The organism is Bacillus sp. DNRA2 (assembly GCF_012843265.1).
Classification (GTDB): Bacteria; Bacillota; Bacilli; order Bacillales; family Cytobacillaceae; genus Bacillus_BU.
Genome location: NZ_JABAIT010000015.1, coordinates 1 through 57,671, shown reverse-complemented (window position 1 = coordinate 57,671; position 57,671 = coordinate 1). Strand labels below are relative to the sequence as shown.

46 protein-coding genes (1 of these 46 running past the window's edge) are annotated in these 57,671 nt (G+C 38.5%); 19 read left to right on the top strand and 27 right to left on the bottom strand.

Annotated features, from left to right (window positions below):
• A protein-coding gene (locus HHO41_RS13635; RefSeq protein WP_169099652.1) for a Na+/H+ antiporter NhaC family protein crosses the window boundary here: on the bottom strand, positions 1–567 show its start. It extends 768 nt beyond the left edge of the window; the window shows 567 of its 1,335 coding nt (coding positions 1–567); it begins with the start codon at positions 565–567; the stop codon falls past the left edge of the window.
• Between the two features lie 238 nt (positions 568–805).
• On the opposite strand from HHO41_RS13635, the gene rluF reads away from it, so the two are divergent.
• Positions 806–1,510, top strand: coding sequence for a 23S rRNA pseudouridine(2604) synthase RluF (gene rluF, locus HHO41_RS13630; protein ID WP_169099527.1), 705 nt, complete (start codon positions 806–808; stop codon positions 1,508–1,510).
• 91 nt (positions 1,511–1,601) lie between these two features.
• Here rluF and HHO41_RS13625 read toward each other — a convergent pair whose 3' ends face one another.
• The 4 genes from HHO41_RS13625 to HHO41_RS13610 all read right to left on the bottom strand — a co-directional run bounded on the left by HHO41_RS13625 (position 1,602) and on the right by HHO41_RS13610 (position 5,638).
• Complete coding sequence (locus HHO41_RS13625; RefSeq protein WP_169099525.1) at positions 1,602–3,722, bottom strand: MMPL family transporter; 2,121 nt, start codon at positions 3,720–3,722, stop codon at positions 1,602–1,604.
• Positions 3,723–3,864: 142 nt separating this feature from the next.
• Entirely contained in the window at positions 3,865–4,443 is a 579-nt protein-coding gene (locus HHO41_RS13620; RefSeq protein ID WP_211171157.1) for a TetR/AcrR family transcriptional regulator, read from the bottom strand.
• A 105-nt stretch (positions 4,444–4,548) separates the two neighbouring features.
• Positions 4,549–5,124, bottom strand: coding sequence for a hypothetical protein (locus HHO41_RS13615; RefSeq protein WP_169099523.1), 576 nt, complete (start codon positions 5,122–5,124; stop codon positions 4,549–4,551).
• 52 nt (positions 5,125–5,176) lie between these two features.
• Positions 5,177–5,638: a DUF2062 domain-containing protein gene (locus HHO41_RS13610; protein ID WP_169099521.1), complete on the bottom strand. Its 462-nt coding sequence runs from the start codon at positions 5,636–5,638 to the stop codon at positions 5,177–5,179.
• A 281-nt stretch (positions 5,639–5,919) separates the two neighbouring features.
• On the opposite strand from HHO41_RS13610, the gene pssA reads away from it, so the two are divergent.
• Both pssA and HHO41_RS13600 read left to right on the top strand, forming a co-directional pair.
• The gene (pssA, locus tag HHO41_RS13605; RefSeq protein ID WP_169099648.1) at positions 5,920–6,615 is read left to right on the top strand and encodes a CDP-diacylglycerol--serine O-phosphatidyltransferase; all 696 of its coding nucleotides are present in this window, start codon (positions 5,920–5,922) and stop codon (positions 6,613–6,615) included.
• A 227-nt stretch (positions 6,616–6,842) separates the two neighbouring features.
• Entirely contained in the window at positions 6,843–8,225 is a 1,383-nt protein-coding gene (locus tag HHO41_RS13600) for an amino acid permease (protein WP_169099519.1), read from the top strand.
• Positions 8,226–8,288: 63 nt separating this feature from the next.
• Here the strand turns inward: HHO41_RS13600 and HHO41_RS13595 are convergent, their stop codons facing one another.
• The 3 genes from HHO41_RS13595 to HHO41_RS13585 form a co-directional block, all read right to left on the bottom strand.
• Complete coding sequence (locus HHO41_RS13595) at positions 8,289–10,886, bottom strand: cation-translocating P-type ATPase (RefSeq protein ID WP_169099517.1); 2,598 nt, start codon at positions 10,884–10,886, stop codon at positions 8,289–8,291.
• A gap of 386 nt (positions 10,887–11,272) precedes the next feature.
• Positions 11,273–11,821, bottom strand: coding sequence for a GDYXXLXY domain-containing protein (locus HHO41_RS13590; protein WP_169099515.1), 549 nt, complete (start codon positions 11,819–11,821; stop codon positions 11,273–11,275).
• Entirely contained in the window at positions 11,814–12,887 is a 1,074-nt protein-coding gene (locus tag HHO41_RS13585; RefSeq protein WP_169099513.1) for a DUF2157 domain-containing protein, read from the bottom strand. Before HHO41_RS13585 ends, HHO41_RS13590 begins: the two co-directional genes overlap by 8 nt.
• A 354-nt stretch (positions 12,888–13,241) precedes the next feature.
• Here HHO41_RS13585 and HHO41_RS13580 point away from each other — a divergent pair, with 354 nt between their 5' ends.
• The 3 genes from HHO41_RS13580 (at position 13,242) to HHO41_RS13570 (ending at position 17,247) form a co-directional block, all read left to right on the top strand.
• Complete coding sequence (locus HHO41_RS13580; RefSeq protein ID WP_169099511.1) at positions 13,242–14,474, top strand: DUF438 domain-containing protein; 1,233 nt, start codon at positions 13,242–13,244, stop codon at positions 14,472–14,474.
• A gap of 145 nt (positions 14,475–14,619) precedes the next feature.
• The gene (locus HHO41_RS13575; RefSeq protein WP_169099509.1) at positions 14,620–15,927 is read left to right on the top strand and encodes an alkaline phosphatase family protein; all 1,308 of its coding nucleotides are present in this window, start codon (positions 14,620–14,622) and stop codon (positions 15,925–15,927) included.
• A 54-nt stretch (positions 15,928–15,981) separates the two neighbouring features.
• Positions 15,982–17,247: an MFS transporter gene (locus tag HHO41_RS13570; protein ID WP_169099507.1), complete on the top strand. Its 1,266-nt coding sequence runs from the start codon at positions 15,982–15,984 to the stop codon at positions 17,245–17,247.
• A 69-nt stretch (positions 17,248–17,316) separates the two neighbouring features.
• On the opposite strand, the gene HHO41_RS13565 is transcribed toward HHO41_RS13570, so the two are convergent.
• The 6 genes from HHO41_RS13565 to HHO41_RS13540 form a co-directional block, all read right to left on the bottom strand.
• Positions 17,317–18,117 carry an ABC transporter permease subunit gene (locus HHO41_RS13565; RefSeq protein WP_169099505.1) on the bottom strand — a complete coding sequence of 267 codons (801 nt, stop codon included), beginning with the start codon at positions 18,115–18,117 and terminating at the stop codon, positions 17,317–17,319.
• A gap of 52 nt (positions 18,118–18,169) precedes the next feature.
• Positions 18,170–18,967 (bottom strand): ABC transporter permease subunit, encoded by a 798-nt coding sequence (locus tag HHO41_RS13560; RefSeq protein WP_169099502.1) that lies wholly within the window; start codon positions 18,965–18,967, stop codon positions 18,170–18,172.
• Positions 18,968–18,971: 4 nt separating this feature from the next.
• The gene (locus HHO41_RS13555; RefSeq protein WP_169099500.1) at positions 18,972–19,856 is read right to left on the bottom strand and encodes an ABC transporter ATP-binding protein; all 885 of its coding nucleotides are present in this window, start codon (positions 19,854–19,856) and stop codon (positions 18,972–18,974) included.
• A 94-nt stretch (positions 19,857–19,950) separates the two neighbouring features.
• The gene (locus tag HHO41_RS13550) at positions 19,951–20,574 is read right to left on the bottom strand and encodes a TetR/AcrR family transcriptional regulator (RefSeq protein WP_169099498.1); all 624 of its coding nucleotides are present in this window, start codon (positions 20,572–20,574) and stop codon (positions 19,951–19,953) included.
• A 194-nt stretch (positions 20,575–20,768) separates the two neighbouring features.
• Positions 20,769–21,251 (bottom strand): anaerobic ribonucleoside-triphosphate reductase activating protein, encoded by a 483-nt coding sequence (gene nrdG, locus HHO41_RS13545; RefSeq protein WP_169099496.1) that lies wholly within the window; start codon positions 21,249–21,251, stop codon positions 20,769–20,771.
• Between the two features lie 63 nt (positions 21,252–21,314).
• Complete coding sequence (locus HHO41_RS13540) at positions 21,315–23,162, bottom strand: anaerobic ribonucleoside triphosphate reductase (protein ID WP_169099494.1); 1,848 nt, start codon at positions 23,160–23,162, stop codon at positions 21,315–21,317.
• A 215-nt stretch (positions 23,163–23,377) separates the two neighbouring features.
• Between HHO41_RS13540 and HHO41_RS13535 the strand changes: the two genes are divergently transcribed.
• The gene (locus HHO41_RS13535; protein WP_169099492.1) at positions 23,378–23,719 is read left to right on the top strand and encodes a DMT family transporter; all 342 of its coding nucleotides are present in this window, start codon (positions 23,378–23,380) and stop codon (positions 23,717–23,719) included.
• Positions 23,719–24,033: a DMT family transporter gene (locus HHO41_RS13530; RefSeq protein ID WP_169099490.1), complete on the top strand. Its 315-nt coding sequence runs from the start codon at positions 23,719–23,721 to the stop codon at positions 24,031–24,033. Before HHO41_RS13535 ends, HHO41_RS13530 begins: the two co-directional genes overlap by 1 nt.
• Positions 24,034–24,087: 54 nt before the next feature.
• Here HHO41_RS13530 and HHO41_RS13525 read toward each other — a convergent pair whose 3' ends face one another.
• Together HHO41_RS13525 and HHO41_RS13520 are read right to left on the bottom strand one after the other, a co-directional pair.
• Positions 24,088–25,338 (bottom strand): ATP-binding protein, encoded by a 1,251-nt coding sequence (locus HHO41_RS13525; RefSeq protein WP_169099488.1) that lies wholly within the window; start codon positions 25,336–25,338, stop codon positions 24,088–24,090.
• A 210-nt stretch (positions 25,339–25,548) separates the two neighbouring features.
• The gene (locus tag HHO41_RS13520; RefSeq protein WP_169099486.1) at positions 25,549–33,771 is read right to left on the bottom strand and encodes a glycoside hydrolase family 94 protein; all 8,223 of its coding nucleotides are present in this window, start codon (positions 33,769–33,771) and stop codon (positions 25,549–25,551) included.
• Positions 33,772–34,026: 255 nt separating this feature from the next.
• Between HHO41_RS13520 and HHO41_RS13515 the strand changes: the two genes are divergently transcribed.
• The 8 genes from HHO41_RS13515 (at position 34,027) to HHO41_RS13480 (ending at position 43,777) form a co-directional block, all read left to right on the top strand.
• Positions 34,027–35,448, top strand: a complete 1,422-nt coding sequence (locus HHO41_RS13515; protein WP_169099484.1) for an ABC transporter substrate-binding protein — start codon at positions 34,027–34,029, stop codon at positions 35,446–35,448.
• A complete protein-coding gene (locus tag HHO41_RS13510; protein WP_169099481.1) occupies positions 35,432–37,963 on the top strand; it encodes an EAL domain-containing protein in 2,532 nt (843 codons plus the stop codon). The genes HHO41_RS13515 and HHO41_RS13510 overlap by 17 nt, the downstream gene beginning before the upstream one ends.
• A 349-nt stretch (positions 37,964–38,312) precedes the next feature.
• Positions 38,313–38,663: an ASCH domain-containing protein gene (locus tag HHO41_RS13505; RefSeq protein ID WP_169099479.1), complete on the top strand. Its 351-nt coding sequence runs from the start codon at positions 38,313–38,315 to the stop codon at positions 38,661–38,663.
• 284 nt (positions 38,664–38,947) lie between these two features.
• Positions 38,948–39,694 (top strand): F0F1 ATP synthase subunit A, encoded by a 747-nt coding sequence (atpB, locus tag HHO41_RS13500; protein ID WP_169099477.1) that lies wholly within the window; start codon positions 38,948–38,950, stop codon positions 39,692–39,694.
• 13 nt (positions 39,695–39,707) lie between these two features.
• On the top strand, positions 39,708–40,091 hold the full coding sequence (locus tag HHO41_RS13495; RefSeq protein ID WP_169099475.1) for a F0F1 ATP synthase subunit B family protein: 384 nt from the start codon (positions 39,708–39,710) through the stop codon (positions 40,089–40,091).
• Positions 40,091–41,053 (top strand): AtpZ/AtpI family protein, encoded by a 963-nt coding sequence (locus tag HHO41_RS13490; protein WP_169099473.1) that lies wholly within the window; start codon positions 40,091–40,093, stop codon positions 41,051–41,053. The genes HHO41_RS13495 and HHO41_RS13490 overlap by 1 nt, the downstream gene beginning before the upstream one ends.
• Positions 41,054–41,499: 446 nt before the next feature.
• On the top strand, positions 41,500–41,907 hold the full coding sequence (locus tag HHO41_RS13485; RefSeq protein WP_169099471.1) for an ATP-binding protein: 408 nt from the start codon (positions 41,500–41,502) through the stop codon (positions 41,905–41,907).
• Positions 41,900–43,777: an ATP-binding protein gene (locus HHO41_RS13480; protein WP_248278465.1), complete on the top strand. Its 1,878-nt coding sequence runs from the start codon at positions 41,900–41,902 to the stop codon at positions 43,775–43,777. The genes HHO41_RS13485 and HHO41_RS13480 overlap by 8 nt, the downstream gene beginning before the upstream one ends.
• Before the next feature lie 43 nt (positions 43,778–43,820).
• Here HHO41_RS13480 and HHO41_RS13475 read toward each other — a convergent pair whose 3' ends face one another.
• The 6 genes from HHO41_RS13475 to HHO41_RS13450 all read right to left on the bottom strand — a co-directional run bounded on the left by HHO41_RS13475 (position 43,821) and on the right by HHO41_RS13450 (position 50,526).
• The gene (locus HHO41_RS13475; protein ID WP_169099467.1) at positions 43,821–45,224 is read right to left on the bottom strand and encodes a sensor histidine kinase; all 1,404 of its coding nucleotides are present in this window, start codon (positions 45,222–45,224) and stop codon (positions 43,821–43,823) included.
• A gap of 77 nt (positions 45,225–45,301) precedes the next feature.
• Entirely contained in the window at positions 45,302–45,994 is a 693-nt protein-coding gene (locus tag HHO41_RS13470) for a response regulator transcription factor (protein ID WP_169099464.1), read from the bottom strand.
• Positions 45,995–46,435: 441 nt separating this feature from the next.
• Complete coding sequence (locus HHO41_RS13465; protein WP_169099462.1) at positions 46,436–47,806, bottom strand: sensor histidine kinase; 1,371 nt, start codon at positions 47,804–47,806, stop codon at positions 46,436–46,438.
• The gene (locus tag HHO41_RS13460) at positions 47,803–48,501 is read right to left on the bottom strand and encodes a response regulator (RefSeq protein WP_169099460.1); all 699 of its coding nucleotides are present in this window, start codon (positions 48,499–48,501) and stop codon (positions 47,803–47,805) included. Before HHO41_RS13460 ends, HHO41_RS13465 begins: the two co-directional genes overlap by 4 nt.
• Positions 48,502–48,634: 133 nt before the next feature.
• Complete coding sequence (locus tag HHO41_RS13455) at positions 48,635–49,234, bottom strand: eukaryotic translation initiation factor 3 subunit E (protein WP_169099458.1); 600 nt, start codon at positions 49,232–49,234, stop codon at positions 48,635–48,637.
• Between the two features lie 95 nt (positions 49,235–49,329).
• Entirely contained in the window at positions 49,330–50,526 is a 1,197-nt protein-coding gene (locus tag HHO41_RS13450) for an MFS transporter (protein WP_169099456.1), read from the bottom strand.
• A gap of 129 nt (positions 50,527–50,655) precedes the next feature.
• Between HHO41_RS13450 and HHO41_RS13445 the strand changes: the two genes are divergently transcribed.
• Positions 50,656–51,555 carry a LysR family transcriptional regulator gene (locus HHO41_RS13445; protein ID WP_169099454.1) on the top strand — a complete coding sequence of 300 codons (900 nt, stop codon included), beginning with the start codon at positions 50,656–50,658 and terminating at the stop codon, positions 51,553–51,555.
• A 41-nt stretch (positions 51,556–51,596) separates the two neighbouring features.
• The gene (locus HHO41_RS13440) at positions 51,597–52,685 is read left to right on the top strand and encodes a GIY-YIG nuclease family protein (protein WP_169099452.1); all 1,089 of its coding nucleotides are present in this window, start codon (positions 51,597–51,599) and stop codon (positions 52,683–52,685) included.
• Between the two features lie 26 nt (positions 52,686–52,711).
• Here the strand turns inward: HHO41_RS13440 and HHO41_RS13435 are convergent, their stop codons facing one another.
• The 4 genes from HHO41_RS13435 to HHO41_RS13420 all read right to left on the bottom strand — a co-directional run bounded on the left by HHO41_RS13435 (position 52,712) and on the right by HHO41_RS13420 (position 55,271).
• Entirely contained in the window at positions 52,712–53,035 is a 324-nt protein-coding gene (locus HHO41_RS13435) for a nitrous oxide-stimulated promoter family protein (protein WP_169099450.1), read from the bottom strand.
• Between the two features lie 145 nt (positions 53,036–53,180).
• A complete protein-coding gene (locus HHO41_RS13430; protein WP_169099448.1) occupies positions 53,181–53,789 on the bottom strand; it encodes a methyltransferase in 609 nt (202 codons plus the stop codon).
• A 190-nt stretch (positions 53,790–53,979) separates the two neighbouring features.
• Entirely contained in the window at positions 53,980–54,753 is a 774-nt protein-coding gene (locus tag HHO41_RS13425) for a TPM domain-containing protein (protein ID WP_169099446.1), read from the bottom strand.
• A complete protein-coding gene (locus HHO41_RS13420; protein WP_169099646.1) occupies positions 54,753–55,271 on the bottom strand; it encodes a LemA family protein in 519 nt (172 codons plus the stop codon). Before HHO41_RS13420 ends, HHO41_RS13425 begins: the two co-directional genes overlap by 1 nt.
• Before the next feature lie 309 nt (positions 55,272–55,580).
• Here HHO41_RS13420 and HHO41_RS13415 point away from each other — a divergent pair, with 309 nt between their 5' ends.
• Complete coding sequence (locus HHO41_RS13415; protein ID WP_169099444.1) at positions 55,581–56,753, top strand: pyridoxal-phosphate-dependent aminotransferase family protein; 1,173 nt, start codon at positions 55,581–55,583, stop codon at positions 56,751–56,753.
• A gap of 308 nt (positions 56,754–57,061) precedes the next feature.
• Here HHO41_RS13415 and HHO41_RS13410 read toward each other — a convergent pair whose 3' ends face one another.
• Positions 57,062–57,496: a DUF4395 family protein gene (locus HHO41_RS13410; RefSeq protein ID WP_169099442.1), complete on the bottom strand. Its 435-nt coding sequence runs from the start codon at positions 57,494–57,496 to the stop codon at positions 57,062–57,064.
• Between the last annotated feature and the right edge of the window lie 175 nt (positions 57,497–57,671).

The following is a 57,671-nucleotide window of genomic DNA, read 5'->3' as shown; positions in this document are numbered from 1 at the left end:
CTTATCCTTCATCTTTGTTCCCTGCGTTCGAACTGCAGCAATGGTAGTATCAGAGATAAACGAGAGATTATCACCGAACATTGCTCCACCAATCAACGCTGCCATTGTCAGTGCCATCGAAACATCGGTTTGCTCGCTGATACCCACACCGATTGGTGCAAGCGCGACAATCGTCCCCACGCTTGTCCCCATTGATAAAGATATGAAACAGGCAATAACAAAAATCCCGACAATTAGCAGGTTTTGCGGAACGACTGATAATGCCATATTTACGGTTGACTCAACAGCCCCCATCCCTTTAGCAACTTCCGAAAACGCTCCGGCTAAAAGAAAAATCAGTACCATTAGGATGATATTTGAGTTTCCAGCACCTTTACAAAAAATCTCAACTTTCGTATCGAAGGATTCCTTTCGATTCATGACCAAAGCTACCCCTGCAGCAATGGTTATCGCAACGATTACTGGAAAACTGTAAAAATCACCTGTGATTACACCCGAACCAATAAATAGAATTAAAAATACTATAAACGGCAAAAGAGCCCACGGATTTCCTTTTTGATTCTTCACCATTAGATCACCTCGATTTCAAAAAAACAATTATTATACTACAATACTTAATAATTTGCTGCAACACGTTCTTATTTTGATATCATGGCGTTTTCGTGAAGTTCGACAAAAATAAAGATATTTATTTTTCTATGAATCAATTAATATAGGTATGTTGAAATGTAGGAATCGTGTTTGAAATTACGGTGGAATTGGAAATACTTGTTATGATATTCTCCACTTTAAAGGAGCAGTGTGCATGCGAATTAATAAATTTATTAGTGATTCTGGAAAAGCCTCAAGGCGTGGTGCCGATAAACTGGTCAGCGAAGGTCGGGTCAAGATAAACGGACGAACCGCAAAAATTGGTGATCAAGTAAAACCCGGTGATGTCGTCCTTGTTAGTGGTGATCGGATTACTGTCGCCAGAAATAATGTATATATTGCTTTAAACAAACCAGTTGGTATTACGAGCACAACTGAAAAAAATGTTAAGGGAAATATTATTGATTTAGTAAACCATCCGTTAAGGATTTTTAATATTGGTAGGCTTGATAAGGAGTCGGAAGGATTGATTCTGCTAACCAATGACGGGGATATCGTCAATGAAATTCTCCGTGCAGAAAATAAACATGAAAAAGAATACATTGTAACGGTGGATAAGCCCATTACAGAGGAATTTTTAAAGAACATGGCAGCAGGGGTCAAGATATTAGGTACAAAGACGCTTCCTTGTGAAGTAACCCCATTGTCAAAGTATGTTTTTCAAATCATTTTAACTCAAGGTCTGAATCGGCAAATTCGCCGGATGTGTGAAGCGCTCGGCTATGAGGTCTGTCGACTGCAGCGTACACGAATTATGAATATTCACCTTGGGAATCTTCCGCCAGGTCAATGGCGTGATTTAACTAAAAAAGAAAAAACGCAGCTGTTTAAGGATTTGAATTACTTTCCAGAGGATTAAGCTAGAAAGCTTAAGTCGCCGAATTTTTTTACAGCAAAAAAGGGATCGACACTTGATACGTGGCGGTCCCTTTTGCTTAACATATCTTCATTTAGCTATGAGAAGTTGCTTTCTTGCCCGCTTTCGGCTTATCTTTTTCCAAGAGAACAATTAATGCCGGTAACAAAATACCACGAATTAAGAATGTATCTAATAGTATTCCTACCGCAACGATAAAGCCGAACACAGATAATAGCTGAACTGGCTGCGTCATTAACACTGCAAACGTTGCTGCCAGAATAATTCCCGCCGAGGAAATAACACCACCGGTATTAGCGACAGCGATTTCTACCGCCTTTTTCACCGGGTGTTTCTCACGTTCTTCCATATACCTTGAAATTAAAATAATATTATAGTCTATTCCAAGTGCAACTAAGAACACGAAAGAATAAAGCGGGACACGGTTACTGATTGTATCAATACCAAACAATAAGTTATTCAGGAACATTCCCAAACCAACTGCCGCAAGGAATGAAATTAAGATTGTTCCCATCATGTAGATAGGCATCTTGATCGAACGGGTCATCACGATTAACAACACGAAAATCAGCAATGACTCAAGTAAGACAATAACAATTAAATCACGATCATTCGCTGCCCGGTCATCTACCTTCTTAGCCGTTTCACCTGCAAAATGAAGGTCACCGTTTAGGTTTGCCTTGTCAACAAGCTTTTCGGCTTTCCCCCTCATCTTTTCCAATGCATCCATCGTCTTGACTGCGTATGGACTTTCATCAAAGGTTAAGCTATATTGAATCACTCTTCCTTCTTCAGCTGTTCCGTTCAAACGAACATTACTTACAAGCGGTTGGTCACTAAGCACAGCGCGTAAATCCTCTTGTGATTCGGCACTAACGGCATCCTTTGCTTCAAACAAGACAGTTGTTTGAGCAAGATCACCCTTTTCAAACTTTTCTTCTAATATTTCGTACCCTTGTCTTGATTGCATATCTTTAGGGAACGACTTCATTGTATCGAACTCATAGTTTAAATTCAGCATATTTGAAGCTGATAACAGTAAAAAGGCTCCAATTACAGATACAGCAACAATCGGCTTTCTCACCACAAAGCTACCAATTTTACCCCATAATGAATTGGCCTTTTCCGTTGATTCTCCAACCTTAGGAATTTTTGGCCAAAATGATTTTCTGCCAAACAAAGCAAAAAGCGCTGGCACTAATGTGATCGAAGCAATCATAATAACGCCCATTGCTGTCGCAAAGATTGGTGCAAAATTGCGGTAATCTCCAAATTCAGCAAAGAATAAGACGAGCATCGCCGCTAACACCGTTCCACCTGAGAAGAAAACAGGCATGCCCGTTTCTCTCATTGCCAACTGCATCGCATCAAATTTACTGTCATGCTGCTTCAATTCCTCACGATAACGCGAGAAAACAAATAATGAATAATCAATTACAGCAGCAAACAATAGAATCGTCATGATCGAAAGCGTTTGATTACTAATAGCTAATCCGGCCTTGCCCATTAAACCAACAATTTGGTTCACTACTTCATAAACAAATACCGCAGCAAGGAGCGGAATTAATGCCAATAATGGCGAGCGATAAATGACAATTAATAAAATCAAAATTAATCCAACAGTTGAAAGCAGTAACACAACATCGGCTCTGGAAAACAAATTGAGTGAATCCACGGCAATGCCCGCCGGACCCGTAATGTTAAGAGTTAAATCAGTTTTATCCTTTACGATTTCACTGATTTTTTCTTGAGACGTTCTCATTTTTTTTGAATCAAATTCAGGCTCGAACGTTAGTGGTAAAATGAGTGTACTTTTATCCTCTGAGAAGAAGTTCGCAGTTGCCTGTGGCGGTAGCTGTAGCAACGGAACCACTTCTTTAATTCCGGCAACCTTATCTAACTCTTTAAAGAGTGGAGCAAGTTGTTGTAACTCAACCTCCCCGCCATCCTTTGCTTGGAAAACGAGTATCGCTGGTGTTCCTTCATTACCAGCGAAATATTCATCCACTTTATTCTGAGCGATGACAGATTTTGCATCTTCGGGAATGGATTGAAGATTAGAAATTTCGTATTCTTTTGCACTTGGTGCAAACATAGCAAGAAGCATTGTTACGGCAAGCCATGCACCAAGCGTTATCCACATTCCCTTACGAGTCGTAACCCGGTCAGTAATTGACTGTAAGAATGATTTCATGTTTTTCCTCCTGTGTTATTTTCTAGTTATTATTATATGTAAAGCTATCCTTTAACCAAAAGTGACAATAATGTTACTTTTGATAAAAAATAAATGACACAACTGTCACTATCATTATCTTTAAAAGTGCCACAGGTGTCAATTATTTGTTTTCAAACATCCCATATCCAAGTATTTCTTTTATTCCCCGAATCCATTGGGCTCTAGGTATTCCAAAGTGATTAGGTATGGTAAATGATTGGAAGATAAATCCCAACATCATACCATCAGGTAAGTTGGGTTTCAATATCCCCTCTGCTCTACCCAAATCGATAAACTTCTGCAAAAACTTATACATATCCAAGTGGAATTGATCTAGCATTGCCTTTTTCTCTTTAACATTTTCATTATTATGGACCGGAATATGCTGTGTAACTTCAATTAGCGCATGGATTTCCGTTTTAGCAAATATGGCATCCACTAAAAAATCAAACTGATCACTAAATCCCTTTTGCTGTTCGATCTCACTGAGCATTTTGAGAAATGTTTCCATTTCCGCAATCATATAATCAAATATCAATTCCTCTTTATTTTGGTAATATTTATAGATTGCTCCTCTGGATACTTTGAGTTTCTCTGCTAATATCCCAAATGTAAACCCTTCATAACCATGCTGAAGCAAGGTTTGTTCTGTCGCCTGAAATAACTCCATTGTCGAAAATTTTCGTTCCCGTGCCACCATAGTTCACCTCAACGCTATTATAATATTCTTTTTCAAATATACAAAGCTTTACCTTAACGCACTAACGCAGCGGGGGACTGTCCCCCGCTGCGTTAGTGCGTTAAACTACTTCTTTTTCATGTCGAGTTTGGTTGTGTTAATGATTTCGCCTGTTTTCTTGTCTTTAAGTTCGAGTTTACCATCTGCTATCGGCATCGCACTTTCAAAATACCAAATATACATATTTTCGAGCTTAACATCCTTCAATTTAGGCTCGTCCAGTGTTTCAAGATTAATCAAATCTGCCTCATTACCATTGACAAGTATTTGCGGTTTTTCATCGGCGCGAATTAATCCATAAACGAAATATTCATCATGAACTCGATATTTCTCCAAGGTTTCATAATCCCTTACATCACCTATCTCATTGTAAAGAAGATTCCCATGGGTTTTCCAACCGAAAATTCCATGCTCGACAAAGGTTGCTCCGAATTTATCTTTATCCTTTATAAAAAAGTTTAAAGATACATTACTCTTGGTATATGCCGGAATCACGACTGCATCTTGATCAACATCCAATATCGCCATTTCGGGCTCAGTAAATGATCTTGATTTCTCACTATTAAACCAATTTAAACCCACTACCACAATTAATATAACAAAAAATGCAACTGAAATTTTTGCTTGTGCCAACTTTCCCACAAACGTCTCCCCCTATTAATAAAGAAAATTTTGATGTCTAGCATCCCCTCACTTAAATTTTCCACTTTCTATAAATAAACATCAAGATGTCATAGCGATATTTTTTCATAAAAAAATAAATAACGAGGTAAGTGCTAGTACCAAAAAAAAGTAAATTTATTAGCATACCAATAAGAAAAGTCTTCCAAATCGGCAGTATTCCCCAATTATACCCAAAATGTTGATGGGTAAGTGCTTTTATCACCATAAGCAGAGCTTGACCCATAACAATATTTAAATAAAAAAACATTGGAAATGCCCACAGAAATAAAAGTCCTCCTATAAAACCGGCAATTGGGTTACCTTTTACAAGTCTAGCGCCTGCAGCAGATAAAAATGGCCCAATCCCAAAAGTTGGAATAAAATTGACCAATGCCCCAACTGTAAACCCCATCGCAATCCCATGGACGCTATCATTAATTCTTAATAGCCTAAGTAACAAGACTTTGATATTCCTTAAAAGCTTTTTGATCATAGGCACCTATCCAATTTCGTAATGTTGAAGATTTTTCTACTTAACGTGCTGATCCTTAAGCTGGAAATTTCATTTTATTTTCCAATAAATGAAATGAATACTATAATTTAGGTTATCATTTTAATATGCGAGTTGCTAATTTTATCGATTAATCCTCCATCAATTAATGATATGATATGTTTTAGAGGATTATCCTGACTACATTATTATGATAAAACTTGCAGTTACTTTTAAATCAATTAAACTTTTGCTGCATGGGAAAGAGTTGAACTTCGATGAAAATGAAATTAATAAAAATGATTCCTAACATGTTTACACTTGGAAATTTATTTTGTGGTTTTTTATCTGTTGGTTTCGCATCACATAATTCGTACAAAAACGCAGCCATTCTTATTTTAATCGGGATGATGCTCGATAGTATGGACGGAAGACTTGCCAGAATGCTCGATGCCGATACTGCATTAGGGAAAGAACTTGATTCACTAGCTGATATTGTTACTTTCGGTGTCGCTCCATCGTTTTTAGTTTATTATACTTACTTTTTCCAATTTGGCTTTTTGGGGTTATCTGTCGCAGGATTATTCCCATTATTTGGAGCCTATCGCTTAGCTCGTTTTAATATCAGTTCAGATAAATCAAGTTTAAACTATTTTATCGGTGTTCCAATTACTGCAGCCGGGGGAATCATCGCAATTTTAACTTTGTTCGGACAGCATATACCCCAAATTGTGACTACTGTAATCTTTACGGCTATGTGCTTTTTAATGGTAAGTAAAATAAAAATTCCAAGTTTAAAAGAAATTCCCCTTCCAAAATACGGTACAATTGTAACAATCTTTCTTGGCAGTTTATTATACGTGAGTTATAAAAGCACATATGAACAATTTCCGTATTTAATTTATATTGCCACACCATTATACATTGCCTTTTTAGCTTATCGATTTGTAAAAGGCAAACAACGTAAAAATCTTGACTGATTTTTAGGAAAGAATTAAATGGCAAAAACACCCCTCGGATGCTGATTTCCGAGGGGTATTTTATGCTTTTTTTCTAAAGCTTGCGGCCCCCACCCGATTGACATTTCGCGAAAATATGATATATTAATATAACAATATTAATTCACTTTAGCGCATAAAAGCTTAAAAGCGTTTAAGTAATTAAGTAAAACATTTATATTAAAATAATTACCGAAAGGTCGTATGACATGGAGCCTAAACAACAGGATTTACAAAAAGGCTTATTGCCAAGACATGTTCAATTCATGGCTCTCGCCGGGATGATTGGAACAGGAATATTTAAGGGAAGCTCTGAGACATTGAATATGGCTGGACCAAGTGTCATCATCGCCTATTTAATTGGTGGACTTTTGCTGTTTATCGTGATGGCAGCGTTAGCAGAAATGGCGAGTGCGTATCCCAACGTTAACGTCCAGGGCCTAGTGTATAAAGCCTTTGGCTATCGCCCTTCTTTCATTATCGGCTGGTTATATTGGGTCAATTGGATTCTCGTTATTACAGTCGAATTGATTGCGGGAGCAAGCTTTCTTCAGTATTGGTTCCCTGATGTACCATTGTGGGCACTAAGTCTTGTTTGTACTGCAGTCATCGTCGGAATCAACCTATTTCCAGTAAAACATTTCGGTGAGATGGAATTTTGGTTTGCCGGCATAAAAATATTAGCATTGACGGCATTTATTATTTTAGGAGCTTTAATTTTATTTGGAGCTGTGCCGAGTTCAGTTAATAGTCCCATAACAAACTTAACGGGACATGGTGGGATTTTTCCAAATGGCTTTAGCGGAATGTTTGCAGCTTCGTTAGTGGTGATTTTCTCTTACGGTGGCGCTGAATTAATCGGAGTTGCTGTATCAGAAACAAAGGATGCCAAACGAGTGCTACCTAAAGTAGTAAAAGGGACCGTGCTACGGGTCATTTTATTCTACGCCTTACCAATATTAATTATTTGCGGCATCATGCCCTGGAATCAAGTAACTTCTGAATCTAGTCCATTCGTTCAAGTGTTTGATATGGCAGGTATTCCAGGTGCCGCAAACGTGATGAACTTCGTGTTGGTTACGGCTGTTTTATCAGCAGCCAATTCAGGAATTTATGCAACTTCACGTACATTATATTCCTTAGCTAAGAACGGCGAAGCACCGAAACAGTTTACGAAAATCTCGAAGAATGGGATTCCGCTAAACGGAATTATGCTTGGGATGCTGTTTATTCTTGCAGGAGTATTCCTTTCCTTTGTGACACCTGAAAATGTTATTGGTTACTTGATGACAATACCTGGTTTTACAATTATGATTGTTTGGATTTGTATTTGTGCCGCTCAGCTCAAGCTTCGCAAGCAATATAAGGATACTGCTAGCTTCAGAGTAAAATGGCACCCATATACTACACTTATAGCAATCGTTGCATTATCCGGAATTTTTATTTCCTTTATCTTTAATGCTGACAATATCATTGGCACAATAGTATGCCTAGTAACGCTTGCCGTTATTACCATTTCATCCTTTATCTTTCAAAAGAATAAAGGCAATACAGACGGCAATGCCAAACAACAAACACGACAAATTTCATAACCTTTAACACAGTAAAGCGGTGGGGGACAGTCCCCCACCGCTTTACTGTGTTAAAAAGGAAGATTATTTTACAAAGATGAGTTTATAAAGTTGAATGACAATTAGTGGCAGGCAGCTTAGTCCAACGATGGTTGAATATTGTTCACCAGATAACGCTGCAATTTCAAAGACTTCCATTAATGGTGGAAACCACAAAACTAGATTTAACAATGCGAAACCAATGAGCACTGCTAACCAAACCATCTTATTTGTGAACAGACCTATTTTGAAAATCGAAAACTTTGACCTTGAATTAAAACCATGCAATAGCCGTGCTGCACAAAGCGTTGAAAATGCCATCGTACTTGCAACCGCATTGCTGTCTGCCAATCCAATATGAAACGCAGCAATTGTCGCAATTGCGATGATCATTCCCTCACCAACAATCTCGGTCGCAAAGCTCTTGTTAAGGATTGGCGTGTTAATATCACGTGGCTTTTCGTTCATGACATTTTTATTATGGGGCTCAAGTCCAACAGCAATCGCAGGGAGACTATCTGTTAACAAATTAATGAATAGTAAATGAACTGGTGCAAACGGTACTGGTAATGCGCCCAATGATGCATAAAGAACCGACAGAATTCCTGCAGTGTTTCCTGACAACAGGAATTTAATCGAGTTTTTGATATTCGCAAAAATGCTCCGACCGTTATTGATTGCCTTAACAATAGTCGAAAAATTATCATCAGTTAGCACCATTGCCGCTGCATCTTTGGCAACCTCGGTTCCGGTTATTCCCATCGCAATCCCTATATCTGCCTGCTTTAGGGCTGGAGCATCGTTTACCCCGTCACCAGTCATCGCCACAACATGTCCTAAGTCTTGCCATGCTCGTACAATTCTTATTTTATGCTCTGGTGACACCCTTGCGTATACTGATAGGCCACTAACTCGTTCACGTAACTGCTCATCACTCATTTTTTCAAGCTCTGAGCCTTCAATTGCGTCACCATCACCTTGCAATATTCCGACCTGTCTAGCAATCGCGCTCGCCGTGATTTTGTGATCGCCAGTAATCATAACTGGTTTGATTCCAGCTTTAATACAGCTTTCCACAGCAGCTAATGACTCAGCTCGAGGCGGGTCAACCATCGCAATAAATCCGGCAAAGATTAAATGATATTCATCTTCCACAGTAATATCCCGTTTCGAATCAAGCTCTTTATATGCAAAACCCAAGACACGTAACCCTTCGCTTGAAAGCTTTCGATATGCCTGATCAATCTCTTGTTTACCTTCAGTAGTAAGCTGAATAATTCCCGCTGAAGTTGAGACCTTTTCGATTCTATTTAAAATGACATCAGGTGCACCTTTTGTCAGCATATACAAACTCCCGCGCACTTTATTTACTGTGCTCATCAGCTTTCGATCAGAATCAAAAGGAACCTCACCAAGCCGTTCGTAACTTTCTCTCACGACTAATTCATCCAGTTGATATGCCTCACCAAGGTTAACTAAAGCAACCTCAGTTGGGTCACCTATTTCCTTAGTTTCGATTGTCACCGCATCATTGCAGAGCATAGACATCTTTACCAACAAGCGCTCCATGTCACAATTCATGTCCAGTTGATTATGTAATTTCTCTTGCCCATCAACCCAAACCTTTTTCACGGTCATTTTATTTTCCGTCAACGTTCCCGTTTTATCTGAACAAATGACTGAAATACTACCAAGACTTTCAACAGCATGTAAATGCCTAATGATCGCATTTTCCTTGGCCATTTTTTGCGTTCCAAATGCCAACACAATTGTAACAATCGAGCTCAAAGCTTCAGGTATTGCTGCCACGGCTAAAGAAACAGCAAACATAAACGAATCAATCACTTCTCGACCTCTGACCACATCAAGACCAAAAATCAATAGTGATAAAAAGATAATTAATAAGGCGAGCTTCTTACCGAAATTATCAAGATTTTGCTGCAAAGGAGTTTTCTTCTCTTTCGCAGTTTCCATCAAGCTAGCAATCCGCCCTATTTCTGTCTTCATACCAGTTCCGGTAACAAGAACTACCGCTCGACCATATGTAACAAAACTTCCAGAGAACACCATGTTTTTCTGGTCACCAATCACAATGTTTTCCTGATCAATCGGCTCTGAAATTTTAAGTACACTCTCTGATTCACCTGTTAATGAGCTTTCATTCACCTGCAGACTATAGGCTTCAATAATACGACCATCACCACTGACATAATCACCTGCATCTAAATAAAGAATATCCCCAGGGACGAGTTCCCTTGATGGAATCTCTTGTTTTTGTCCATTTCGATGTACCTTTGCCGTTGGAGCTGACAGCGCTTTTAAGCTTTTTAACGACTGCTCTGCCTTTATATGCTGCACTGTTCCTAAGATGGCATTAATCGTAATTACAATCAAAATCACAACTGTGCTTTCTAGTTTGCCAAGAAATGCTGAGATGACTGCAGCCACGATTAAGATAAACACTAAGAAATCCTTAAATTGTTGAAAAAAAACACCAATATACGTAGTTCGCTCTGCTTCTTCAAGTTCATTCCACCCATATTGTTGCCTTCTATGTTCAATTTCTTCAGTACGTAAGCCCTCTGGTGCGGCTTCTAATGCCGCCATTGCCTCCTCTGCCGTCTGCCTGTATAATTCCTTCATTCTCTCCCCTCCAGTTTAAAAACGATTGCCAGTATGCTATTTTTAATAAATATTTTTTTCACCCACAATGTCCTGTAACAAAACAAAAGACTCCGCAGCAAATAAGCATGCTGCAGAGTCTCACTTTAACTGTTGTTAATAGTTTTTCAAAGCCGGGTTAATCGCAATTAACCGCAATGACGACCATGAATCCTTTTAAATAAGCGCATTGGTGCAAAGCAGTTGCGTTTGGGGACTGTAGTTAATAATGTCTCCAAACGTATAGCTGTTTTCTTTTTAAAAGGCAAGTTACTCCCTCTGGACATATGAAATTACCTGTATATGACTATATTAACATAGGTCAGATTCTATTACCATTTTTTGCTTAAAACATCAAACGTCCATTACTATTTTTTCAACTTAATATCGGTTAAATAGGCATAGCCATTGAATACCTTAGCTTTCGCAATAATATCACCCTCCATAGAGGCATTTTCCCACTGGAGTCCAGTATTATCTTCTACAAAATATTTATCGAGACTGTACTCGATAAATGCGACTTCGTCTGTTTCCTTCTGGTTTACAGGGTCCCAAGCCCTCCCGATATATTGGAAGTTCCCCTTCAGGTAGGTTCCATCTTCTGGCTTATCAAGCGTTACCTTAGTTGGCTGATACACACCATCCACCTCAGTTAAAGAAACATATACTCTGGTTCCAGAAAATCGAGTTTGCTTATCAACAATTTCTTTATCAACGAGCTTTAGCGGGACTTCCTCGGCCTCAAACCTTAATGAGACATAATCACCACGAAATGGATCGGATGGATCAACCGGAATCGTTGCTAGAGCGATTTCCTTACCCTTGTACAGGGTATAAAGCGGTGTCACCGTCATCCCGATTAAAATCAAAATTGGTACCAAACAAGCTAATATTAAAAGCTTGGTTCGCTTATTCATAAAGGTTTCCCCCTTTTTTACGCTGCTTCTCAAAGTAAACTCCGAAGCTAAGCAGGATGAGGCCACCTAAAATAAATACAATCGATTTATCCATAAATTCAAGCGATAAATCAAGATAGAACCGGAAAATCATTATACAAAGAACAATAATATTGAGCAGACTTCCTTTTTTGATTAAAAATAAAACGAAAATGACATAGACAATTGAAAACGGAATATATATCCAGTCAACCGGCCATGATCCTTCAAACGATAGGAATAGCGCTGCCCCACAATGAACAAGATGCCCCAAAAATACATACACATCACGTATTTTTCCTTGGAAAAAGATAAGTGCAAGTCCAATTGCTAAATAAACCAAGCCATAAATATATTCAATATCATTAATACCATCCGTTAAATGGCTTAATACCGTCCAGACAAATTGCAACTGCAAAATCCCTAAAACAAAACCAGTAATTCTTGAAAATCCAATTTGATCATTCAGAACATAAATAGCGATGAGCCAAAGAATCACCCAGAAATTAATCATATCTCCACCGTTGATAAACGCACCGTCACCGATGTAGATTGCCAGAAAAATCGCTGCTGCCAACAAAATCCACTTGTCTTTTAAAACCCAAGCTAACGGCAAAATTCCCAATGACCACCAATAAAATGCATATTGAAAATTGCCACCAAGATGGAACATCTGTCCTATCAGAAAAATCCCGGCACCAAAAACAATTACTCCTAAATAATAGAGACTTTTTGATGTTTTTGGATAGTTTTTTTCCATTAGGTAACCTGCTACGTTCACTCCGATAAACAACGATACGATAAATAAAAACTTAAATAGTTTACCCATTTCTGCCCAGTTGCTCGCCACGAAGCTCAGAATTCCTGCCCCGATTAAAATCGAACCAACGTACAGCAAAATGACGGTAAAGGAAAGCTTTTTCTCAACCTCGTATAAATCTTCGATTTCATTAGATTTCCCCGAAGGTAGCACCGCTGATTCCTCCAGATGCTTTAGCTCCCGTTTTAAAATATCGAATTCATGTTTTTTAATTACTCGCTTGGCCATAATCTCACTCCTCTCTGCTCTTTGTAAATTTTCGCTGTAACCACTTTATTTATGAAGCGCGAGATGCAGTTGACTAGTATTCTATATCTTTATTTTATCAAGAAATAGAATAAAAAGTTGGATTTTTCAGCAAATTTTTATCGAATTCTGTCGGGAAATAGTGGAATCGAGTAATTTCGCCCCCAGTGATATTCATCACAATGCAATTGAAGTCGATATGTTACATTGTGGATGAGAAATTTTATCACTACTATATGCTGCAAAGAAGCAATGATGACTGATATGGAAATTGATACTTTATAAAAAATTATTAATAGCTTAAATAGACGATAAAACATACAGAGGAGAATTCAAATGAGCGAAATGATTAATAATCGTGAAGTGCAAGTTTTAGAGAATTCCGAACGCCAAGCCATTTTGAAAAAAATTATTAAAGATTTGCATAACGGAAAAAGCGTTGATGAAGTGAAGGCAGAATTTGAAGATGCAGTTGGCTCCATTACCGTAGCTGAAATTTCCCAGCTAGAACAGGCTTTAATGGAAGAAGAAGGTATTCCAGTTTCTGAAGTGCAGCGTCTTTGCTCAGTTCATACGGCTATTTTTAAAGGTTCCATAGAGGATATCCATCGTTCCGAAAAACCCGAAGATCAGCCAGGCCACCCTGTTCATACTTGGAAGCAGGAGAATAAAGAAATCGACTTATTAGTCAATTTCAAAATGCAGCTCCATTTTGAACGTTTCCAAACAGAAGATTCTGAGGAAAATGTATATAAATTAATTGATGATATAAACCTTTTGCTTGATATTGATAAACATTATAGCCGCAAGGAGAATTTGCTGTTCCCATATTTAGAACAGTACGGTATTTATGGTCCTACACAGGTGATGTGGGGAATTCAGGATCACATTCGTGACGGCATTAAAAAGGCGAAGCAGTTGTTAATGAGTTATTCCAGCGACCAGAAACAAGCTGTTATCAATGAAGTGAACTTTGTCATTCGTGAAGTTAGCGAAATGATCTTTAAGGAAGAGAATATTTTATTCCCAATGGCGCTAAACACGCTAACTGAAGACGAGTGGATCAAAATTGCCCATGAGAGCGATGAAATCGGCTTCTGCTTAACAGGCCCAGCAGGAGTTTGGAAGCCTGAGCGAAAGGCTGCTGAGGGTGAGGCAATCTCCGAAGGCTTCATTAAAATGGAGACAGGGATTCTGTCATTGAAACAATTAGAGTTAATGCTAAACCACTTGCCAGTCGATATTACCTTTATTGACAAGGACGATGTTGTACGTTACTTCTCACATGGTAAGGAGCGAATCTTCGCCCGTACAAAAGCAGTTATCGGTAGAACCGTGCAAAACTGCCATCCACCGCGCAGCGTTCATACAGTGGAAGATTTATTAGCTGATTTTAAAGCAGGTCGCAAGGATGTTGAAGATTTCTGGATCAAATTCAAGGATAAGTATGTGTACATTCGTTACTTCGCAGTTCGAGATGAAAACGGTGAGTATATCGGCACACTCGAATTCACCCAAAACATAAGCCCAATTCAAGCAATCGAAGGCGAAAAACGAATTTTATTATAATTTAGACTTTAACGCAGAAAAGCAGTGGGGGACAGTCCCCCACTGCTTTTCTGCGTTAAAGTTTCTCTCTTGGTTGGAATTTTCTGATATCATAGTAGTATAAGTACAATGTAAGCAAATTTGCTATTTCAAGGTGGAGATTCGGATGAATCGTTTAACTGAGCATTTAATTGTCATCTCATTTGATTGTCTCTCTTCATTAGATATTCCATTGCTTCAAGATCTCCCTCATTTTAAAAGTTTGTTGGATCAAGGATCGATTTGTAAAAATGTCCAAACCATCTATCCATCTTTGACTTATCCCTGTCATGCAACGATAGTAACAGGAAATTTCCCGAAGCGTCATGGTGTTATTAATAATACCTTTCTTCAGCCCGGCATGGCCTCTCCTGATTGGTATTGGCATCGTCGTCACGTAAAGGGGAGAACTCTTTATGACGAAGCTAAAAAAGCTGGATTAACAACGGCGGCTTTGTTATGGCCAGTTACAGCTGGAGCAAACATTGACTACAACATGCCTGAAATCTTCGCAAACCGACCGTGGCAGCATCAGATTGCTGTATCACTGTGCAACGGAAGTCCCTTATATCAGCTTGATATGAACAGGAGGTTTGGTCATCTACGCAACGGATTAAGTCAACCAGAATTGGACGACTTCGTGCTGGAAGCAACCGTGCAGACAATAAAATCTAAAAGACCCAACTTGTTATTGGTTCATTTTACCGACCTCGATACCCAGCGCCACTACCATGGCTTTGCATCGGAGGAGGCAATAAATGCCATTCACCGACATGATACCCGCCTCGGTCGAATCATCAGAGCTTTAAAGGAGGTTGGAATTTATGACCATTCCACGATTATCGCTCTAGGTGACCATAGTGCACTTGATGAGACAAAAGTGGTTAAATTGAATGTACTTTTTCGCGAGCATGGTCTCATTGAAGTTGATTCTCGGGAAAATATTATTTCCTGGAAAGCCTACTGCAAAAGCTGCGACGGCTCAGCATATATATACCTTAAGGACGAGGGTGATGTCGAGACAGCAGAAGCCGTCAAGGAGCTGCTTTCGAAGCTGAATGAGGACGCAACAAATGGAATCGAGAAAGTCATTAGCGGCGCACAGGCAGGTGCTTTAGGCGCTGATCCACATGCATTCCTAATGATTGAAGCACACCAAGGTTTTTATTTTAAAGAAAGTCATCAAGGAGAATATATTGATGAAATAACTGAGGCAGATGTAGTAGCGAAACGGTATACATTTGCATCCCACGGCTATTCTCCAGAGAAAAAACAATACACCACGATCCTACTAGCCTCTGGGCAAGGAATACGACCGAACTTCGTCATTCCAGCCATGCATCTGGTTGACGAAGGTCCAACATTTGCGCGTTTACTAGGCCTCCAGCTTAGTGATACCGATGGAAAAATCATCACTGATCTACTTTTAGAATAGCTCATCATGAATCCATCTTTTAATAAAATAAATAGATTCTAGGGGGAAAATCCTATGAAAGGATTTACGAAGGAAGAGAACAGCTGGATTTATTACGATTGGGCTACGTCTGCATATTCAATTATTATCTCAACGGCAGTTTTTCCACTATTCTATAAGGCATCAGCGACCGATGCCGGAGTAAGAGCGGCTGACTCAACAGCATATCTTGGTTATACAATTTCATTAGCTACTTTTTTACTTGCCGTCCTTTCACCCATTTTAGGAACGATTGCCGACTACCAAGGCTTTAAAAAACGTTTCTTCAGCTTCTTTTTTGGATTGGGTGTGTTATTTACAGCCTTACTAGCAGTTGTTCCGCATGATCAATGGCTGTTTTTACTAATTGTTTATACATTAGCTGTTATCGGTTCATCTGGTGCAAATATTTTTTATGATGCTTTTCTTGTCGATGTTACCTCGAAAGACCGCATGGACCGCATATCGGCCCGCGGCTTTGGAATGGGCTACATTGGTAGTACTATACCGTTCATTATTAGTATCGCGATTATTATTTTAGCGCAAAAAGGAACATTGCCGATATCCGTTACTTCAGCAAGTAAAATTGCTTTTTTAATAACTGCATTATGGTGGGGCTGCTTCGCCATTCCGATGTTCCGAAATGTCCAGCAACGCTATTATATTAAGCCGGAGCAGCGACCTGTCGTAAACAGCTTTAAGCGATTGGGTAAAACATTAAGGGAAATCCGTAAATATCGGGCACTATTTTTATTCCTGCTCGCTTACTTCTTATATATCGATGGCGTGGATACGATTATTACGATGTCAACAGCTTATGGAACAGATTTGGGAATCAACTCTACCAATCTCTTGATTATCTTGTTTGTGACACAGGTTGTCGCCGCACCATTTGCGATTCTTTATGGAAGACTAGCCAAAACGTTTACGGGTAAAAGAATGCTTTACGTTGGAATCATCATTTATATTATTGTTTGTATTTATGCATACTTTTTAAAAACCACAACCGATTTCTGGGTATTGGCAATGCTTGTAGCCTCTTCTCAAGGTGGTATTCAAGCCCTAAGCCGAGCATATTATGCAAAGCTAGTTCCTAAGGAAAACGCCAATGAATTTTTTGGCTTCTATACGATTTTTGGAAGATTTGCGGCGATTTTAGGGCCATTATTAGTCGGAGCAACCGCCCAGCTAACTGGAAATTCATCCAGCGGAGTTTTCAGCTTAGTGATTCTATTCGTACTCGGACTTTTCATCCTGTCGCGCGTCCCGGAGCCCGACTCAGAGACAGAGACAAGCTGCTGAAACTAAATTTTCTTTACCACATTAAAGCGGTGGGGGACAGTCCCCCACCGCTTTAATGTGGTAAATCAATTATATGTTCAAGTCTCTTTTTTGGAAGAAGGTATAGGTTACAACGGTCAGTCCAGCTATCAAAATGACCGAAATAATTACGTAAACAGCCTCGATTCCTGCACCAAACATAACATTAGCTGCTTCAAAATATTTAAACGGAGTCAAATATTTCAAGAAGTCTAACTCATCTTTTAAACTAATGATAATCGACAGTAAATAGGTTAACAAAAGAATTCCAGTTGCTAAGGAAGCTGCTGTTTTCGGTTTTCGTTTGAAAGACGCCAGAGCAGCCCCAATCATCATAAATAATAATTGTGAAATAAACATTCCGATCATCGTTAGGGCAATGTTCTGATTAACATCTTCACCATTTGTGTTGAATTTAGCTAGCACAACTATTAAAGAAAGAAATGTAACTAGATTAAAAATAACAACATTTACAAACGCTGCAGATAATTTTGCAGTTATCACTGTTTTTCTGGCAATAGGCTTTACAAATAAAAATTCAGATGTTTTATCACGCTCTTCTTTGGCAATGATAGAGGCGCCAAGCATTGCTGCATGAATTGTCGCCATCAATAATATATATAGAAATAATAATGAATAATAACCACTAATAGTAGATAAATCAACATCGCCAAACCCTAAAACCGCTTTTAACGAATCCGGAATATCCTTCATTAAATCATTGATGGACTGACCAGATGAAGAGTACGCCTCATATTTTCCCATTCCCGATAGCACCATTAAGAAAATACCAATACTCCAGAGAATAAGCGATTTACGATGTGCCTTCATTTCTCTCCAAAACACGTTCATTTTCAAACCCTCCTCCATGAACTTATATCAACCATATTCATACCTCTAATTCCTAAACCGTATGAATATCTTTTTTCGCATAAATTACATAACTCATTGCAACAGCAACAATAATGATAATCCCACCTGCCAGCAAAAATTCTCCCTCATAGCTTGAATGCTTCATGATATAGGCGGTATCAAAATATTTAAACGGTGATATAAACCGCTTAGCATTTTCACCAGAAGTGTCACTTAACATACCCAAGAAATAAAAGGCAAACACAGTTGCCAGGGATACGGTAAGAACAGATCTTATTTTTTGAAACAATACAGACACAATAAATCCAATTGCCAGAAAGATTAACTGAATAAACAATAAAGTAAGCGACAGCATGAAGAATATTTTCAGACTAAAATCATCATTTTTTACTTGTTCAGCGATAACGAGCGCCGCCAGAAAGTAGATGATATTCGTAATCAAAATCGAAACAAAAGCAGCCAACAATTTAGCAGTGATAACAGCACTTCGAGTTACTGGCTTTGTTAACAAAAAATCAGCAGTCTTTTCACGCACTTCCTTACTAACAATCGCAGTACCGAGATTCATTGCCTGAATCGCACCACATAGTGTAATAAAAGTTAGCGGGAAGCAATAGAAACCCAAAATGGAAAAGAAGCTCGCATTATTAAGCCCTATCGCACTCCGAATCGCTTCTGGATAACCCTCCATGATCTTTGTAAATTGTTCTGCATCCTTAACAAAAGAAGGATATAACGATAAATACAACATCGCGAGCATTATTAAGGAAACAGACCAGATGATTGTTGATTTCCGATTTGCCTTTAGTTCATGCCAAAACATATTCATAGCGTTATGCCTCCTTTTCATAGTAATGCATAAAGATCTCCTCAAGGTCAGGCTCCTCAATCCAAAGGTTGACAATTTCAAGCTCAGTTATCAATCGTAAGATCGTGTTGATATTGCCTCTATACAAAAAACTAATCATGTTATTTTTAACTTCTAACTTGGTTACGCCCTCTAACTGAAAATAATCTTTTGGAATTTCCTTTTGTATATTGATTTTGATTTTTTTATAATTGTTTTCTTGTAATGTACTAATCTTTTCAACAGTTACCAATTTGCCTTCTTTAATAATAGCGACCCGATTACACAAGCGCTGAACCTCACTCAAAATATGAGAGGAAAATAGGATAGTTGCGCCCTTTTTATTTTCTTCCTCCAGTAAGTGGAAAAATTTTTGCTGCATAAGTGGATCAAGTCCACTCGTCGGCTCATCCAAGATAATTAATTTTGGTTCATGGAGCAATCCTTGAACTATCCCCACTTTCTTTTTGTTACCAAGTGATAAATCATCTATCTTTTTCGTTAAATCAAGGTCCAAAATTTCTGCCAAGTATTTAATTCTCTTACTGCAATCTTTTTTATAAAAGCTTGCCGAATATTTTAATAGATCCATTACCTTCATGTTGTCATAATAAAATACTTCTGAAGGCAAATAACCGATTTGTTTTTTTATTTCAGGTGCGTCCTTCACGCTATCTTTGCCAAAAATCTTGGCACTGCCACTCGTAGGGTAAATCAGCGATAACAGCGTCCGAATTGTCGTCGACTTTCCAGCACCATTTGGACCGATGAATCCAAATATTTCTCCCTCTTCAACATTAAAACTAATGTCTGTGATCCCTCTTGACTTGCCATACATTTTGGTCAAATTATTAATTTCAATGACATTCATGGTCGACCTCTCCCTTATCTAGCAAAAATGTACTTCAAAATAGATGATTGTTGGTCCAACTCTTTTTATTAAAATAAAGATATGCTTACACATATCACTTATAAAAAGCTTTTTTAAGTATTTCGATATAGGCATCCATTTCCACCATTAATTCTTCTAAAAAATGTTGATTAATATCAACAGCTAATACTTGATCTCTTAGGCGATAGGCAAATCCCTCCAACGACCAAAAAATAATATTTAGCGTCTTTTGAATATCGAGACCATCTTTAAACTTGGTGACATCAATGTCTCCAAACATATCCTGATAGCCAGTCGATAATAATTGTTTATTTTTCTGGTCGATTCCTTTTTTCACTTCCGGTGCATCCTCATTCGTTGTACTTTTAATAAAATTAAACATTTCAGGATACTTTTGAAATAAATCATACTTTAAGTAACCGATTTGTTTATACCTTACAAAGATGTCCTTTTCATCCCAATCTATTTTTTCTAGAATTTCTTTCATCGTTAAATCCATAAAATGACTGTATAAAAATAAATACAGATCTTTTTTGTTTTTAAAATAATGGAATAAAAGCCCTTTAGAAATTTCTGCTTCTTTAACTATTTCATTTGTTGAAGCCTTTTGATAACCTTTACTGGCAAATTCCTTGAGAGCCGCATTTAAGATACGATTCTGTTTTTCCTCAGTTAAGCTAAAGAATTTCGAAAACATTGGATTCACCTCCACTTGTTCCTGCGATTGACCACTTTGGTCAACTTCAGTATATTCCCATTGACCAAATTGGTCAATAACAATTCTTCTTTATTTTTTGCAATTAAAAATCCTCATATACATTAGGATTTCAGACAAAAAAAACTTACCTCTTCATGTATCTGAGGTAAGCTAAATTAATTCGTTCGGATAGATTATTGTTTATATAATTGAATTCTTCCATCAGTTAAACTCCTTGGTACATCAATAATCCGCTGATTATTGCTACCTTTATACAATAAACTCAAATCACGCTTTGCTAATTCAAACGGTCCATCAACTAACACATCAATCTGCTCTAACAGGTGGCGATGAAATGGATTTCCCAAAAGATCTTCAAACAAATAACCGGTATAACACCAAATATTTTTCCCGGCATCTTTCAACGCTTTCGCTAATTCACTTACTTCTTTACTTTGCAAAAACGGATCACCGCCGCTCAATGTCACATTGGTAAGTTCATTTTCGATAAGTTCTGTAAAAATATCTGCTTGTGACATGTCCTTCCCATTTGTGATGTTCCAACTTTGTGGATTGTGGCAGCCGTGACAATGATGGATACAGCCGGAAAAAAATACCACACTTCTAAACCCTGCTCCATCAACAATACTGTCATGAAGAATATTGATAACTTTCATGTAAACACCTACTCTTTGTGCTCTAAAAAGTGTTGGCCTAATTTGACCAACACTTCTTGCGCATTAATGATGATGTATGCGATCCCGCTCTTCGCTTCGCTTGCTGCTATTCCATTTATCCAGACTGCCGACTAAATAACCGGTAATACGGCGAATCCGTTCGATTTTTGCCTCTTCGTGATTTCCACACTTTGGACATTCATTTTCGATGATACCTTTATGATTGCAATCTAAGCAGCGGTCAACTGGATGGTTAATACTTCCGTAGCCCACCCCGTATTTGTGCATAGCTTGGACAATTGTATCAAGGGCATCGATATTTTTACTAGCATCACCATCAAGCTCAATATAAGTAATATGTCCGGCATTTGTCCATTCATGGTACGGTGCTTCGATTTTAATTTTTTCAACCGCCTTGATTGGATAGTACACCGGCACATGGAAACTGTTTGTGAAATATTCACGGTCAGTTACCCCCGGAATGACACCATGTTTAGAACGGGCTTTTTTCAATGCTTTTCCGGCAAAGGACTCTGCTGGTGTTGCAAGCAGCGTATAATTTAAACCATATTCTTCAGTTGCTGAATCCATTTTACCGCGCATGTATTTAATAATATCATTACCTAATTGCGCCGCTTCCACGCTTTCGCCATGGTGGTGGCCAGTCAGTTGCACTAGAGCTTCGGCTAAGCCAACAAAGCCAATAGAAAGAGTTCCTTGCTTGAGGATTTCAGTAAGCTTTTGGTGCGGATGCAGCATTTCACCGTTCCACCAAATTCCTTGGCCATACAGAAATTTGAAGTGGGAAGCAGTTTTTTGCGCCTGATACATGTAACGCTCATAAAGCTGTTTTATCGTTAAATTAATATAATGATCAAGCTTGCCAAAGAAATCCATCACGCTATCCGATTCAAGTGCCAATAGCGGTAGATTGATTGTTGAAAATGAAAGATTGCCGCGGCCAAGTGGTGTCTCTTTACCGTTGACATTGGAAATAGTGCGCGTACGGCACCCCATTGTAGCCACTTCGCTTTGCGGTGTACCATCATAATATTTTAAGTTAAACGGTGCATCCAAGAACACATAGTTCGGGAAAAGCCGTTTTGATGTCGTTTCTAATGACAATCTATATAGGTCATAGTTTGGGTCACCTTCGTTAAAGTTAACACCCGTTTTTACTTTAAAGACAATGATTGGGAAAATCGGTGTTTCACCGCCACCCAAACCTCCTTGCGTCGCCAACAACAGGTTCTTCGTAATCATTCGACCTTCTTTTGAAGTATCAGTACCTAAATTGACTGAAATAAATGGGACCTGCCCGCCACCCCTTGAATGCATTGAATTGGAATTATGTATGAACGCCTCACAGGATTGGAAAACCTCTTGGTCGGTTAACTCCCAAGCTTTCGCTTCGATGACACTCTCTTCCATTTCGCCAACCATCAATTCCTTGATCATCTTCACTTTCTTTTCATACGTCATACGTACATATGGGGCCAAATCATAATCAAAGGTTGGAATTGATTGACCGCCGTGCTGATTGTTTTGATTGGCCTGAAAAATGATACTTGTTAACGCTAAAGCGCTGGTGATACTTTTCGGCTCGCGCATATGACCATGTCCAGTGTTAAAGCCTCCCTGTAAAACTTTTGCTAAAGGGATTTGACTGCAAGTTGTCGTACCACTCGCATAAAAATCTAAATCGTGAATATGAATATATCCTTCCTGATAGGCTTCTTTAACGTCATCAGCAAGCAAATGATCAATTACAAATGATTTGGCTGAAGAGGAAGCAAAGAGCATCATCATTCCCATTGGTGATAAGCCATCAACATTGGCATTTTCCTGAACTAAGTCTTTATTGCTGCTATTAACTATTTCTCTAAATTCTTCATAAAGTTTTGATTTCATATGAATTCCCCTTTTGGAAAAAACTATATTTAGTAGCCCGAGAATTATGTTATCACAACATATGGTGGTAAATTGTGAAATAATCGTTTACTTTTTGTGACATTTTGGAAGGATATCCAAAAATTTTTATTAAACATATTGATTTTTTTAAAACATCAAATTAATGTTAAATACTGTTATTACAGAGTTTTTCGAATGGCAAGGAGCGAGTAAACATGAACAAAGAATGGGTTAAAGTGTATATTGCAGCAATATTTGAGGTTTGCTGGGTGTCAGGTTTAAAACATGCCGATGACCCATTAATGTGGATTGGAACGATTATCGCAATTATTATCAGTTTTTATGGTTTTATCTCCGCTGGTAAAAGACTACCAATGGGTACAGTTTATGCTGTATTTGTTGGACTTGGCACAGCCGGAACAGTGCTTGCTGAAATCCTCTTTTTTAATGAACCTATTAACATGACTAAATTAATATTTATTGGATTTTTGTTAAATGGCGTGATTGGTCTAAAGTTTGCTACAAAAGAGCCTGTTGCAGAAGGAGTTGATAGTTAATGGCTTGGATAGCGTTGATATTAGCAGGTTTCGGTGAAGTATTTGGTGTGACGATGATCAATAAATACCACCAAAAACAGAAATGGTATTTTCTTTTATTATTAATAACTGGATTTGCATTGAGCTTTCTGCTGTTAACATATGCTATGGAATATATTGCAATGGGCACGGCTTACGCAATCTGGACCGGTATTGGAGCCTCTGGTGGAGCGATAATTGGCATGCTCTTCTTTAATGAATCAAAAGATTGGCAACGAATCCTGTTTATCACCATCATCATCGCCTCCGTCATTGGCCTAAAACTCACAGCCTGACCCTACTTTTACGCATTAAAGCGGCGGGGGACAGTCCCCCACCGCTTTAATGCGTTACTCAATGGCGATACTTGGAAATTGCAGAGTAAAGGTTGTGCCTTTCCCTTGTTCGCTTTCAATTTTGATTTTTCCCCTCATTGCTTGGACAAGTTGAAAAGATATTGTGAGCCCGACACCAGTTCCCTTTTCCTTTGTTGTATAAAAAGGAGTCCCTAGCTTTTTCAACTGACTTTTCGTCATTCCCTTACCACTATCGATAATTTCAATTTTTACTTCTCCCATACTTTCATAGGTTCTTACAGTTAATGTCCCCCCGATATCCATTGCTTCTATGCCATTTTTTATAATATTCACTAGCACCTGTTTAATTTCATTCTTATTCCCTTTGATAAACAACTCATCTTCAATCGCTGTTTCAATAGTAATGTTTTGAATATTTGAGTATGAAGTCATTAATTCAATTGTTTTCTTAACCTCGTCGGAAATATTGATGGGACTCAATTCATCTGTATGCGGTCTCGCCAAAGACAAATAATCATTGATAATCGATTGTGCGTGATCTAATTCATTAATGGCAATTTCTATATAGTTCTTGTGCTGCGTTTTCAAATGATTATCATCGACCATTAACTGCAGAAATCCGCGCACCGATGTCATTGGGTTTCTTACCTCATGGGCAACCGACGCTGCTAGCTGGCTAATCACATTCAATTTCTCAGCCTGTTGCAGTTCCTCGCGCAAAATAAGGCGTTGATCTACATTCTGAATAATAATCATGACGACTATCAAACAAATCCACGTAATGATATAAAACACCAACATAAATTCGATTTGCTTCACTTCATCCTGAACAAGTAAAGTACCAACCACTATTACCGTATTTGTCCAAAACACAAGACTTGCAAAGATTAATTTTTGATTTTTCCGGAGTGCCTTAATTTTCTTAGCTAATAAAATTAGAAAAATACCCGTAATCGTGTAATTTGTCAAAATTACATAGAACCCCGCGCCACCAATCAATAACCGAAATATTATCAGTACAATCGTGACAATCACTCCAGGAAGGGTCCCACCATACAAAAAGGCAATAATAAACGGAATCATCCGAAAATCGTACACATATCCTGCCGAAAAATGAATTGGAAAAGACATTGCTAAACATAAAATGACCAACATAATAATGGTCAATTTCGAAAAAGGCTTGCGCCGTTCACTATTTTTCTCATTAAAAAACAAGTGATAAACTAATATTGGAAAAAGTACAATGAGTACTTGATATAAGACTATTTCTGCATGAATAAACATACCCCATTATTCCTCCGCAAATTATTGCTTCTTTATTTCTACTAAAGTATTATATTATAATTCCAAACACTATTCTCTATATTCTAAAAATTATTATCATTATAAAATAAGACAAAAAACGCCATGTTCCAACAAATTGGAGCATGGCGCCCTAGTAATGCCTTCTATTTTGTTTGGCAGTGTCAAACACGAATTTCACAAGTCTTTTGCTTAAATAATTAACTCTACCTTATATTCTTGCCCATCATCTTTTAATTCAATGGATGGTTTTGTATCCTTTGTCAAATTAACAATATCTCCATTGATAGAAAGCATCGGCTCTTCCTTGCCTTCTTGCTTCACAGAAATGGAATAGTAAGTTTGACCAAATCGATATTTAAACGAAAAGCCTGGCCAATCCCGTGGAATACATGGATTGATATAAAGCCGATTCGCTCTTCGACGAATTCCCAGTATCCATTCGATACCTGCTTGATAAAGCCATCCCGATGCTCCAGTGTACCAGGTCCAGCCTGCACGTCCTTCATTTGGTGATGCAGTATAAACATCGGCAGCAATAGCATAAGGCTCACCAGTATACGTCATCACTTCACGATCAGTTCGTGTATGGTTCATTGGATTCAGCATCGAAAACATCTCATGGGCTTTATCTCCTTCATTTAAAATACACCAAGCAACAATGCTCCAAATGACACCATGTGTATACTGTGCTCCGTTTTCTCTGAGTCCTGGTGGATAACCTTGTATATAACCTGCACTTGGTTCAGAACGATCAAATGCCGGTGTCAACAATTTAACCACACCAAGATTTCGCTCGACCAGTTCACGGTCAAATGAACTCATTGCCTGTATTGCTCTATCCTTTGGTGCCCCACCAGAGATGACTGACCAGCTTTGAGCGATCGCGTCAATACGACATTCCTCATTTGCAATGGAACCGAGCCAATTTCCACCATCATGAAAAGCTCTGCGATACCAATGTCCGTCCCAGCCATGCTCATTCAAAGCATCAATTAATTTAAGACGGGAGTTCTTAAAGCTCTCAGCAAGCTCGATATCCTCTTGCTTTTGACATATTTCTATGAATCGGTTCAGCACATCACAGATAAACCAGCCGAGCCAGACACTTTCACCTCGACCTTTTACACCAACCTGATTCATCCCATCATTCCAGTCACCAACGCCAATTAACGGAAGGCCATGTTCCCCAATTCTGCTTAATGCTTTCTTGATTGCCCGCAAACAATGCTCATAAACCGTTCCGCTTTCAGAGGATACGACTGTTTCCTCATAGCGCTCATGTTCATGTTCTTTGAGTGGTTCACTTACAAGAAATGGCGCTGTTTCTGATAGAATCGTTTCATCACCGGTATGCTCCATATAGCGCGATACAACGTAAGGCATCCACAGCAAGTCATCTGAGAAGGTGGTTCTAATACCTCTCTCTGTTTCTTCATGCCACCAATGCTGAACATCTCCTTCAATATATTGATGAGAAGCATGGAGAATAATTTGCTCCCTCGTCCGCTCAGGCATTGTATGAAGCACAGCTAGTGAATCCTGTAACTGATCGCGAAAACCAAATGCTCCACCTGCTTGGAAAAATGCTGTTCTCGCCCACATTCTACATGCTAATGACTGGTATAACAGCCAACCATTTAGCAGAAAATCAGTTTCCTGTGATGGAGTAGATACCTGGATTTGCCCCAAATGATGCTCCCAAAATTGATGGATTTCTTCCATTGCTTGTTCACAAACATTTGGCTGTTTATATTTCCCAACCAAACTTAAAATCTCTTCATGAGAATCCTCACAGCCTAATAATACATAGATGGTTTGTTGTTGATTTGGGCTTAGCTCAAGTTTTGTCTGTACAACACCACATGGATCATAATGTGTGCCAATTTGTCCAGAAAGATTAAGGCGCGAAAGTGCTGCAGGTTGCTCCATTGTTCCGTTTCTTCCGATAAACTCATTACGGTCACCAGTCCAGGTTAAATCCGGAGCTGAGTGCCCTTCTGAAAATACACCCAAAAACGCAGTTGCCTCTCGGAACGTCTCTTGATAATGGTTTCTAGCAATAATAATTTGCTCTTCCTCAAGCCAATCGGTAACAATATACGGAGCTGTCGCATTACGTTGCACCCCTAATACCCATTCAGCGTAATAAGTCAATGATATCCTTCGATTTTCGTTTGACGTATTTTGGATATTAATTTTGATAATCTTTACAGGATCATTAATCGGTACATACACAGTCATATCGTGTTTGATGCCATTTTGTTCATGATCAAAACGAGTGTAGCCCTTTCCATGTGTGATTTTATAAGGTTCCTGTTTATGGATTGCCGATGGTGACAATGACCATATTTCCCCGCTCTGTTCATCACGTAAAAATCCAGCTTCCCCTGGAGGATCAAGGACCGGATCGTTCGACCACGGTGTCACCTTACATTCGCGACTGTTTCGCCACCATGTGTAGCCGGTGCCCAACTCTGAGATTATGCAACCAAATCGTTTATTGGCAAGGACATTAACCCAAGGTGCTGGCAATTGATTTCCATTTCTAATAATAATTCGATATTCCTTACCATCAGAAGAAAAACCACCCCACCCGTTAAAATATAGCCAATCCTTCGTTTCATCAAGTAATGATAACCCGGACTGCTGATAATGTTTTCGTTCCGACAGGTTTGGAATGAAAGGCTCAGGTAAAGGAAGCTCCATTTCTTTCTTCGGCAGACGCATTTGTGCGGAAATGCTAGGTCCTCCTGCTCGAAATTCGAGTCGAGCAACTGCTCTAAGCAAATTCTTATCATCTTTCGTTAAACGATTAGCCGGGACAACATAAACTCCAGACATTCCTGCTCCAAAGCGATCAACACCATGCTCTGCGGCCTGCTGAAGCGCATCCTGCAGGTTTTGATAATAGCCTTCTTCGGACTCATTAAGAAACACTAAGTCAAACAGCAATCCCAGCCTCCGTAAATATTCGTGACCGGTTAACATTTTCAGAACAAATGGCATATGACTTCGATTCTCAATCGTGACTATAACAATCGGACGATCTCCAGAAACTCCAAAACTCCAAAGACCTGGCTGACCTTTCCTATTTGCCATGATACTTTGCATACGCTCCTGTTTAAATGGAGGAGTATATAACACTCTTCCAGCCAAGGTTTGAAAATCGGAAGCAGCTCGGTTTGATAATTGCAAATTGCGAAGCTCTATCTGCCCGCGATTCCAGGCTAATTGGAATGCTCTTTCCACTGCTCTATCCGGTGTAAAACGACGAACAATATCAATTGCATCCTCTCGCAATTCACTTACTGAAGTTACTGCTGCAAGCTGAACAGATCCTCCCGGCTTGATGCTAACTCGGCGTCTCATTACAAATGCTGGATCTGCTACTGAACCAACCCTTCCTCGAAGCCTTGTTCTAATACCTTTTGGCTCAGAAAGTCGATACCCTCGCCCAATAAAACTAGAACGGTCCGTTTCGTATTCAATCGTTCCAAGCGTATCTCCTTCAACAATTAGAGAATGTGCAGACCATAAAACTTGGTCTTTTTCTTCTCTAGGTCTTCTCCCTGCTACAAGACAACCCGAGTCAGCATCAAATGAAGTCCGTATAAATAATTTGCTGAAAGCAGTATGGGCAACATCAGCAATAGGATTAGCTAATGCCAGTTCTACAAATGAAGTAATCTCCAACACCTTCGGTTCAGAGCCTGTATTTGTCAACGAAATTCGTCGAACCTCTGCATTCCAATCTGCTGATACACAAATTTCCATACACGTTTTAATATCACCATCAACTCTCATAAAAGAGGCATGATCCAATCCAAATTGTACCCGCTGTTCTGAAGATTCAACTTGGCAAGGCTGATAAGATGGAGACCAAAGCTTGTCTGTTGAAATGTCGCGAATATAAATATAGTTACCCCAAGAATCCAGAATTGGATCCTCGCGCCATCTTGATACAGATAAGCCTTTGTATTGCATAAGGCCACTCCCAGAAGTCGTCACAACCGAGGTAAATGAACTGTTTGATAAAACACAAACTTCTGGAACTTTTGTGTGAGGTGAAACATACTCTCTCACAGTTGCTTGATCCCGATCTAATTTTGAATACGGTTCATGTACCCTGCTTAATGCAGGATGCTTAATATATTTTGGTTTTTTTGGAACTCTTTCCTGCAATAGGAGTTCAGCAGCGCGAACTTGTTTATTGCGATGAAAACGATCAATCATCGTTCTTGGTAGCAGTACATTGGCTAGTGTTAACAAACTCATTCCTTGATGGTGAGCCATAAAGCTGTGGATGACAACGTGCTGCTTATTTTTAGGCAGACGTTTTGGTGTAAAATCCATTGCTTCGTAAAATCCATATTCACCACGACCATCAAGTTTCTCAATTTTCTTTAAAGCACTAAGCGCCTCTTCCTTCGCAAATGGCAATGCCATAATCGTAGCATACGGGGCAATGACCAAATCCTCTTCAAGTCCACGCTTAAAGCCTAAGCCAGGAACACCAAAAGCCCTATATTGATAGTTCATTTGAAAATCAAATGCATAGTAGCCTGATTCCGATATACCAAATGGAACTTCCCGCTCCCTGGCATAGTCAATTTGCCTTTGAACAACTGCACGATAAGTTGTTTCCCAAAGTGTGTTTTGGTACGTCTTTGTTATCAACCATGGCATCAAAAATTCAAACATGGTACCTGACCAAGAGAGTAATACTGGATTACCACTAACTTTCGTCATCGTCCTACCCAAAGTATTCCAATGCGAAACAGAGACTTGTCCTAACGCAATCGCAACATAGCTAGCAATTCTTGCTTCTGAAGCCATTAAATCGTATAGGACCTCATCTAGTTCATGGCGCTCAACATGATATCCTAGCGAAAACAGTTTCGAGCTGTGATTATATAGCGGTTTAAAGTCAGTTGCTTGAATTATTTTTTCAATTCGATCCAGCAATTGACTTCCCCGTTCTTTCCAATTTTCCAGCTCATTCCGTCCGCCAACTACCTTTCCAGATGCTAAAGGGGTAAGCTCCTCAGAAAAGGCAATTTTCAGTGCATCACGATCTTCTCCACGTCGATTAATTGGTTTATCCATCTCACCATAAGTCTCAAGCCATTCCGCTAACCCCTCTTTTACAGTAATCAAAGCTCCAACTAGATTTCCTGAATCCACTGTGGAAACATACTTTGGAGAGAGAGGGTATAGCGTGACTGTATCATACCAATTAAGAAGATGACCTTCCCACTTCTCGAGACGTTCAATTGTATTCATCGTCCGCTCTATACGAACGATTAATCCCTCAGTATCTATAAACTCAAAATCACGTGCAGCTAGAGCACAAGTTAAATACAAACCGATGTTTGTCGGTGAGGTTCTATGCGCTACTCCATTCGATGGCTCCATTTGTACGTTATCGGGAGGAAGCCAATTATCTTCTTCTGATACGTACTTTTCATAAAATGACCAAATATGCTGAGCAAGTTCCCGCAACTCATCTTCTTCCTGTTTTGAGAAACTAAGCTTCTCCTGTTTTAGCTCCTGATTAAGCCAATGAATAATAAACGGAGCCAAAAGCCATACCGTTGTTAAAATAAAGCCAATAACTTTAACTCCGATGCTTTGATTCAATATGGCTGCTAAAAAGAATAATCCAATCAGAATGTAGCCGCCTAGCATTCCGAACATGACAGCAGAGCCGCTCTGTTTACTATTTCGGTCTTCCTCACTCGAAGAAACCCATTCTAGCAAGCGTTTTTTAGAAAATATCAAACGATACAATGCTCTAAAAATCCCATCCATGTGCAGAACTACTTGAAATGGCAATGTTACCAAAGTGACAAGAACTTGAGCAAAAGTATTCCAGATACTTTTTGGACTTCGAATCAGGGTACTGACTGTAAATAACTGACGGATCACCGGGAGAAATAATGTCGCTGATATTAAAGCGATCCATCGTAATGGCGACCCAGGTAAAATCGTAATGGCTAATAGAAGAATCGTTAGTAATGCTGGCAATAGCAAGCTCCGACGCAAATTATCAATAATTTGCCAACGAGTTAATACAGACAAATCAACAGGTAAGAGTTCTCCCCGTCTATTTGAAGACTTTGGTAATAACCAGATAAGTAGCTGCCAATCACCCCGAATCCAGCGATGCTGGCGTCTCTGATATGTATTGAATTTAGCAGGATGACTATCAATTAATTCAATATCAGATAACAATCCTGCCCTCAAGAATCCCCCTTCAAGTAAATCATGACTTAGTACCCGATTGTCAGGAATCCGCTCACAAAGTACCTGTGAAAAAGCATTAACGTCAAAAATCCCTTTACCTGTAAATATCCCTTGCTCTAGGCCATCCTGATACGGATCAGATATGGCAAAAGCATATGGGTCAATCCCAGGTTCAGAAGACCAAAGACTAGCGAAACGAGACTTCATTGCTGACTCATGACTGATACCAACCCTTGGCTGAAATACTCCATAGCCCTCAATGACCCTAGTTTTAGTTTCGTTTAATTTTGGACGATTATATGGTAAATGAAGAGTACCTATCATTCTTTGTGCACTCTCATACGGCAATTGGGTATCAGAATCGAGCGTAATAATATAACGAATCTGTTGTAGTAACTGCAAGTCCTCTACCTTATAGAAACTTGTATTCTTGTTGCCTTTTATCAATTCAACAAACTCAACTAATTTGCCGCGTTTACGCTCCCATCCCATCCATACTCCTTCATGTTCATTATAAAATCGTTTCCGTTGAAATAGATGAAAGGTCGTTTCTGGATATGTTCTGCGTAATCGAGAAATCCCTTTGTTTGCTGTAGCAAAAATGCGCTCATCTTCAATGTCAGTTTCTGTTGCTGCATCCTTAAAATCACCTAGGACTGCAAAATGAATATGAGGATCACGATTGGCAAGGTAATGCAATTCGAGACGATCGATTACCTCACTTACCTCTTCCAACGATGACCATATAACGGGTATCACTACCATTGTCTTGGCATCCTCTGGAATCCCTTTAGAGAAATCAAATCTAAGTAAAGGCATTGGATGCTTAACTCTTTCAATTACCCAATGGGTCGCGGTAACAGCCCATTCCAGAGCCGGAATTAGCAAAATAATTACCAATACCACAATGTCTAACGGATTAAAGAGGTAATTCCAGCCCATCCACACCAAAAATCCAACAAGTGAAATAACTGTAAATACCGCCAAAGTATTAAAATAGGTTCCGGTCGCCCTGCGGAATAAGCCCGATTCCGGTAAGACACGAGGTTTACCGCATTTTTTTAATGCTTCACGCAATAATGAAATTCCTTCAGCATCCAGCAAATAATAGGCAACAAACGACTTCCGCTCATTTATCTCACTATTATTTTCCGCACAGACCTTTACATATTGCTCCGCAAGCTCAACTGCTTCAGTTGCTACTAAATTTTCTGGTAGCCTGAATCGGCGTCCAAGTACTTCAACTTTTTTTCGTAAATTATTTCTGCTCGAGAAATCAAGTTTTTCGTATATACCGCTTTTTTCACTACGCAGTGTTTGCTCGACCATACAGACTTTCTCGAAGGTTTCGTCCCAATCCCAGCGAGAGAGTCTTCTCATGCTGGTAATAAGATTCCCAGTCGTCACTTGGAACGAAGCCTGAAGCTGATACTCATAAGATAAAATGTGATCCAAGCTTTCCGGACCATTTTCCAGCTTACAAATTAACCATTCACCAACAGTCGCCGAGTAATCAGCTCGTTCACGGAGATGCTTTACCAAATGGACAATCATTGGACCTGATAGAGGCATCTCTTGTCCTGCATTCTCCAGAACCTGTTTAAGCTTTTCAGGTGTTAATTCAGATGTTTCAATATCTGACAATAACTGCTCGACGAGCTTGCATACATCACGCCGTTCCTTAATGGTACTCATGGTTCCTGACAAACGGCGAATCAATGCTACTCTCATAATTAATGGCAAAGACCATACTTCAGCAATCGATAAAACAGATACTTCTTGATATGCCTGTAAATAGGAGATAAATGAATCTTTATGCAGATTCCCATCATTGTGATTAAGATAATCGATACAAATAGAAAAAACCCTTGATTCCCCAGTTTTGCTTAAATGGGGTAAGGCGTTTACGAATCCTTTTGTAAGCTGTTGACTAACAACTAATACCTGTTCTTCTAAAAATTCCGCATTATCCAATAGCCACTCTTCTGCTGGTTGAGCACAAGAGGAACGATTTTCACGTAAATCTTTCACAAAGCTTCGTAGATTTTCAAGGTCGGATTCATTCGCTCGCCAAAATTGGGATGAAGGCTTGCGGCGCAAAAACGGGTCATGACTTAACGCCGTATTATGTGCCTCTTCTCTTAGCTGTTCTTTGTTCAAAATCATCAATATTTCCCCCAAATATCTATTAACGGTAATTGTGTATACTGATAAAATTTTCCCATTCTGTTCAAAAAATATGCACGATTGAACAAAAAAGCTAAAAAGGGAAACAGTAAACGCTCAAATTAAAACACCGAAATAATATAAGGGAATAATATTAATAATTTTGTCATTTTTTTGACAAGTATGTGACTTCAGTACTTGACAAGGTTTAATTGATATAATAGACCTAGGACGAATATGGGGGTAGACTTTATTATGAAGAGTAGAATAATATTTCTAATCCTGCTAACCATCTTTCTAGCAAGTTGTTCATCTGATGATACAGCTAACAATAAAAAAGACTCCACTGAAAAATTATCCACAATTAGCATCATTGCCGATTCTGAGGATTCGATTGCTTTGTTTAAAAAAGAAGAAGAAAACATTAAAGAGAAATTTGGCGTTAAGCTTGAGTACCATTATCCAAGCCGCTTAAATGACAATCTTGAAGATTTTTTATTTGCAAGTAAAAAAACATATGATATTTACATTCTATTCCCAGGGAAAATACCGGAATATGTTACAAGAGACATGCTCCTCCCGTTAGATGACTACATAAAAAGCACAAAAGATATTGACGATATTCTTCCAGTGTATCGCAACCTTTATATGAAATTTAATAATCATGATTATGGTATGGTTTATGACGGCGATACCCATTTGTTATTTTATCGAAAGGATATTTTTAAAAAATATAATGAAGAGTACAAAAAAACGTACGGAAATGAATTAACCCCTCCAGAGACATGGGAGGAATATGACCAAATTGCTAAATTTCTTACAAAGGATACAGACAAGGACGGCGAAATTGACCTATATGGGACAGCCATATTTGGTGGTGAAGCAAAACGCTACATCTGGTTTGCAGAACGATTCACATCCATGGGTGGACGATATTTTGATGAGCATATGAAACCGTTAATTACAACTCACGAGGGGATTCAAGCTTTACAGGAATTGATTGATCTAAACGACAGTGGCTCAACTCCGCCTAATTCGATGTATGACTGGATTGATTTAAATAACGCTTTTTTACATGGCGAAATTGCGATGACAGTTCAATGGAGTGATACAGGTCGTTTTTCATATGATACGGAGAAATGGGGTTCAACTGTTCAGGATAAGGTTGGATGGACATTAGTTCCCACAGCGAATCCGAATAACCCACGAGGCGGAATATGGATTGGACGCGTTTTATCGATTTCAAAGAAATCTACAAAAGCTGAAAAAGCTTGGGATGTTATTTCGTACATCACCTCAAAGAAAGTAAGTCAAGAAGCGATCTCAAGCCTAGAGACGATAAATGACCCATTTCGATACAGTCATTTCACAACTGGTGGAAAAGGGGCATTCCCAAATGAAAAGCTCAATGAAAGATTATTATCAACAGTAAAAGATAGTTTAAAAAATCCAAATGCAGATATGATGATCCCGAGCGGATGGGAATACATGCAAGTCCTAGATGATAATATCGCCTTTGCCCTACTTCATAAATTAACCGCGAAACAAGCACTAGAAAAAACAGCGGAAGAATGGGAGGAAATTACCGATCGTGTAGGGCGCAATGAGCAGTCCGCCCACTATCAGCAATGGTTAAGGCAACTAGAGGAGGTTAAAAACAATGACCTGGCACAATAAATTAGCCTTCCGATTTTGGTTAGCCATCAACAGTCTGGTTTTATCCGGAATCATTTCTTTTAGTGCCATCAATCTGTTTCAAGAATCATCCCAACTTGAAAAAGCCTTAAAAAATGAGGGATCGACTGCAGCGAATACCCTAAATTCAGCTATCGGACTCTATATGCTTAAAGAGGACTATTCGCAAATTACGCCACTGGCCTATTCTTTACTGAGTGAACCAAATATCACTTATGTAAGAATCAAAGATATTGGTGGAAAAACGATTATCCAAAAAGGAAATACCACCATTGATAAGGAAAAAGTCATCGTTGAAAAGGTACCATTAGAGTACTTCCAAGAAAATGTTGGCGAAGTGGAAATCGCGCTTAAAACAGACACACTTCAAGAAAAACAGCAAGAGCTATATAAAGATTTCATTCTAATTACGATAGCTACATCCATTATGTCACTCTTCATCTCTTATTTAATTACACGAAGGTTGGCATTACCGATAAATAGGCTCATTCTTGCCACCCATCAAATGATTGCTGGAAATCGCCAAGTGGCAGTTGAAGAGGATAAGATCTTCGAAATAAAACAATTAGCTATTGCTTTTAATAACATGACCAAAACGATCCAAAATCACGAAAAAATATTAGTTGAAGAAATCGACAAGGCAACGAAGGATTTATCAGAAAAGGTTTCGACACTAGAAGTACTTCAAAAAATTTCCACCACTGTTCTAAGTGATAATATTGACAGAATTGAATTACTAAAAAACATCTTATTAAGTATTAAACATCAGAGTAATGCGAGCCAAATTTCTATAGCAATCCTGAGTAAACAGGAGCGCGTATTCCTTCATGAACTGAATCAAAATCATGAAGTTACAACGGTAGAGCTAGACGAAGAAACGACCGCGATACATAAAGTTATTAATACTGAGCAAATCTACATTCAAAATAATCTAGAAGAAGTGCATTTGTCTTATTTTGGAAAAAAATTATTAAGTGACGGGATGCACTCGCTGTTAATTCTCCCAATTATTGCAAAAAACAAACCGATCGGAACGTTAAATGTATCTAGTAAGAGTCCTGGCTTTTTTTCCGAGAAAATGGTTGAGACACTTTCATCTTACACAAGTCAAATAGCGCTCGCGATAGATAGAATTGAGGCGTATGAATCGCTTCAATATTCTGCCTACCATGACTATTTGACAGGCCTAGCAAATTATCGCTTATTTAAAACCCGCTTAAATGCAACTATTGAAAAGTCAAAGAAAAAGCCCAATTCGATATTTGCTGTTATTTTCCTTGACCTAGACAGGTTTAAGCTAATTAATGATACTTTGGGTCATGCCAATGGCGATATTTTATTAAAACAGGTTGGAAACAAGCTCGAAAGAACAATAGGAGCAGATGACACTGTAACGCGGTTTGGAGGGGATGAGTTTTCGATCCTTCTCCCAAGAATCAACTGCCGTGAAGAGGCAATCCAAATAGTTGAGAAAATCATTAAAATGTTTGAAACCCCTTTTCATATTAAAGAATACGAAATACCTGTATCAGCTAGTATCGGTATCGCCTTTTATCCAACAGATGGCCTTGATGCAGAAAGATTAATAAAAAATGCTGACCGAGCTATGTATCGCGTCAAAGAGCATGGTAAAAAGAGTTATGCTATTTATGAGAATCAAAATGACCAATCAGTTAATCAGCTGGTGCTTGAGAACGACCTCCGCAAAGCCTTAGAGAAAAAGGAATTCGTTGTCTACTATCAGCCGAAAATAAACCTTAAAACAGGTTCAATTACCGGATTAGAAGCTTTAGTACGTTGGTTGAGTCCACATAAAGGGCTCGTCCCGCCAGGAGAGTTCATCCCATTTGCAGAAGAAACCGGGCTAATAGTCCCGATTGGTGAGTATGTATTACGAGAAGCATGCAATCAATGTGTGGCATGGCAAAAAAACGGAATGCCACCAATAAAGATATCTGTTAACCTATCAACTCGCCAATTGCTCCAATCCAATTTGCATGCAACTGTTGCTTCGATCATTAAAGAATCTGGTATTCAACCGGATTTAATTGAATTGGAAATTACTGAAAGTATGACAATGGATATTGAACGCTCACTTGAAATTCTAAATAAACTAAAGCAACTGGGTGTTAAGATTAGTGTTGATGACTTTGGCACCGGCTTCAGCTCACTTAGCTACATTCGAAGATTGCCTATAGACCGTGTAAAAATTGATCAATCATTTATTCGGGAAATGACAAAGGATCCAAACAGTAAAGCACTCGTATCAACCATTATTACGATGGCTCAGAATCTTCAACTTAGTGTGACTGCTGAGGGAGTTGAAACCGTTGAGCAGGTTATATACTTACAACAACAGCGCTGTGATGAAATTCAAGGCTATTATTTTAGTAAACCTTTGCCAGCAGCAGAATTTCAGTCGAAGTACAATAGCATTCAGCTAGAAGCAAAAAAATGGCAAATAGATTCACCAATCATTTCACTAAATGCACTATAAAAAGGCTGACTCAAATAGAAGTCAGCCTTTGATTTTAGACAATAGAGGGATGGTGTGTAAATTAGTTTTAACACCTGTTGATTGGAGTGGAAGGCGCGAAGACTCCTGCGGGAGCAGCGGGACAGGTGAGACCCCGCAGGAGCATTAGCGACGAGGAGGCTCACCGCCCGCCCCGCGGAAAGCGAAGCGCCTGGAACGGAAATCAACAGTCCCCATATAAAGAAAAAATTTTTGCATCCAACAAATCCCCTTCGTTATTCAGCTATCATCTCCTAACATATAAGTCATGGTATATCGACCAATAATCCTGTCAATCCTAGTAAATATTTTTAATGGGGGGCTTAGGATTATGACTCAGCAAAAAATGCATGAAGACTTACCGCCAAAAACTTGCACTATTGACCGACTAGTAACAAAACCAGAGGATATTAAGAAAGTCATTCAAGGTAAAAAAACTGCTACAAGACGAAATGGTCGATATGCTGATATTGGTGAAATAATGAATCTATCTGAAAAAAGTTTTATTGTTGAACGCGTCTACTCACAGGCTTTAGGGGATATGAATAATGAACATGCTAAACAAGAGGGATTTGAAACTTTAGAAGAATATAAACAAGCTATTTTATCGTATCATCCCGGGATGCCGTGGCTACCAACGATGCGCGTCTGGGTCCATGAATTCAGGGAAATAAGCAAATAACGCTCAAATCATTCACTTTCCCAGTATAAATAGCCATAAGGTAATAATGGACCTGTCTAACTATTTTCTTAGTTAACTATCAGGTCCTATTGAAATATCCCTATTGACACAGTATTAAGGAAATTATTCTGAATCTTCATTTTATTATCACAATTCTAGTGCCTAATACCTATTCTATTAATGTATAATAAAGCTATAAAATAGAAATTTATTCTGATTCCTCCACACATACCCCCACCACTTTCTGTTTCAGTCACCATTTTATACAGAAAGGAGGTTACATTATGCACTCAACTCGCCCACTCGTACAAGTATTTGGATTGACGTTTGATCTATCAATCATTCTTACTAGTACAGTCGCTGCACTTATCGTGCTTATTTTCACTTATGTCTGCACAAGAAAAGTAACAGATGATCAAAAACCAAGCAAAATGCAAAATATTATGGAATGGCTTATCAATTTTGTCCAAGATATTATGATGAACTCGATTGGCAGAAAAGACAATTATTTTATTTTAGCTTCGGGCGTTGGTTTAATTATGTATTTGTTTATTGCCAACATTATGGGTATTCCATTTGCCGTTATTATCGGCGAAGAACACGCTTCCTGGTGGAAATCGCCAACTGCGGATGCCCACGTAACCCTCACTCTGGCGATTATGATGATTGTTTACACTCACTATATCGACATCCGTTTAAATGGTTTTAAGCATTATATCAAAGGTTTTTTCAAGCCGTTTAAAGCGTTATTTGTCATTAATATTTTGGAGCAATTTGCCACCACTCTAACTCTGGGTCTTAGGCTGTTCGGTAATATTTATGCCGGAGAAGTTATGATGGCAATACTCGCTGGCGCAGTAACTAACGGCTTTGATTCAGGCTGGCTTACAGGAATAGGTGCTGGTCTATTGACTGCATTTCCAATGATTATTTGGCAAGCCTTCTGTTTGTTCATAGGCGGAATCCAAGCCTACATCTTTGTAACACTTTTCATGGTTTATATAGGTCAAAGATTAAATGAAGCTGCTTAAGGGGGTGTAATAAGTGGGGGATTTTGAAATCTTTGGTATGCCGGTCTCAGTTGGTACGATGATTTATCAAGCAGTTTTATTTACCGTGCTTATTTTTATACTCAAAAATAAAATGCTTAATAAAGTTGTTGAAGCTATGGAAAAACGTCGTAACACCATCGAAAATGAACTAAAGCTTGCTCAAGACTTTAAAATGGATGCCGAAGCCAATATGATGAAACAAAGAGAATTAACAGAACAAGCCAATCTCGAAGCACTAAAAATCATTGCCAAAGGTCGTGAAGAAGCTGCAAGTGTTGTTAAAGAAGCAAGAAAAGAGGCTTTAATGATCCGCACACAAGCATTTGACGATGGGCGACCTAAGAAGAAGAAGGTGCAAGGGGTGCGTGGTGCGTAATGAAATATGTATTTATTAAGGATTTTGGTAAGATTGTCGAAAAGATTGACCTTGAGGAAGAAGCTAGATGGGTTCATCTTAAATACGCGAGAGGAACTTTTCATAAAACTGCTTATATTCTTAGAAATGATCCCGAGTTGGCACAAGTTACAATTGATAAGTTCCTGAGAGACTGCAATGCATCTGAAGAAATCATTGCCGATTTAAATAATCCTTTAAAGAAAGATCATAGAAGCACAGAAAAACACTTCCAGGAATTTATTAATTTTCTAGTAAAAACATCATCGGTGCATATTATGGGAGCAGTTGCATTGGGACTTTCTATCTTCGCTGGTTATGAGCTCGGGGCTCAAATGGACAAACGGTTAAACAACTACCCATCTTTCACCGTAATAGGTTTAATGTTTGGGCTTGTCGTTGGCTGCCTAATTGGGTATGTAATGATGTATAAATACCTTAATATTCTCTCCAAACAAAATATTAAAAAATTGGACAAACGGAAGATCAGTTCAGAAAATGTTGTCTGGCCAATAATAGAAGCAACTCTTTATGATGTTCAACGGGCGGTTAAAAATTATTCATCCGATCTTCCAAAGGGCATTAGCCGCACTATTTTAGTAAACGAAGATTACAGTATTGATTTTGGAAAGCTTGCTCCATATTTAAACGGAATACCTAATAAATCCTTCTTTATGTCAAAAGAAACCTTTGAAATATTTGAGGAAAAAGATAAACAAATACCACCCATTATGGACATCGTTCAGAAGGCTGTTTATATGTTTTATAAAACTAACGGGAAATACCCAATGATGCCTTACGACGCATTGAACCGTGTTAACTACTATCAACTAATGCAGGATCACTATATTCAAGAAAAACCAGAAATTGACCTGTATTTGACAGATTATAACGGCTTAATAACACATATTAAACCACAAAAAAAACGTGCCGGTGGGTTTTAATTGATGCTGGGTTATGCAGACTGTTGTTTTGTGGCAATGTTGATTGGAGTGGAAGGCGCGAAGACTCCTGCGGGAGCAGCGGGACAGGTGAGACCCCACAGGCGCTAAAGCGCCGAGGAGGCTCACCGCCCGCCCCGCGGAAAGCGAAGCGCCTGGAACGGAAATCAACAGACACGTTTAATACAGCCAATAAATAATTAATAATCTTAACAGTCACTTAAACCAAGTGGCTGTTTTTTTATTTGCAGAAATAATATTCTTTCTAATTAACACGCCTCTAACAATCGACAAATTCCAACATATATCAGTTTAGCTAACGAAGAAGATTGTCAACATAATACGAATTTTCTTTATTTTTAAAAAACATTATCAAAACACCGCCCATATATGCTAAAATACTCTGTGGAAATATATACATTAACTTGAGATAAGGATAGGAGAAGAATTTGTACAGGATTGTAATTGAACGAGAAGATGATGTTTACATGGCTAGTACTATTGGTAAACGCGTTGCTGAAGACTACGGTTTAAACAAAAGTGAACAAACTAAATTGGTTGTTTCCATCATGGAACTAACCCGCAACATTGTCTTTTATGCTGGCAAAGGTGAACTTTTTATTAAGCCGATTCCATCCTATGGAATTGAAATAGTAGCTGTAGATCAGGGTCCTGGCATTCCGAACCTTGAGAATATTTTAAATAATAAAGTACGCTCCAAGACAGGCTTAGGGTTGGGCCTATCAGGAGTGAAGCGTTTAATGAATGAATTTGAAATCAAAAGCACCGTTAACCTCGGCACAAAGGTCAGAGCTGTTAAATGGTTTAAGGAAGGGAAGGTTAGTCAAGTTGATTAAATCACCCACCGCTCACGAAATCTCCTACGGTTTAGTAGAGCTCAATCCCGATGGAACAATACAAAGAGCTAACGATGAAGCAAAACGGGTGTTAATATCGGAGGATGGTGATTCCAACTACCTCTTTCATCGTATTACGAACAACGAAATCAAAACAAAGCTCCATGAATGCTTTATGGGTAGAGCAAATGAGTTTATCGTAACGATCGATAATCAACCAGTCTTTTTCTTATTTCATCGATCAAACAATGAACAGTCACAAGATAGAATCCACGTTTATTTATTTAACATCTATAATTTACTTACTCTTCACGATCATAACAATTGGAATAACCATTTATTGTCCTCTATCGGCGAAATGGCTGCGGGAATCGCTCATGAGGTTCGAAATCCATTAACGGCAGTTAAAGGTTTTCTTCAATTAATGGAACAAACATATAAAGAAGAATACTCACATATCGCCCAAAGCGAACTAGACAGAGCGATTCATATCCTAAATGATTTAATGAGTGTCTCAAAGCCTGAGTTCGTTCAGGAAGAAAAAGCAGCGTTTAATGTTTGCTCTAAAATCGAATCAATTTTGTTATTATTTCAAAATCAACTGTACGACATTAACGTGATTAAAAGCTTTCAAGACGAAACAGCTATGGTGGTTGGTCGACGCGACCAAATTAAAAAAGCGCTATTTAATCTAATTAAAAATGCGATTGAAGCAATGTCTGATGGTGGAACATTAATGATTGAGCAGTATGAGGACGGTCATGATGTTCATATCAATATCTCTGATTCTGGGGTCGGAATCCCAAAAGACAAACTTAGATTACTAGGGACACCATTTTTCACATTAAAGCAAGATGGTAAAGGGATGGGACTGGCGCAAGTCTTTAATGCCATCCAAAGTAATCACGGGAAAATTCGGGTTACGAGCGAAGAAGGAATCGGAACAACATTTTATCTTTCTTTTCCAAAAAAGAGTCAATATTCTACTCAATTTATAGGGGGTAATACAATGTTACAAGTAGTTGATTCAAAAACTGATTTAACTGATTTCTTATTTAAAAACTTAGATTTTTACACAAGAGAATGGGTTCAATACTTAGAAAAAAATAAAAGCTACATCACATCATTATTAAAAGAAAATGGCGAGATGGAACAATATGATCGCGCGGGCAACCCAATCATGAAACTCGTTGCACAAAATATCCTTGAGATAAAAACAGAATTAATCATGGACGTTGCTAAAGAACGTGGAGTTAAGAGTGCAAAAACTGAATTCCCAATGCACTTGGCTTGGGAGCTATTCCAATCTTCACGTGGAATCATTTGGAATGCGATTAAATCATTCTATCAAGAATCTCAAAACACTCTTTCAACTGAGGAATTTTTCACGTTAGAAAGAAATGTTAACGACATCATTGATTTATATATCGATTCATACACTGCTTACTACGTTAACTATAAAGAAGATTTATTAAAGAGTCACCGTGAAACCGTTGATGAATTATCTGTGCCGATCATTCCAATTGCTGAAAGAGTTTGTATTCTACCAATAGTGGGTAATGTGGATACGTATCGTGCGAAGAAAATCCGTGAAAAAACGCTTGTACGAGTGAAAGAGCTTAAAGCAAATCAATTAATTATCGACATTTCAGGTGTTCCATTTGTTGATACAGCTGTTGTTAACCATTTGTTTAAAATCGTTAAAGGTATTAAACTACTAGGCTGCTCTACTATCTTAACAGGAATTAGCGCTGAAATTGCTGATACTATGATTGAACTAGGAATTGAAATTGATAACGAATTAAAAACAAGATCTGATCTACAACAAGCATTACAAGACATTCAACAATTTAGAATCGGCAAAGATTAATCTAAGAAAAAGGCAAGACCGCTTATGGTCTTGCCTTTTTTAACTACTTATACTTATTTAATTCAAACCAAAAGGTCGTTCCTATTAATTTTTCACTTTCCACGCCAAAGCAAACCTTATGAGCCTCCAATATCTCTTTCACAATCGCTAGTCCAATTCCCGTCCCAGTTGTCTTTTTCTCACTTGTCTTGTCTGCTTTATAATAGCGCTCCCATATATGCGGTAGCTCATCTGTAGAAATTCCTTTTCCCGTATCTGCTATTTCTATCCGCACCGATTCACCTTTATCAAGCATTTTAACTGTAATCAATCCACCTCTTGGAGTATGTGTACAAGCATTGTTGATTAAATTATGGAGCACCTGACTTACCCTTACTTCGTCTGCTTCAATCATGACATCAAATAAATCTTTCAAGATAATACTCACACCATTTTTTTCACTCAGCAAGCTATAGCTTTTCACTGTAGTTTGGATTAACTCATTTATTTTAAAGCCGTTTTTAGTTAACAAGACATTTCCAGATTGCAATTGTGATAGGACTAAGATATCGTCGACAATTTTACTTAAACGTTCGGTTTCTTCAATAATGATTCCGAGTTGTTTTTCTCTTTTTTGCGGGTCTTTACCGGTCACATCCCTTAATGTTTCAGCATAGCCCCTAATTAAACTTAGCGGCGTTCGCAAATCATGGGATACATTCGCTATTACATCTTTTCTGAGTTGGTCAATTTTAGAAAGCTGTTCCCCCATATTATTAATCGTTTCTGCTAACTGTCCAATTTCATCTCGACGCCTCGTGTTAATCCTGGCTGAGAAATTACCTGATGCCATTTGCTCGGAAACTCGCTTCATTTCAAGAATAGGGCTGCTAAAGCTCCGCGATAAAAATAGCGTAATTAATAATGCTGCGAACAGTAAGATAACTGTAATGTATAACAGCTGCCCTTTCAATATCGACGCTGTGTCCTCCATCGGTGCTAGCGGGGTAATGATGAGCATTGCATATGTTGTCTTACCAGATATTTCAATTGGTAAGCCAATAAAGGAAAATTCGCTACCAAACTGAGGGTGCGTAACAGGTATTTCAACTTCTTCCCCTTTTAGTACTTCATCAACGATCCCCTCAAGCTCCCCACTATCGACCATTGGCATTTTCCCAGCTGACACTGAAGATCCTGTAACATAGAGACTTTCTCCGTTCTTATCAATTACCTCAATATAAATATTATTATTAAACGCAAAGGCAGCTAACTTTTTCTCAAAATCCTCTTTATTTCCATTTTCCAATACATAATTTATCTTAACGACTTCAGATTTTATATAGGAAATCCACATCCGATTATAATAGGTTTCCAAAAATACAATTTGAAAGAGCCATAACAGGAATAATACAAAACAAACTAAAATGACCATTCCCGCCCAAAGCTTAAAGCGTATACTCTTCATTTCCTGCTCCTCTCTTCAAAAGACATTTGCAACAACTAATTCGTCCAATATGAAGAAGTGCTTTACATCATCCGAATTTACTTAGACGTAGTTTCAAATTTGTAGCCAGTTCCCCAAACTGTCACAATAAATCTCCGATAATCCTTTAAACTTTCTCGTAAGGTTTTAATATGGGTATCGACTGTTCTATCTTCACTCTTATAATCATAACCCCAAATTGCATTTAACAATTGTTCCCTTGTAAATACACGTTTCGGATTTTGTACAAACAAGCAGAGCAATTCGAATTCCTTTGGTGTTAAATTTACTAGCTCACCATCAACGTAAACATTTCGTGATGCACTTTCAATGACTAAGCCTTCAATCGTAATCGTATCTAACTTAGCCGGACCTTCATCAGTAGTTGAACTTCTCCGGATGATCGCTTTCATTCTTGCTAATAATTCGCGTGGGCTAAACGGCTTAACGAGATAGTCATCTACTCCTAACTCAAATCCAAATAGCTTATCATACTCTTCGCCACGTGCTGTTAACATAATAATTGGAACTTGTGAGGTTTTCCGAATTTCTTTACAGACACCCCACCCATCAATTTTTGGCATCATAACATCTAGAATAATTAAGGAATAATCATTTTTTAAAAACATATTTAATGCTTCTGCTCCGTTTGCGGCTTCTTCAACCTCGTAATCTTCAAGGCTAATATACTCCCTAATCATCTCGCGGATTCTTTCCTCATCATCAACAATGAGGATTTTTTCCTTAGCCATCTCATTCACCCGCTTTCATAAACGTTCATCTACTCTAATGTTATTTACAAATAGCTCCTATTCATATTGTAAACCTAAATTGTTAAAAAAGTTTGAAATTTAGCGTTTTACCAAGGATTCACTATGATTTTTCGATAATATTAAACAAATAACCTGAAAAACACCTAGGGGATAAACCTCATATTCGACAAATCTAGTTGAAATCGTCACCTATCAGCGTTAAATTTAGATTACGTTATCCGTAATCAGATAACATTCATAATAAAAAAACTAACATTCTAATTTCCAAACCCCTCTTTTGACGCTAATTTATAACAGTTAACTGTTATTCCCCTAGTCAAAGAGGATTTAATATTACGCTCGGTATTCATTGCACCGAGTGTTTTTTTATTTTCATTACTAAAAACACTCGGTAAAAGACTACCGAGTGTTTATATTTGATCATTTTGTTAATAAGATTGTAAAAACAGTACCTTTTCCCTCTTCGCTTTCTACAGTAATCGTGCCACCATGTGCCTCGACATAGCCTTTAGCAATTGAAAGGCCCAGACCAGTTCCACCTTCATTTCGATTTCTTGAAGTGTCGCGCTTGTAGAAGCGATCGAAAACGAATGGCAAAGCATCAGCTGGTATACCAGGTCCAGTATCTTTCACATGAATAAAAAATGCTGCACTACTGGTTTCAACTGTTATTTCAACCGTCCCTTGGGGCTCAGTATGTCTTAATGCGTTTCCAATCAAATTTACGATGACCTGAGTGAATCGGTCACTATCAATTTCAGCCCAACAATCATCTTTAATATTTTCATAATGGAAGTTAATTCCTTTTTCATCGGCAAGCCACTGTAAATGAGTGCATACCTTATGAATCAAATATTTCAAATTGACAGCTTGTTTATTTAGAGGGAGCTTTCCCGCTTCGGCAAGGCTTAATTGTTGTAGGTCACTCACCAATCGATTTAACCTGTATACTTCATCCGTCAATTCCAGGACAACCTCTTCTGATGCTTGAATTGCGCCCTCTTGAATCGATTCCAATTTTCCTTGTAAAATTGCCAAAGGTGTTCGTAATTCGTGAGCAACATCTGCGACAAGCGCTCGTCTAATTTCCTCATTACGAGAAAGCCTTTGCGACATCTGGTTAAATGCATCACCTAATTCATGGAATTCATCCTCTGTCTCAATTTTAACTTCAGGTACCTTTTCACCACTCCCTAGCTTTCTAATCCCCAATATTAGTGTTTGTAGCGGTTTTGTTATTTTTTTAGCAATCCAAATGCTGAATAACACAGCAAGTAAAGCTGCAATAAGGCCACTCATTACGATTGCCAAATTTGCAGATCTGATAAAATCCTCCTCAAGATTTTGCAGTTTATGCTGATAAAGAACCAACGTCCCTTTTCTCTTTCCATCAATCATAATATCCGTAGATTTGCCATGGACATCCAAACCGCTTGTGTTAAGCCTGTCACCTGAAGTATCTGCGATTACCGTACCATCAATATCTAGCAACAATAAATCGGCATTGGCCATCGCCATATTCATGAGCATCCCTTGCATCATCATACCGTGACCTTGTCCCATACTAGAGTTTCCTTCGAAATATACCTCCTGAACTTCATCCCATGAACCTGCTTCTTCATAATAAAGCTCAAGATTTTGCTTCATCCGTTCCATAAATCCGAAATTATATTGTTCGAGATAACTATTGAAGGTTGACTGAATTCTTGATTTTAAAAATAACGATTGACTGATACCCATTAACATTACAATTGCAATAAAAGCTATGATTAATTTCGACTGGAGCTTCATTGTTTTTTACCAAAGCGATAGCCAATTCCATATACAGTGTGAATGTACTCCGGATGGGCTGGATCACTTTCAACCTTTTTCCGTAAATTGCTAACATGGGTATCAATCGACCGCTCATAATTAAGATACGCTTCACCCATCACGCTGTTCATTAATTGCAGGCGGCTGTAGACACGACCTGGCTTCTGTGCAAGCGTCACTAGTATTTTATATTCTGTAGGTGTTAAATTTAATAATTCTTCTCCCACCTTAACCTCATAAGTGCTTAAATTTATTTCAATATCTCCTCTTGTTAACAACTCATCCAATCCTTCTCTTTCTTCTTCAGGGGTACTTCGACGCAAAACAGTGCGAATTCTGGCCGCCAATTCCCGCATACTGAAGGGTTTAGTTATATAATCATCGGCACCCATTTCAAGCCCCAATAGCTTGTCGATTTCCTCTGTTTTAGCCGTCAGCATGATAACCGGCATTTTTTTACTAATCATGCGAATTTCTCGTAAAGCCTGAAAGCCATCCATGATTGGCATCATCACATCTAATATCACGAGATCGACAGATTGATTTTTAACAAGTTGAATAGCTGCTTCACCATTTTCGGCTTCTACTACAGTAAAGCCTTCATTTATTAAAAACGCTTTAATCGTATCGCGAATTTTTTCTTCATCGTCAACAACAGCAATCACCTTCGCCACAAACACCCCTCCTCATTCCCTCTCATTATACCAACCGATTGCCTAATCTATAAATGTCAGTTTCGTTAACACATTAAACAAAGAAAACTCCGGAGAACCTCCAGAGTTTTTCGTTAAGATATAGGCATTTGTTTTATAAATTAGTTGAACTATTATTGGTTACATTTTTGTTAAACCAACCGGCTTGTCCCTTCTGCCCCATTCTTTCACCACAATTGCCATTCATTGGACCAACGCCACCACCATTTTCGACCATCGCCTTCATTCTTGTTTCCATATTAGAAAGCATTTGATCCAGCTGTTCTTGGGTGATTTTACCGTCCTTTTTCAGCTGCTCTAAATTAGCTTTACGAGTCTCAACTAGCTTAGCCACTACCTCGTCAACACTAATCCCTTTTTCTTTTGCAAGCTCCGCAATCGTTTTACCTTCACTTCGCGCAGATTGTAGTTCGTCTGCAGTCATCCCCAGTGCTTCGGCGACTGCTTCATGCATAGTACCACTAAATTGCATTCCCATTCCAGCACCGCCACGACCCATCTGTTCACCGGTCATTGGGCAAGTATAACCAGTTGCATCTTCATTCGGTGTTTGTTCAGTTGTTGTATTCACAGCTTTGATAATCCCATTACTGTTTCCTGTTGTTGCAGTTGGCTCTCCAATTGGCGCAAACAGCGCTCCTAATCCAAACGCTCCGACAAATGCACCTGCTATTATTACCTGTTTCATTTTCATGATAACATCTCCTCTATAACTAATTGCTATCTCTGTTACAACTTCATTGTAGCGAACAAGTTTCAGGAAGCTGTCGTGGAAATGTTAAGAAAATGTCAAGATGTCATTTTGTATTTGAATGTTTGTCGTTCTTTTTTTCCATGCAAAAAATAGTAAAGTATCATCGCAAAAATAATTATAGCAACTAAGGATAAATATAATCCCCTAAATCCCGAATAAGGGACAACCAATCCCAACAAATAAGGACCAATGCCGAATGCTAAATCTACTAAAATAAAAAAGGTTGAGGTGGCCAACCCTAGTCTGTCGTGAGGAGTTACCTTAATTGCCACAGCCTGAGCCGATGAGGTAAAGTTTCCATATCCAAATCCAATAATGACACCCGCAAGTAACAATGTCCAACCATTATGAACCTGGCTTAGCAGCATCATCCCTACTGCAAAAATGATTAAGACAGGGTAAATAACAGAATTTGCCCCCCTTACATCGAATAGCTTCCCAGCAAACGGCCTAGAAACAAGGACTGCAGCAGCGTACGCTACAAAGAAAAAGCTTGCTGACTCAATTAGATTCAATTCTTCAGCATAAAAGGTTATAAAAGAAAGTACACCAGAATAAGCAAGACCAACAAAAAAGGTAACTACAGAAATGGGTAAAGCATTGATTTCAATAAAGCTCCTAATATGAAACCCCTTTTGCATAGGAGAGCCTTTTTCTGAAGACACTTTGACAACTACCTTCAAAAAAAAGGCTGTTATTAAACTAAACAAGCCTACCATTAAGCAAAATAGGAAAATCATTTGATAACTCGTATGTTCTCGTAAATACATCCCGAAAAATGGACCTATTGCTGTAGCCAATATTGCACTTAATCCATAATATCCAATTCCCTCTCCCCTTCTTGTTGCTGGAATGATTTGGGCAACAATGGTTCCGGTAGCGGTACTGGCCATCCCTAATGCAATTCCATGAACGAGTCGATTAATAAGTAAGAACAATAAATTGTTGGCACCGAAATACAAACAGGTTGAAGCTGTAAAAAGGATTAAACCGATAAACAGCATCTTTTTTCGCCCAAACTGATCAATAATTCTCCCCGAAAACAATCGACCAATCAATGCGCCGATAACAAATATCCCTGTAACAAGACCTGCTTGACTCGTATTTGCTGCAAATTTCTCAACTGCGTATGTGGAAATTGTGACCATTAATAAATAAAAGATTAACGTCACAAAGAAATTAATTGCCGAGACAATCACAAAATCCTTTGTCCATAATTTTTCTTTCGCCATAATGCCTCCTCATCGTAATCGTGAATAATTAGTATTTTTCCATTTTAAGTATTATTATTCGATATGTAAAACAGGAATTTTTAATGGTATTATAAGATGTACTTATATGAAAAGGAGAGGGGTTTGGGAATGAACTTTGAGCAAATGGAGTACATAAAGGAAGTTGTTGACACTAAGTCAATGTCTCTCGCCGCCCAAAACCTGCATGTCTCCCAATCTGCAATCAGTCAGTCGATCTCGTTATTGGAAAAAGAAATTGGAATCAAGCTGTTTAAGCGCTCCCGTTTTGGAACTGTCCCGACTGATGAAGGCAAAAATATCATCAAAAAAGTACTAGAAATCCTTAAAAAAGTCGACGAAATGAAAGGTGAGGTGCAAGCGATTACCTCAAGCTATAAAGGTGAGCTAAAAATCGCAACGATTTCGAGCCTATTCTTAACGATATTACCTAAAAGTCTATCCCGCTTTAAGAAGGATTTTCCGCAAATTAAAATGACGATTTTAGAAATGGAAAGTAAGGAAATTATTGAAGCGGTCGATAAGCTTAAGGTTGATTTAGGCTTCCTTGGAATTAACGCAGACCTGCAACCGAAACTCACTGAAGAAATTGCTTTTCAATCCCTTCATTATCAAGGTGGAATCAAGGTGATTGTCCCAATGGATTCTCCGTTGGCCTTTTACAATGAACTGACCGTAAAGGACATCATTGATTATCCATTCGTAATGTATGCCAGTCGCTACTGGGAAAACTTAACCGGCTATATTCAAGAACATATTGGTCCCATAAATATCATGTTTGAAACAACCAATACAGAGGTTATCAAAAAGACAGTTTCAGAAGGTCTGGGAATCAGTTTATTATCAAGTCTGATGCTCCTTGACGACCCATATGTCGAAAGCCAAAGAATCGTCGCCATTCCTTTGGCAGATTACAGTTTGTTCCAAAACTTTTCGTTCGGTTGGATACATTCTAAAAATCATCCCCATTTGCGCCTAGTTAAAAAGTTCCTCGAATATGTTGAAGGCTAATCGCCAAACTTAGTTGATTTTTCAAGAAAGGGGGAGTCACCATGAAACTTTCAGAGAAAATAAAACAGCTTCCCACCACACCTGGGGTTTATTTGATGAAGGATGCCTCTGGTGGCATTCTTTATGTAGGTAAAGCTAAAAACTTAAAACGCCGAGTAAAATCCTATTTTCAAAACAATAAAGCTCATTCACCGAAAACAGAAAGACTTGTTAAACATTTAAGTGATTTTGATATTATTTTAACTGATACGGAATTTGAGGCTTTCATACTGGAATGTCAATTAATTCAGGAAATCAAACCGTATTACAATCGAAAAATGAAAAATCCGCAAAGTTATTCATATATAGAAATAAAAGATATTAATGGCTTTCGTAACCTATATGTAACTAATCGGGTAGAACAATCCGACAACATTCATTATTTTGGTCCTTATTCCAGTAAAAGCTCCGTTGAAAGGGCACTTGAATTGCTCAAGGACTGTTATAAAATCAATTGCACAAATTACGGCAAAAACAAATCCGCATGCCTTAATTACTCACTCGGAAAGTGCATCGGGATTTGTCTTGGTGGTTCTGCTCGTGAACAATATAATCATATCATTGATAAACTCATCGATTTGTTAACTGGTAAAGACACATGGCTCCTTCTTGATATCCAACAAAAGATGGCAACTGCCGCAGAACAATTTGACTTTGAAAAAGCGGCAAAGCTCCGCGACACGGTCCAAATAGTCGAATTTCTTCGGCACCGGGAAAGGGTGATTGAGTTTACAGCGGGAAATCAAAATATTATCGTCCTAGAATCATTACCTGATTTAACCCAAAAACTCTTCCTGATTAAAGGGAACAACATCCTGTTGAATGAAAAAATACAGACTGAAACAGCAATTGAAGACATCAGTTCCCTTATACAGTCGGCTATCCAACCTTATTTAGGTAACACTACTTCAATTCTATCGAAAAGAACTACCCAAGAGGAAATCGATGAAGCTCAGATTATTTACCGTTATATAAAAGGGAGCAGCTGCCACTATGAGACCATCCCTGATCAATATTTTGAAAAGAAGAACCTAGACACACTAAATCGAGTCATCATGGAGTTAATCACAAGAGAAGAGCCTAATTCGTGAAGAATCAGGCTCTTTGTTGAGTTTATCTATTTATCTAACAAATGCTTTACTGAATAAACTGGATGATAAAGAAGCATCCAGGGTCCGGAAAAACGCATAACAGCTTTCATTTGCTCTCGATAATCTGGCTTATAACAGTGCACGGTACAATTTGAACATGCAGTCTTCTCTTCGCCAAACCGACAGAAGGATAATCTTTTATAAGCATAGTCTAACAGCGCTTGGCACTGTTCACATAATTCAAGTTGATGATGTTTCTTCCGACAATACAAATGAACCATTTTCGTGACCATTTCTTTTTCCTTTTGGATAACAGGTCCGTTATTTGGTTCTCGTCTTTGTGTCGCCATCGCCCGTAAACCTCCAATTATTGATTTACATTTAACTCTGACTCTATACATAACGATAGCACATCTAGACAGGAAACATTCTAAGCAACCATAACAACTTTTCAACAATTTTTGTCACCGAAAGCAAACCTTGCTTCGAACAATTTTAGAAAGCTAAACGATAGATTAAAAACCTTTCATTCGGATTACTATCATAAAGGTCTGGAAGAATGACTTCCAATTCCAGATCAAAAGCTGTTTGATTTTCTAAAAAGTAAATATAGTCCTCCGATACGTAATATAAGACTAAATGGATTTCGCGCGGATCGCTTTCCCAAGACAATAAAATATTATTGACAATGCGGCGGAAAATTTGAATCGAAAATGGATTAAAGAAATAAAAGTGATTGTCACTTGGATTAATTTTGTATTCTTCCGCCAAGCAACAATAAAACTCAATTTTCCCTTTCCGATTTTTAAACTTTTGCAGATAACTTTCACGATTATCAAGCGCTTCTTGATAAAATGCTTCGTTCATTTCAATCCCTACTACCGGAATATTGAACAGGTGATTGATAAAAAAATTGAGACGACCTTTCCCACAGCCAAAATCAACTACGCGATCGGCAGATGATAAAGGATAATGCTGAAATAATGTTTCTAGGGCTTGGTAGGGAGTAGGTTCATAGCGATGATAATGGAATGATTGCGTAAAGCCACGCTGTTCCCCGCATGTTTGAATGTTTAGCAATTCATCAAAATACTGGTCGTTCATTTTACACCCTAACCTTCACTTAGTTTGTCTTCCTTTTTGGGCATTTGTATCAGCTTAGTAAGAACATACACCGTATTAATACCCTCCCAATGGTATCACAAAATGAGCAAATTTGAATGGGTAAACAAAAATGAGGAAAGTCTCCGTTCAGTGTGTTAGCTGGATGAGACTTGTCCTCATTTTAATTTATTTACCAGCCACGGCCTGCTCCTCCCCCGCCGGAAGAGCCACCCCCACCGCCGCGAAAACCACCGTCTCCTCCTCCACCACCTCGGCCACCTCGCAAAAGAGTCGACAACAGAAAGTGAGTAAGGAACCCTCCAAAAAACTTGAAATCAAGAAACAAAACAACAATGATAATAATAAATAGTAGCCACGAGGGGATTCCACCACCCTCAGCATTTGACACAGGCTGTTGTGAATTTACCCCCGTTTTAGTTTGCAGTCCTTCTTGTCCATACTCTGTTAATACTTCATTTGCAATAACTTTATAAGTCTCGATGATTGCTGTGTTTGGTTGTTGATTTTGTAAATAAGGAATGGCATATTGATCTAAAATTCTGCCTGCTTTACCATCGGGAATTCGCCCTTCTAGACCATAGCCAACCTCTATTCTGATTTGACGATCCTGCAACGCGAGCACAAGCATGACACCATTGTTCTCTTGTTTCGTACCAATTCCGTATTTGCGAAAAGCCTCATTCGCAAATTCCTCCATTGGTACATCTCCAGTTGTATCCACCGTTAAGACAGCAACTTGAGCAGAAGTTTGAGATTCTAGAGCTCGCCCCATACTGATTAGTTCGGCTTTTTCCTGTGCTGTTAATACATTGGCAAAGTCTTGAACATAAATATCCCCAACCGGTTCTGGAATGGATATTTCTGCGGCTGCCCTACTACCTCCAAGTAGAAGAAATGAAATGAAGCACAAAACGATTCCATGGAAGAACCGCAACCTTTTCATTATTCATTTCCTCCAAAATCCACCTCTGGAGCCTCTTCTGCTTTTGGGTCCGCTTTAAAATATTCTTTCTGGTCAAAACCGGTAACCCCAGCGACTACTACTCCAGGAAAGCTTTTTACCTTTTTATTATAGACCGCGACCTCAGCGTTATAATCCTTGCGGGCAACAGAAATACGATTTTCTGTACCGGCTAATTCATCCATTAACTGTGTAAACTGTTGGTCTGCTTTTAGTTCTGGATAGTTTTCAACAACAACAAGCAAACGACTTAGGGCACCTGTCAACTCTGCATTTGCTGTTGCCTCTTCCTCCGGAGATTTTGCTCCAGCTAGTCGGGCCCGAGCATCAGAAATAGAAGCAATCACTTCTTTTTCATGCGAAGCGTAACCTTTGACCGTATTAACCAAATTGGGTATTAAATCAAGCCGTCTTTGGAGCTGATTTTCAATTTGCGCATAGGACTGGTTAACATTCTCCTCTAAATCAACAAAATTGTTATAGCTGTTCATTAACATCATTCCCACAATTATCAAGGCTGCCGCAACAACCCCAAACGAAACTAATACCTTTTTCAACCTAAACACGCTCCTTTTGCCTTTAGTATGATTAATTAAGTATGATTCAGTCAAGTTACAGCTAATCGTTATTATTTTTATATAACTTTTAAACTTCAACCCAAATTGTAGTCTGTGCATAATTTGCCTTTTTTTTAACAAAAGCAAGAAGTTATAAGAGGAAATCACTTAAGGTATAGCGAAATGATTATTGTGCCCATACTTTGAAAGGGTTATTTATTTATTATGGTAATAAAATTAGGAGGATTAATCATGACGGAACAAGAACTTTTGCTTATCCCTGGTCCAACACCTGTGGTTGATTCGATTTACGACGCGCTGGCTCAGGAAACACTTGGTCACACTGACCCACGCTTTGCGGCAATATATCGCAATGCGATTAACCAAACAAAGGAAATGTTTAAAACAGACGGGGAAGTATTTGTTATCGCAGGCTCTGGGACTGTGGCTATGGAAATGGCCCTTGTTAATACAATCGCTGCAGGCGAAAAACTATTAGTAATAAGCCATGGTTATTTTGGTGATCGCTTCATTAAGCTTGGCGAAGCATTTGGAATCGATGTTGAGGTTATTCAAGCAGAATGGGGTAAACAAGTATCAAGAGATGCTGTTGCCGAAAAATTAGCAACGAGCAAATTTAAAGCGGTTACAATTACTCATGCCGATACATCAACCGGAGTAGCTGCCAATTTAGATGAATTGGTTCCAATCATTAAAGAACACGGAGCACTTGTGATTCTCGATGGTGTGTGTGCGACTGCTGCGATGGAAGAAGATATGAGCAAATCATATGGTGGTGTGGATGCGAAAATAGATATTGTGCTAACAGGCTCTCAAAAAGCGATTGGTGTACCACCAGGATTGGCCATCGTTGCATTTAACCAAACGGCATTAACTGCCCGAAAACAATTAACACATGTACCTGCATATTACTGTGATATCGAGAATTGGATTCCGATTATGAATGATCCGCAAAAATATTTTGCTACTCCACCAGTAAATCTCATCTATGCCTACGATGAGGGAATGAGATTAGTTCTTGCCGAAGGGCTTGAGAACAGAATTAAACGACACGTTGCTTATGGTCGCGCCGTCCGTGGCGCCCTATCTGAATATGGGATGAAAGCGATAGCTGAAGAAAGTGTAGCAGCTGCAACGCTTAGCTGTATCCTATATCCAGAAGGTATGGATGATGTGGCATTCCGGACAGCCTTAGCTAAAAAAGGCGTAGTGGTTGCCGGCGCCCTTGCACATCTAGCCGGAAAAGCTTTCCGGATTGGTCATATGGGGAATACAACTGTAGAAATGCTTGAAAAAGCGATTGCGTTAATTGGCGAAACAATGAATGAGCTTGGCTATGAAGTAAATACTACAGCCGCGACTGAACGGTTCAATAAATTAGTGTTTGTTCGTGGAACTGTTTAATCGCTTGCTATTTTAAACGAAGCACCGTTATAGTTGACTGTTGATTTCGGGCTTTGTTTTGAAAAATAACCGGACAAATTCCGCTTAAATTGGGAAATACCGATGTTTCCTTAATAATAAGAGGAGTTTTTCCGGTTAAATGATTTTGTCTCTTTTTGAGTGGTTAAGCGGAATATCTCCGCTTATTTAGGCTATTTTAGCTACCGCTTAATACATTAGACGGAAATTCTCCGTCTATGAGGTCTCATACCTCCACGAAAATCAACATTAAATAATAATAAATCATAAAACAAAAGGGCTAACATTGATCAGCCCTTTTGTTGTTGTGCTCTACGATATTGAAATTGCTTCCATTGAAACAAAATAAAGCAACCGATGCAAAAACCCATTAATGCTACTGACGCAGCAATCGCGACTATAGCAGTGAAAATATACCCAATCGTATCTATGTTAAACAAAAAGCCGATATAACCCATTCCTAAACAGATAACCGCAATAGTCTGATTAAACTGTTGTTGTTCAAAGTCCTCTGGTATATAGGAATTGATATCTTTTTTTAGGAATTGCTTTGCTAACCTCATTATCGGATTAAAATTAAACAGAAGCCCAAGTAATCCTGATAAGAATGGGATTAATAAAAACCACTCTAAGCCTGTCAACCAAGTCAACACCACACTTGATACAATTACCCATTGATTTGTTTTTACCAACGGACGAGGAATCGACCGAATAACTTCAGCCACATCAATCCCAACCTTTCTTATAAGTTTTATTTATTTTATATATATTATTATACATTGAATATTTTGTCTATAAAAATAATAAAGTAGGGAAACCTCTCTCGAGGCTTCCCCCTTATCAAACCGTACGTGCCCTATTAAGGCATACGGCTTACCAAATGTTACAATGTTTATCAAG

Bases quoted from the DNA above. Each gene is read 5' to 3' on its own strand.
- rluF (WP_169099527.1), top strand. From the start codon at position 806: ATGCGAATTAATAAATTTATTAGTGATTCTGGAAAAGCCTCAAGGCGT.
- HHO41_RS13625 (WP_169099525.1), bottom strand. From the start codon at position 3,722: ATGAAATCATTCTTACAGTCAATTACTGACCGGGTTACGACTCGTAAG.
- HHO41_RS13620 (WP_211171157.1), bottom strand. From the start codon at position 4,443: ATGGTGGCACGGGAACGAAAATTTTCGACAATGGAGTTATTTCAGGCG.
- HHO41_RS13610 (WP_169099521.1), bottom strand. From the start codon at position 5,638: ATGATCAAAAAGCTTTTAAGGAATATCAAAGTCTTGTTACTTAGGCTA.
- pssA (WP_169099648.1), top strand. From the start codon at position 5,920: ATGAAATTAATAAAAATGATTCCTAACATGTTTACACTTGGAAATTTA.
- HHO41_RS13600 (WP_169099519.1), top strand. From the start codon at position 6,843: ATGGAGCCTAAACAACAGGATTTACAAAAAGGCTTATTGCCAAGACAT.
- HHO41_RS13595 (WP_169099517.1), bottom strand. From the start codon at position 10,886: ATGAAGGAATTATACAGGCAGACGGCAGAGGAGGCAATGGCGGCATTA.
- HHO41_RS13590 (WP_169099515.1), bottom strand. From the start codon at position 11,821: ATGAATAAGCGAACCAAGCTTTTAATATTAGCTTGTTTGGTACCAATT.
- HHO41_RS13585 (WP_169099513.1), bottom strand. From the start codon at position 12,887: ATGGCCAAGCGAGTAATTAAAAAACATGAATTCGATATTTTAAAACGG.
- HHO41_RS13580 (WP_169099511.1), top strand. From the start codon at position 13,242: ATGAGCGAAATGATTAATAATCGTGAAGTGCAAGTTTTAGAGAATTCC.
- HHO41_RS13575 (WP_169099509.1), top strand. From the start codon at position 14,620: ATGAATCGTTTAACTGAGCATTTAATTGTCATCTCATTTGATTGTCTC.
- HHO41_RS13570 (WP_169099507.1), top strand. From the start codon at position 15,982: ATGAAAGGATTTACGAAGGAAGAGAACAGCTGGATTTATTACGATTGG.
- HHO41_RS13565 (WP_169099505.1), bottom strand. From the start codon at position 18,117: ATGAACGTGTTTTGGAGAGAAATGAAGGCACATCGTAAATCGCTTATT.
- HHO41_RS13560 (WP_169099502.1), bottom strand. From the start codon at position 18,967: ATGAATATGTTTTGGCATGAACTAAAGGCAAATCGGAAATCAACAATC.
- HHO41_RS13555 (WP_169099500.1), bottom strand. From the start codon at position 19,856: ATGAATGTCATTGAAATTAATAATTTGACCAAAATGTATGGCAAGTCA.
- HHO41_RS13550 (WP_169099498.1), bottom strand. From the start codon at position 20,574: ATGTTTTCGAAATTCTTTAGCTTAACTGAGGAAAAACAGAATCGTATC.
- nrdG (WP_169099496.1), bottom strand. From the start codon at position 21,251: ATGAAAGTTATCAATATTCTTCATGACAGTATTGTTGATGGAGCAGGG.
- HHO41_RS13540 (WP_169099494.1), bottom strand. From the start codon at position 23,162: ATGAAATCAAAACTTTATGAAGAATTTAGAGAAATAGTTAATAGCAGC.
- HHO41_RS13535 (WP_169099492.1), top strand. From the start codon at position 23,378: ATGAACAAAGAATGGGTTAAAGTGTATATTGCAGCAATATTTGAGGTT.
- HHO41_RS13530 (WP_169099490.1), top strand. From the start codon at position 23,719: ATGGCTTGGATAGCGTTGATATTAGCAGGTTTCGGTGAAGTATTTGGT.
- HHO41_RS13525 (WP_169099488.1), bottom strand. From the start codon at position 25,338: ATGTTTATTCATGCAGAAATAGTCTTATATCAAGTACTCATTGTACTT.
- HHO41_RS13520 (WP_169099486.1), bottom strand. From the start codon at position 33,771: ATGATTTTGAACAAAGAACAGCTAAGAGAAGAGGCACATAATACGGCG.
- HHO41_RS13515 (WP_169099484.1), top strand. From the start codon at position 34,027: ATGAAGAGTAGAATAATATTTCTAATCCTGCTAACCATCTTTCTAGCA.
- HHO41_RS13510 (WP_169099481.1), top strand. From the start codon at position 35,432: ATGACCTGGCACAATAAATTAGCCTTCCGATTTTGGTTAGCCATCAAC.
- HHO41_RS13505 (WP_169099479.1), top strand. From the start codon at position 38,313: ATGACTCAGCAAAAAATGCATGAAGACTTACCGCCAAAAACTTGCACT.
- atpB (WP_169099477.1), top strand. From the start codon at position 38,948: ATGCACTCAACTCGCCCACTCGTACAAGTATTTGGATTGACGTTTGAT.
- HHO41_RS13490 (WP_169099473.1), top strand. From the start codon at position 40,091: ATGAAATATGTATTTATTAAGGATTTTGGTAAGATTGTCGAAAAGATT.
- HHO41_RS13475 (WP_169099467.1), bottom strand. From the start codon at position 45,224: ATGAAGAGTATACGCTTTAAGCTTTGGGCGGGAATGGTCATTTTAGTT.
- HHO41_RS13470 (WP_169099464.1), bottom strand. From the start codon at position 45,994: ATGGCTAAGGAAAAAATCCTCATTGTTGATGATGAGGAAAGAATCCGC.
- HHO41_RS13465 (WP_169099462.1), bottom strand. From the start codon at position 47,806: ATGAAGCTCCAGTCGAAATTAATCATAGCTTTTATTGCAATTGTAATG.
- HHO41_RS13455 (WP_169099458.1), bottom strand. From the start codon at position 49,234: ATGAAAATGAAACAGGTAATAATAGCAGGTGCATTTGTCGGAGCGTTT.
- HHO41_RS13450 (WP_169099456.1), bottom strand. From the start codon at position 50,526: ATGGCGAAAGAAAAATTATGGACAAAGGATTTTGTGATTGTCTCGGCA.
- HHO41_RS13445 (WP_169099454.1), top strand. From the start codon at position 50,656: ATGAACTTTGAGCAAATGGAGTACATAAAGGAAGTTGTTGACACTAAG.
- HHO41_RS13440 (WP_169099452.1), top strand. From the start codon at position 51,597: ATGAAACTTTCAGAGAAAATAAAACAGCTTCCCACCACACCTGGGGTT.
- HHO41_RS13435 (WP_169099450.1), bottom strand. From the start codon at position 53,035: ATGGCGACACAAAGACGAGAACCAAATAACGGACCTGTTATCCAAAAG.
- HHO41_RS13430 (WP_169099448.1), bottom strand. From the start codon at position 53,789: ATGAACGACCAGTATTTTGATGAATTGCTAAACATTCAAACATGCGGG.
- HHO41_RS13425 (WP_169099446.1), bottom strand. From the start codon at position 54,753: ATGAAAAGGTTGCGGTTCTTCCATGGAATCGTTTTGTGCTTCATTTCA.
- HHO41_RS13420 (WP_169099646.1), bottom strand. From the start codon at position 55,271: ATGATGTTAATGAACAGCTATAACAATTTTGTTGATTTAGAGGAGAAT.
- HHO41_RS13415 (WP_169099444.1), top strand. From the start codon at position 55,581: ATGACGGAACAAGAACTTTTGCTTATCCCTGGTCCAACACCTGTGGTT.